We start from the raw sequence: 57671 nt of genomic DNA, 5'->3' as shown, positions 1-57671 counted from the left end.
GAGGTTCGCATCGACCGCGGCGGCGAAGACGGCCACGTGCGACCATGATTCGCCGACGCCGGCGGACCCATCTGTTTGCGTGCGCATACAGTTAGATTAGCAGGGCCGAACCGAGATCGGCCAGGTTGCGCGGAAATTCTTCGCACCACCTCGGCGATGAACCGGTCGCCCCCGACCCCCAGTGGTCGACCCCGGCTTCGTCAGGCGGCGCGTCGCAGGGACGCTCCCGACACCTTCTCCGTGACGTCGAAGCGCTCGCGGTAGCGGCCGGTGAGCAGGCACCATTGCGAGTACAGCGCGGTGCCGGCGTTGAAGATCAGGAGCGTGAGCGGATAGAGCAGCCACTGCAGCCACATCGTCACGCTCCGCGAGACCGGCACGTGCACCGGCCGCGGCGGCAGGAGGGCACGGAAGACGAGCACCGAGACGAGGAGCGCGACCATGCCGATCTGCTGGATGAGCCCCACGGTCATCGGCATCGCCTCGATGAACTCGCTCGCCTGACCGGTGTGCGAGGCGACGACGAACGGGATCCACCCGCCCACGGCGATGATGACGGAGATCGACGCGAGGCTGACGTGCCCTTCGAGGAGGGACAGGAAGCGCAGGAACCCGGGCCAGAACGGCGACTTCGCGTCACCGGCGAAGACCCGCACCCCGACATAGGGGACATCGCTGGCCCCGTACGACCAGCGGCTGAGCTGCTTGAACTGGGCGACCATCGTCTCCGTGAAGCTCCCGGCGAGCACAGCGTCCTGATAGATCGGCACGTGGATGGGCACGACCCGGTAGTCGCCGTCGAAGTGGAACCAGCTGCGCCAGTACTGGTGACCGTCCTCGACGATCGTCCGCCTCGACCAGAACCCCATGTCGATGAGCGCCGGCAGCGGCTGGGAATGCGACGCGAAGTTCCGCAGCGCGAAGTGCCGCACCGTGGTCGTGAGGTTCCAGAAGCAGTTGGCACTCGCCACGACCCGCGACGGTGCCGGAGCGTCCCAGATGTTCGTCATGTAGAGGCTGATCGGCTGGAACGACAGCCGCGCCCGGTCGGGCGCCGTCGCGTACTCATAGGCCACATAGTCGAAGTACGACTCGTGCGGGGTGTTGTCGCAGTCGAGGCTCGTGACGATGACCCGCTCCGGGTCGATCCCGCGCTCCCGCACCCAGCTCGCCAGCCTCCGCCCGGCGTGGGTGATGTTCGCCCCCTTCCCGGCGATCTCGCCGGGCACACCGGCCGGGTGCCGGACCGGGACGAAGGCGAAGAAGCCGTCGCCGTACTCGGCGGCGAGGCGACGCGCCGTCTCCGCCATCACCGGTCCGCCTCGCTCCTCGAACGCGAAGAAGACGACGATCTGCCGCGGCGAGGTCGAGGTGTGCAGCAGGGTGCGGATGGTTCCGGCGATGACGTCGAACGGCTCGTTGTAGGCGGCGACGACGACGGCGTGGAGCAGCTGGGAGGGACGCATCACCGCCTGCGAGTCCTCGCGCACCCGCGCGACGATCGCCGCATGGTCGGCGGCCCGGAAGCCGCACTGCGGATAAGGCAGGGCGGGGAGTCCGGCAATGGCTCGTTCGAGATCGACGAGGCGGGCGCTCCAATCAACTCGCGCGCTGCGCCGGTACCGGGTGAAGCCGCGGGCGACATCGACGGCTCCGCGCAGCGCCCGCACGAACGTCAGTCCGACGATCGTGAGGACGTAGACCGCGCCGAGCATCGGATCGATGAACGGCAGGATGAAGACGAGCGCGATCGCGGTATAGCTGATGACCGCCGGCAGTGCTTCGAAGACGCGGTAGACCGGGGTGCGCCGGCCCGTCGGCAGCTCGAGTCCCCGCGCCTCACGACGCGAAGTGCGCCGAGGCGGGACGACGTCGATGACGGGCAGGTGCGACCCCTGCGGTGCGGGAAGGCTCCGACGGAGGAACAGGTGCTCCGACCTCGGACGGCGGTCGAATCCGGATGACGGTTCGCGACTGGTTCTCACAGTGCCGATCCTGCGCAAGGCATCTGACCACGGGCTGATCCGCAGATGCCGGTCAGGTGAACAGTTGTCGTCGGCAAGCTGACTTGCAGACGACCGTCACACCCAGAGAACGTCCTCCTGGGCACGGATCCGCTCGGCGGCGATGAGGCTCGCGAGCACGAGGGCACCGGTGAGCGGATCGCCGTCGGGTTCGACGACGGCGATGTCGGGGTCGCTCCGCGTCGCCTCCGCACCGAACTCCTCAAGGAGGGATTCTCCTGCCCTCGTCAGGCCCCCGGTCAGGGCGATGCGGGAGGCACCCGAGGCCGCAGCGGCGGCGACGGCGCTGCGAGCGGCCTCCTGTCCCGCCTCGGCGAGGAGCGCCACGGCCACCGGGTCCTCGACACGGGCGAGCGCCGCGACGTCGACGGCGAACTCCGCGAGGAGGCCCGCCCGGTCGCTGCGGGTGTAGAACGTCGCCGGCCACGTGCTCGGATCCCCGAAGCGTCCGGTCGCCGCGGCGAGGAGTGCGGCCCCGCGCCGGTCGACCCGGTCGTGCGCGCGCAGGGCGGCTTCGAGGGCATGCCGACCGATCCACGCACCGCCCCCGCGGTCGCCGAAGAGGTGGCCCCAGCCGTCGACGCGCGACCACTGCGCACCGAGGATCCCGTCGTCGTCGGCCCCCGGGTGGGCGATCGCGATCGCCCCGGTGCCGAGCACGGCGATCGCCCCGCCGGCTCCGCCGAGCGCACCGAGGTGGGCGGTGACCGCGTCGATCGTCACCGCGGTCCGTGCGTCCGCCTCGGCGGCGATGACCTGCGCGAGCACGGCGGGATCGGCGGTCAGGGACGCGATCCCGGTGGCCCCGATCCCGATGCCGGTCACCCGGGAGAAGGGCTCCGGCCAGGCCTGCCGGGCCGCGGCGACGAGCCGCCGGATGACGACGGGAGCGCTGCTGCCTTCGGCCCCGATCTCGACGCGGGGGCCGGTGAGCGTGCCGAGGATGACCTGGTCGCCGAGGCGATCGACCGAAACCGCGGCGAGTGCGACACGGCTGCCGGTGCCGCCGACGTCGATGCCGAGGACGAGGTCACCGGCGGCAGAGCCGGGCATCATGCGCCGGCTCCGGGGCGGGGACTGTCATCCGCATCGTCGCCCGCGGCTCCCGTGTTCCCGGCGTTCGCCGCGTCGCCGGCACCGGTGGCTGCCGCGGCGGCGATCGCCGCTCTCACAGAGCCGTCGTGCCCGGCCAGCAGCTCGGCGGCAGCGGTGGGGGCCACCTCGGCGAAGGAGACGACGAGCGCCGTCTTGAGGTCACCGTCGCACCGCGCGAGGAGTTCACGGGCAGCTTTGTCGTCGAGGTCCGCGGCCTCCCGGAGGATGCGGACGGTGCGTTCGCGCAGCTTCGCGTTCGTCGCGACGACGGAGACCATGAGGTTCTGCCACGTCCGCCCGAGGGCGACCATGAGCGCGGTGGAGAACCCGTTGAGGGTGAGCTTCTGCGCGGTGCCGGCCTTGAGCCTGGTCGACCCGGTGACGACCTCGGGTCCGGTGTCGAGGACGATGTGGGCCGCGGCCGCCGCGGCGACGGGAGCCTGCGGGTTGTTCGAGATGAGCACGGTGTGGGCACCGGCCTCCCCGGCGGCTTCGAGCGCCCCGCGGACGTACGGGGTCGACCCGCTTGCGGCGATCCCGATCGCGACGTCCCGCTCCCCCAGCCCGGCACCGTCGCGACGTCCGTCGGCCAGCGAGTCCTCGGCGTTCTCGACGGCGTTGACGAGGGCCGGCTCCCCGCCGGCGATGTGTCCGACGACCCGGCCGGGCTCGAGGTTGAACGTCGGCATGAGCTCACTGGCGTCGAGGACCCCGAGGCGACCGGAGGTGCCGGCCCCGAAGTAGTGGACGGTGCCGCCCGCGCGCATCCGCTCCGCAGCGAGGTCGACGAGCGCGGCGAGGTCCGGCAGGGCCGCGGAGACCGCGTCGAGCACCGCCTGATCCTCGGTATTGAGCAGGGTGAGCACGCCGAGGCTGTCGAGATCGTCGAGGCCCGCGCTGCGCGGATTGCGCCGCTCGGTCGGCGAGAGCCTCGGCGGGTGCGCACCCGAGGGACGTGCGACGGGATTCGACTCCGGAGGCTGGGACTGCGCTTCGGTCATCGCAGGCTGCCCTCCGCCTCGGCGACGGCGGCCACGGGTGGGGCCGGGTGGCGCAGGGACAGCAGCCCGCCGACGGAGACCATGACAATGACGCCGAGGAGGGGATACCACTGCCACGCCACCCAGACCTCACCGGTGACGTACTTCTCCATGACGAAGAAGAACGCGTTGACGGCGATCGCGAGGACGAAGGCGATGTTCGCGTCGGCCGCGGTCGCACGCTTGTTGACCATGCCGAAGACGAAGGCGCCGAGCAGTCCGCCGTAGGTGATGCCGGCGATGCCGAGGGCGAGGATGACGATGTTGCCGGTGTCGGATTCGAAGACCGTGGCCGGGAGGATGAACGCCACACCCCACGCGATCGTCGCCCAGCGTCCGACCCTGAGTCCCTCGGCGTCGGTGAGCGGGGTCCTGCGGAAACGGGCGACGACATCGTTGACCGTCGATGAGGACAGGGCGGAGAGCGACGAGGACAGCGTCGACATCGCCGCGGCGAGGATGCCGGCGAGCAGCAGCCCGGAGATGCCGGGCGGCAGGCCCTCGATGATGAAGAGCGGGAAGATCTCATCGTCGCGGGTGAGCCCGAGATCGGCCGGCAGCGCCTGGTCGTAGTAGGCCCACAGGGCGAGGCCGACGGCGAGGAAGATCGCGAACTGGACGAAGACGACGATGCCCGACCAGATGAGCGCCTTCTGCGCATCGACCTTCGTCCGGCAGGCGAGCAGCCGCTGGACGATGATCTGATCGGCCCCGTGGGAGGCCATCGCGAAGACCGCGCCGCCGACGAACGAGGGGATGAAGGATCCCGCGGCATTGATCGGGTTGCCCTCGAAGACGAACATCTGCAGCTTCCCGGCGGCGGCCGCCTCGGCGAGCCATCCCCCGCCGACACCGGCGGTGATGACGATGATCGCGAGGATCCCGCCGAGGACGTAGAGGAACATCTGGGCGACGTCGACCCAGACGACGGCCTTGATGCCGCCGATGAACGTGTAGACGATCGTGACGAGGGAGAGGACGACGATGATGATGAAGTAGTTCGTGTGGATGCCGAGCCCGTCGAGGATGACCTTGAGCGGGATCGCGGCGGCGAGCACGCGGATGCCGTCGGCGAGCAGGCGGGTGAAGAGGAACGTGATGCCCGCGGTCGTCTGCGTCGACTGGCCGAACCGCTTGCCGAGGTACGCGTACGCCGTGATCATCTCCCCGTCGTAGTAGCGCGGCAGCATGAAGAACGCGACGAGGATGCGGCCGACGATGTAGCCGAGCGCCAGCTGGAGGTAGGAGATGTCGCCGAGGTAGCTCATCACGGGGATGCCGATGACGGTGAGCGCGCTCGTCTCGGTCGCGACGACCGACAGGCACACCGCCCACCAGGGCAGCTCCCGCCCGCCGAGGAAGTAGTCCTTGAGCCCGGTCTGTCGCCCGCTCAGCTTCAGGCCCAGCCACGCGGTGGCGACGAGGTAGACGACGATCACCAGGAGGTCGATGATCTGCATGGTCGTGACTCCTTCTCAGTGCGGCGGTCTCGGCGGCCGGCGTCCTTGCCGGTGAGCGCCGCGTCGGGGGTTGCGGTGGGGTGGTTGGCGGTCGGGGTGGTCAGGGTCGGAGCGGTTGGCGGGCGTTTCCGGGTCTGTCTCAGGTCCGGTCGTCGATGCGCATCCGACGAGGTCTTCGGTGCAGCGGTACGGGCAGCTCAAGCGGACGCCATCCGGGAGTGAGTCGGCCGGCGATGCTCGGTCGGCTCGCCCGGGTCAGGCTCGGTTCGGTGGCCGGCAGGCCGTGCCAGCTCAGCCAGCCGATGAGCGCCATGAGCAGTCCCTCCTTCGCGCCCTCGGGCAGGCCGAGCGCCGCATCGGTCGTCTCGAGCGCGACACCGGGGCCAAGCGCAGAGTCGAGCGCGGCCATGAGCGTCGGATTCCGGGTCCCACCCCCGGACGCGATGACCGCGGTGACCCCGTGACGGCCGGCCGCCTCGGCGATGGTGCGGGCGGTGAGCTCCGTGACCGTGGCAATGGCGTCGAATCCGCCGAGGTGGGGATGGGCTGTGAGATGTCGGTCGAGGTAGGCAGCGTGGAAGAGCTCCTTGCCCGTCGACTTCGGGGCGGGGCGCCGGTAGTAGGGGTCGTCGAGGAGGTCGGCGAGCAGGGCCTCATCGGCCCGACCGCTCGCGGCGAGGGCGCCGTCGACGTCGCAGGACTGCGCGCCGTCGGTGATGCGGCGGGCGAGGATGTCGATGAGCGCGTTCGCCGGGCCCGTGTCGAAGGCGAGCGGCGCGCGATCGGGGGCGATGACGGTGAGGTTCGCGATTCCACCGAGGTTGAGCAGCGCGCTCGGAGCTGCCACCGCGCCGAGGAGCATCGTGTCGAGGATCCCGACGAGCGGGGCGCCCTGCCCGCCGGCGGCGATGTCGGCGGAGCGGACATCGGAGAGCACGGGGACCCCGAGGCGCTCGGCGATCCAAGCGGGCTGGCCGAGCTGCAGGGTCGATGTGACCTCGCCGTCGGTGACGTCGTGGCGCACGGTCTGACCGTGGGAGACGACGAGGTCGGGGACGACGCTGGTTCTCGCGCAGACCTCGGCGAGCGCCTCGGCGGCCATCCTTCCGAGTCGACCGTCGACGTCGCTGACGAGGGCGAGCGGGATGTCGCCGGGCTCGAGGAGACGGAGGATGTCGGCGTGGAGGTCCGCATCGAAGGGAACCTCGACACCGGCGAGGAGACGCACCGACAGGTCGTCGGGAGCTGCTGGGTCATGGGCGAAGTCGGCGAGGACGAGGTCGAGTCCGTCGGCCGAGGTGCCCGTCATCAGGCCGGCGATGATCATGGTCGCGGCCCCTCGACGGCGCTGCCCTCCGGGCGGACGGGCACGGTGAGTTCGGTGCGGACCTTGTAGCGGTCGCCGCGGTAGACCGAGCGGACGAATTCGAAGGGCACATCGTCGGCGCTGCGCGAGGTGCGCTCGAAGAGCAGGGCCGGGGCCTGGATCGGGGCGCCGAGGTGCTCGGCTTCCTCCTCGTCGAGGAGCGTCGGTTCGATCGTCTGCACGCTGTGGGCGAGGTCGATGCCGAAGCGGGTGTGGAGGAGGTCGTAGAACGAGGCGTCGACGAGGTCGGCGGCGACGAGTCCGGGCACGCGCGCGGCGGGAATGTGGAGCTCCTCGAGGGCGATCGGCTCATCGTCGGCGAGTCGCAGGCGGAGGATCGTCAGCACCTCATCCCCTTCGCCGAGGTGGAGCTTGCGTCCGATGTGCGCCCCGGCCTCTCCGCGGTCGAAGGAGAGCACCCGGGAGCCGGGATGCAGTCCGCGGGCGAGCATGTCCTCGGTGAACGAACTCGCGGCCAGCGGCTGATCGAACTTCGGGCCGAGCGCGAAGACGCCGGCCCCATGCCGGCGGCGGACGACGCCCTTCGCGACGAGGTCGTCGAGGGCCCGGCGCAGCGTCATCCGGGAGATGCCGAGCTGCTGAGCGAGCTGACGCTCGGGCGGGAACTGCTCTCCGGCGGCCATGCCGTCGAGGCGATCGAGGAGCTGATCCCGAATCGAGTGGAATTTCGTCACTCCCCCATTGAGTCACAGGTCACACACGAAATCAAGACCACTGGTCTACTTTGGGGTGCGGCGGGGCGTGGACCCGGCGCGGCGCCGCCGACGCACTGCCGGCGAAAAGTACGAACGCTCGCGAAAAGTGCGACACGCAGACCGGATGACGGCGAAAAGTCATTCTGCACGGTGACTAGTCGTGGCCGAATCGACTTTCGGCGGGCAGTCCGGTGCGCGTCCGCCCCACGGCGGCCCCGCGGGGGCGCCTCACCTCGGCGCGACGACCCGACTCAGCCCGCTCGGCACCAGCGCACCGGCACCGAGGTGGTCGACGCGACGCGCCCCGCAGCTGGCACAGCGGAGGTAGACGATCAGCCCGGTCGAGATGCGGTGTCGCGACTCGGTCAGCCAGCCGTGCTCACAGCCGGCGCCGGAGGCCTGTCCCCCAGCGGCGGTGCTGTTGTCGCGAGTCACGCGCATCTCGCGTCCTGCTCTGGTGTCCATGCCGTCCACCCTGCTGTAATGGTCTTATGCAACTCAACCCTTACGGCGAGTACGCGGTGCTGCTCGCGGCGTCGCTCGCCAATGACTGGCCGAGTGATCGCGACGGGATCGAGGCCCGCACCCGGGAGTTCGGGATGACGATGGGCTTCGAACCGACGTCGACCGACCTCGACGACACGCGCACCGTCATCGATGAGTGGCTGGCGGTCGTCGACGCCGACGACCCTCAGGACCGGGCGGAGATCCTCAACGCGATCATGGCGAACGCCGCCGCCTACCCGCGCCTCGTCGACCACGACGATGAGGGCTGGCACCTCCACTACCGGGATTCGAACCAGTCGCTGGCCCATGTGCTGCGCGCCGTCATCTGCGTCGGTACGGCGCTGCACCTGACGACCCGCGGCATGCACCGCCTCGGTCGCTGCGCGGCCGGCCTGACACCTGGCGACCCGTGCGACAACGTCGTCGTCGACGTCACCCGCAACGGCCGCCAGCGCTACTGCTCGGTCCGCTGCGCCAACCGCGACGCCGTCCGCCGCCACCGCGCGAAGGGCGCACGGAATTCCGCCTGAGGGGTTCCCGTCCCGGCGATGTCTTTCTAGCATGGTGCCATGGCTGAATACAGAGGACAGGAACTGCAGGACAAGCTCGCCGAGGCGGGGCTGAGCGATTGGAAGGGCGGCTCGGACAGCATCACCGCGAAGTACCTCACCGGGGACTTCGCGACCGGACTCGACCTCGTCAACCGCCTCGGCGCCGCTGCTGAGGAGGCCAACCACCATCCCGACATCACTCTCACCTACCCCGTCGTCGAGGTGGTGCTCACCAGCCACGACACCGGCGCGGTGACGGAGCGGGATCTTCAGCTCGCCGCCACGTTCAGCGACATCGCCGCAGGTGCGGACATCTCCGCCGATCGCAATGGACAATCTTCGTGACCTAAGCTGAACGCGACCGCCTGTCACCAATTCCCGGGAGACGATCCGTGTACACCGCTGCCGATGACCGCTACGAGTCGATGACCTATCGCCGAGTCGGGAGCTCCGGACTCGTGCTGCCGGCCCTGTCGCTGGGGATGTGGCACAACTTCGGCGACGACGTCGCGTTCAACGAACAGCGCGCACTGGTCCGCCGCGCTTTCGACCTCGGCGTCACGCACTTCGACCTCGCGAACAACTACGGGCCGCCGTCCGGGTCGGCCGAGATCAACTTCGGTCGCCAGCTGCGTGAGGACCTCGGCCGCTACCGCGATGAGCTCATCATCTCGACGAAGGCCGGCTGGGTCATGCACCCCGGCCCCTACGGCGGCCCGGGCGGCAGCCGCAAGTACCTGCTCTCGAGCCTCGATGCGTCGCTGGGTCGCCTCGGCCTCGATTACGTCGACATCTTCTACTCGCACCGCCCCGATGCCACGACCCCGCTCGAGGAGACGATCGGCGCACTCGACACTGCGGTGCGCTCGGGTCGCGCCCTCTACGCGGGCATCTCCTCCTATTCGGCCGCCGACACGGCCCGAGCGGCGCAGATCGCCCGCGACCTCGGCACGCCGCTGCTCATCCATCAGCCCTCGTACTCGATGCTCAACCGCTGGATCGAGGACGACCACCTCCTCGACACCACCGCCGAGGAGGGCCTCGGCGTCATCGCCTTCTCCCCGCTCGCCCAGGGCCTGCTCACCGGCAAGTACCTCGACGGGGTGCCCGCGGATTCGCGCGCCGGGAAGGAGACCCCGTCGTTCAAGGACGGCTTCCTGTCCGCGGACAACCTCGACCGGATCCGCGGACTGGCCGACATCGCCGAGGCGCGCGGTCAGTCGCTCGCGCAGATGGCCCTGTCGTGGGCGCTGCGCGACCCCCGTGTCTCCTCCCTCGTCATCGGCGCCAGCCGCGTCGATCAGCTCGAGAACAACGTCGCCGCCCTGAGCGCCGCTCCCTTCACCGATGACGAGCTTGCCGCGATCGACTCCTTCGCCGTCGACTCGGGCGTCGACATCTGGGGCGATGCCCGCCGCAGCACACAGGACTGATGGGCCCGGGCCCGGCCCCCGCTCAAGGCCGACGGGTTCACTCTGCGGCCGCGTCGAGCAGCGCGTGCGTTCGTGCGGCCCATCGCGGTCGAAACGCGTAGACGCAGACGAGCCGGAGGAGGCTCGCGCGTTCGTAGAGTCGAAGTCGTGACCGGTCGCAGCCTCCCGCCGAGGCGACCCGGCCGATCGCACGGGTGACGGCCTCCGCTTCGGCGGGCGACCAGATTCCCTGAGCGCGCCGCCACGTCGCGTGGGCGGACAGGTTGCCGAGGTCGAGTTCGCGCTCACCGCGGCAGGCCGTGTCGACGTCGAGGAGTCCGGGACCGGCGGCCTCATCCCACATCAGCTGCTTGTCGTGGAGATCGCGGTGCACCGGGCCCCAGCGCAGTGGCGGAGCGGAGTCGCGCAGCTGCGTGGTCACCTCGTCGAGGAGCGCATCGAGGGGCGCGGCACGGTCGCCGAGCAGACCATCGGCCCGCTCCCGCCAGTCCTCGAGGACACCGGCTTCGTCTTCAGCGGTGTGGGTGGGCATCGAGTCCGGCAGCGCCTGTGCGTCCGCGCGGTCCCATGCGCCGAGGCAGTCCGTCCAGGCCCGCTCCCAGTGCGTGCCGAGTGCCCTCGGCTCGTGGAGTTCGACCCCGGGGACCCGAGCGAGAAGGACCGTCGCGTCATCGGCGTCGAGCACCCGGGGCAGGATGAATCCGGCGGCGAAGGCGAGCGCCCTGTCCTGCCCGGCGAGGATCGCCGCTGCCTTGCCACGGCGCACGCATTTCGCGAAGGTGCCGTCGGCGAGAGCGACGACGGCGCGTCGTCCCGGCCGGTGGGAGACGAGCCGGTTGCCGCGCGTGCCCGGACCGTCGAGGAGGCGCGCGAGGCCGGGGAGGTCCGGGTCGGCGCCGGCCGGCAGCAGTGTCGCGACCGCGGTGGTCTGTGTGGCCGTTCGGGGGTCGACAGGTGAGGGTTCGCGGGTGTCGCCGTGCGATGCCTCGCGGGTGTCGCCGTGCGGGGTATCCCGTGAGCCGGGATGCGGTGTGTCCCGCGGGGTCGGATCGAGGAAGCCTGCCCGGATGCCGTCGGCTGTCGTCGCCTCGACGGCGATGCGGCCCTTCTTCGCCGGCCACGCTCGGCGGATGTCGACATCGGTCCCGTCGATGCGGATGCGCGCGGGGATCGGTGAGGAGCTGGGCCGAGTGCCGCAGGCGGTGAGGTGGGGGCGATCGCGCAGGGCCTCCTCGGCAAGGTCGAGGTGCCGTTCGGTGCGCTCGCGCCAGTCGGGACGGCAGGTGCGCCAGGGCTCGATAGCCGTGAGGAGCAGCGCCCAGGCCGCCCACACGTCGAGACCGTCGATCCGCGGCGGACTCGCCGGCATGGGAGCTGCCACGCCCGAGGCCGCGGCCGCATCCGACGCGACGGCGCTGTATCCGTGGAGGAATCCGATCTCCAGCCCCGGTCCGGCGGTGTCACCGCGGAGGCGGCACGCCGCGATCCACCGGCCGAGATCCATGCCGACCGGGCCGACACCGGCTCGATCGAGGTCGATGATCCGGAAGTCCCCGCCGTCGATGAGGATCTGGTCGGGGCTGAGGTCACCGTGGATGTCGGAGAGTTCAGTCAGAGCCCGACTCGGGTCGGTCGAGCTCAGCTCTGCGGCGATGGTGCGGGCGAGTCGTCGCGCACGTGCGACCTCTGCGTCCGGGAGCAGCCGGCTCAGCGTGCGCACGGTGTCATCGAGCATCGCGCAGGCGTCGGCGACAGCGTGCCGGTCGTGAGAGTCAGCGACGCTGCGGCCGTGGAGGGCGGCGATGGTGCGGCCGACCGCCTCGGCGATCTGCGCATCCGGGTGTGTGGCGAGGTCACCGGTGCCCCACCACGGCGAGCGCACTGCCGTCGCATCCGCGCCGAGGCGGGTGACCGGCAGGGTGGGCAGCCCGTGCCGCTGCCAGTCCTCGGCGGCGGCGAGGAGACGGTCGTAGGGGTCCGTGCCGATCCGCACGAATTCGCCGGCGTGTGCGAGGAGGATGCGTCTGGCCGGGTTGTAGCCGACGACGGTGCACGCGTCGAGGTCGAGATCATCGCGCACCCGCGCAAGCGATGCCCCGAGCTTCGGATCCGCGAGCACTCCCCCGCTGACGAGGGTGAACTCGCGGGCCCCCGCGGGCCGGTCCCGACCCGACACGGTGTCGTGAGCTGCCGGCGCAGCATCGTCAACTGCCGACGCGGCAGGGTCCGTGACGACGGTGTGGACGTACAGGGACTGGCCGCGCCGCTCCGCTCGACGCCGCAGGTTCGCCAGTTTGTCGGCGTCGCTCATCACCGTCGTCCAGCCCCATCCGGCGAGACCGGGCACGCCGTCGCGCCGCCAGGCGACGATGGCGCTGCGACCGGGTTTGACGCGGAGGCGCACGGGCCGGGCGGCGAACCCGAGAAGTCGACTGAGCGCCGCCGCCTCACGCAGGTCGTCGAGGAAGGGGATCTCCATGCCGGAGGATGCACCGACGAACGCGGTTGCCCCGCCGGCAGGGACCGTCCGCGGCGCGGCACCAGCGGCCGCGCAGGCCGCGTCGACCGCGGTCATCGGCGGACCCCGGTTCCCACGACCGGACGGTGCTCGGGCGGTGCGGGGTGAGCGGGCGGCAGCGGCCCGGTCACGGTGCCCGACGCAACGGAGGCGTCCGCCTCGGCGCCCCATTCCGGTGTCGACTCCTCAGCCTGATCGCGCAGCCACGCAGCCACCCGCGTCGAAGGATCGGCGGCGAGCTCCGCCGGTGAGCCGTCCTCGACGATGCGACCGTCCTCGAGCCAGACCACCCGGTCGAGGCCGCGGACCATCGCCGCATCATGGGTGATGACGATGCCGGTGCGCCCCTCGGTGAGGTCCCACAGCGCCTCCGTCACCTGCGCCCGGGTCGCCGGGTCGAGCCCCGTGCTCGCCTCATCGAAGACGACGACCGGGGCAGACCGGACGAGAGCACGCGCGATCGCCAGGCGCTGCCGCTGCCCGCCGGAGAGCGTGTCCCCGCGGTTGCCGAGCACCGTGTCATAGCCCTCGGGCAGCTCCCGGATGAACTCATCGGCTCGGGCCGCACGGGCCGCGGCCTCCACCTCGGCGTCGGTGGCGTCGAGGCGACCGTAGCGGATGTTCTCCCGCACGCTCACCGCGAAGAGCACCGACTCCTGGAGGAGGACGGAGACGTTGCCGCGCAGGGACGCCCGCGTGACATTGCGCGTGTCGTAGCCGTCGAGGTAGATGTGCCCGGCGTCCGGCTGGCTGAGACGGAGCAGGTAGCTCGTCAGCGTCGACTTGCCCGCCCCCGAGGCGCCGAGGATGCCGATCTTCTCCCCTGCGGGGATGAGCAGGCTGAGGTCGTCGAAGAGGCGACGGCCGTGTCCGTCGCGGGAGGTCACGCCGTCGAAGACGACATCGCCGGCGACGGGTCCCATCGTCACCGCGTCGGGGCGGTCGTCGATCTCGATGGGTTCGTCGAGGAGGTCGGCGATGCGCTCCCCCGAGGCGGTGGCCCGGGCGATGCGGCCCGTGTACTTCGCCATGTCGCGCAGCGGCTTCATCGCGATCTTGAGGTAGAGGAGGAAGAGGACGAGATCGCCCGGGGTCATTGCTCCGCGCAGCACCTGGTAGCTGCCGAACGCGAGGACGAGGGCCTGCGAGACGCCGACGAGGACGTCCGTGGAGCGTTCGAGCCCCGCGGCCAGCCGGCGGGCGCGCACCCCGGCCTTGAGCGCGCGTTCGTTGCCGTTGGCGAATTCGGTGGCCACCGTCCCCTCGAGTCCGTAGGCCTGGACGACGCGGATCGCACCCAGCGCCTCGGCGGCGGATCCGACGAGGTGGCCCTCGCCTTTGCGCGTCGACCGGGAGGCGGTGGTGATCTTCGGGGTCGCGACCCGGGAGAGCAGACCGTAGACGACGGCGGTGGCAAGGACGATGGCCGAGAGCACCGGGTCGAGGACGACCATGACGACGAGGAGGACGGCGAGGGTGATGACATTGCCGACGAGCGGCAGTCCCGCGGTCACGGCGACCTCCTGGAGGCGGCCGATGTCGCCGACGAGGCGCTGTGAGGTGTCTCCGATCGACGCCTTCGAGTGGTACTTCAGCGACAGCGCCTGGACATGGTCGAAGACCCGGGAGCGCAGCTGTGTGGCGACCCGTGCCCCGACGAGGGCAAAGCAGATCGTCGATGCGTAGTTCGTCACCGCGCGGCCGGCGACGATGACGGCGAGACCGAGCGCCGCGGCCACAAGAGTCGTTGCCACCCCGGAGCCGACGCCGAGGCTCGGGGCGATGTCAGCGCCGAGGGCGGCGGTGACGGCGTCGACGGCGATCTTGATCGGCCACGGCTCGAGGATGCGGAAGACGACGTCGGCGAGCAGTGCGGCCAATCCGGCGAGGATGAGCCACTTGTGCCGGCCGAGGTGGGGGCGGATGATGCTCAGCGTCCGCTTGAGGGCGCTGGCGTTCGGCACGGTTCGCGGCGTCATGCGGTCTCCACGAGGACGGGGGCGAGGATGTCACGGCACCGGCTCTCCCAGGAATGGCGGGCGATCGCCTCGGCGCGGGCGGCCTGACCCATCCGCGTCCGCCGGGCGGGATCATTCAGGAGGGTCTGCAGCGCGGCGGTGAGCTCGGCGATGTCGTCGGGGGCGACGAGGATTCCGGCGTCCGTGCCGGCGAGCAGTTCGGGGATCGATCCGACCCTCGATGCGACGGTGGGCACCCCGGCGGCGAGGTACTCGTAGATCTTCAGCGGCGAGAAGTAGTTCGGGCCGGCCGGATACGGGGCAACGGCGATGTCGAAGCGCCGCAGCTGGGCGGGCACGTCGGCCGGGGCGAGCGCACCGTGGAAGGTGATGCGGGCTCCCAGGCGGAGGCGTTCGGCCTGGGCGGCGAGCGCCTCGGCCTCAGGTCCGTGCCCGACGATGTCGAGGTGGAACGGTCCGTCGAGGTCCGCGCACGCCGCGAGCAGTCGGTCGGTGCCGTGCCACGGTTTGAGGGTGCCGACGAAGCCGATGCGCACCGGCGCCGAACTTTTCGGGGCAGTGCCGTGGACGGCTGCGTCGGCGTCGTGGACGGCGGTGTCGGTGGACCCGGGCGCGATGCGGTCGGTGTTGACCCCGTTGGGGACGACGACCACCTCGGCGAGTCCGGGATAGTCGCGCCGCACCCAGCCGGCCACGGCGTCGCTCACGCACACGATCCGCGCGGCCTGTCCGAAGCTCGCGGCGGTCGAGCGCTGCGCATGCTCGGTGTGGACGAGTCCGCGGTGGGTGCGCTGCTCCTCGATGAGCGGCGCGTTGACCTCGAGGATGAGAGGAACGCCGAGGCGGTCGCTGATCGTGGCACCCGCGGTGGAGAAGAGCGAGTACCGCTCGTAGACGAGGTCGAAGCCCCCGCGGGTCGCGACGAGATCGGCGAGCAGGTCGGAGACCCGCAGCAGCGCGATCTCCCGGCAGCCCCGGTCGAGACCCGGGGGCAGGTCGAGGCGGACGACCTCGAGGTCGGCGAGGTCGCCGGGCATCGCGTCGTCGGTGCGGGTGCAGAACACCGTGACCTCGTGCCCGAGGCTGCGGAAGGCGCGGATGACCTCTTGGGCGTGGACGCTCGCGCCCTTCGTGCCGAAGATCCCGATGCCGGGGTCGAGGAGGATGTAGGCGATTCTCATGAGGCACGCTCCCAGGCATCGAGGGTGTCGCCGTCGGGGGCACCGCCGCTGCTGGCTGCCGACGCCGCGGCGACGGGCACCTCGGCCCTGCCGATGAGGGCGGCCAGCTCGGCGGCCTGGACACGGGAGTCGTGGAGGGCGCACACGCGCGCCCGCGCGGCGTCGGTGACGGAGGTCAGCGAGGCGGGGTCGCCGACGGCCCGCCGGACCACCTCGGCGACGGCGGCGGCGATCGCTGTCGGATCGGCCCCGTCGACGAGCCACCCGGTCTGTCCGTCGATGACGATCTCGGGCACCGCGGTGACCGTGCCGGCCACACACGGGATGCCGGCGGCCATGCCCTCGAGGAGGACGGTCGGCAGCCCGTCGACGTTGCCGTCGGAGCCGTCGACGAAGGGGGCGACGAGGACGTCGTGGGTGTCGAACATCTCCCGCACCTCCTGCTGGGTCAGGGCTCCGTGCAGGGTCACGACATCGTCGAGTCCGAGAGTGCGCACCTGAGCGGCGAGGTCGGCCTCGAGCGGGCCGGTGCCGACGAGGTCGAGCCGGACCGGCAGCCCCGTGTCGCGGAGGACGGCGAGCGCGGAGAGGAGATGGCCGAAGCCCTTCTTCTCGACGAGGCGGCCGACGGCGAGCAGCGCGGGGACTTCCGCCGGCTCCCGGTGCGGCCGGTACGGGAAGCGGTCGAGTTCGAGGCCGTTGCGCACGACGGTGATCCGCTCGGCGAGCTCGGGGCCGAGGGTCCGGGCGAGATAGTCCCGATTGAAGTCGCTGATCGCGATGACGTGGTCGGCGGCCGCGGTCTTGCGGGCGAGGTCGGAGACCTCGACGCTGTTGTGGAAGATGTCCTTCGCGTGCGTCGTGAACGAGTACGGGATGCCGCTGAGCTGGGAGGCGGCGCGGGCCACCGTCGTCGACACCGAGGCGAAGTGCGCGTGCAGGTGCGTGACCCCGTGCTCGCGGGCGAGCCGGGCGACAGTGAGCGCCTGACCCGCGTCGTCGTGGTCGAGGGCGAGGAGCTCGCCGAGGTGGTCGGCGGCAGCGGCGGCGATGTCGGGAACCGTCGTCGCCTCCTGCCAGACCTCCCAGAAGCCGCGTGCGCTCGAGGACCGTCCGACGTGGATGACGGGGGCCTTGACGCGGGCGAGCTCCGGATGGAAGCGCGCATCGGTGCAGGGACGCAGCGAGAAGATGACGATGTCCTCTCCGGCGGCCTCGCGGGCGAGGATCTCGGAGACGATGAACGTCTCGGAGAAGCGGGGGTACATCTTGAGGACGTAGCCCACGCGCCTGCGGGGGCTCGCCACGGACAGGGCGGTCTCAGACGGCACAGCGGACCTCCTCGGTCAGCCTCGGACGGGAGTGGGCGAGCGCGGAGACGGCGGGCACGTCGGCGGCGTCGATGAGTTCGGCGGCGAGGGCGGCCACGGTGCGCAGGCCGTCGCGGTCGATGTGGTCCCGGGACGACTGCGTCCCGGCGCGGCCGGCGAACCATGAGGTGAGGAACTCCGGCGTCGCCTCGCTCAGGCCGCAGGTGTCGAGGGCTCCGGCGGCGGCGAGCGCCGAGGCTCGCCGGGGCTGCTCCTCGCGGTGGCCGACCCGGGGGACGACGAGCGCGGGGGTGCGGGTGGCCATGACCTCCGAGAGCGTGTTGTAGCCGCCCATGCACACGAGTGCCGCGGCGCGGGCGATGAGCCCGGGCATGTCGGCGGTGTGCCGGAGGATCTGCGTGTCCGGGCGGGCGAGGTCGCGCAGTCGCTCGACCTCGGGCAGGTCCATCTGCGGACCGACGACGACGAGGTGGGTGTGCCCGGGCGGCGGGGTCGCGGCGATCGCGCGTTCGGCGAGCGCCGCCCCGTCGGAGCCTCCGCCGAGGCAGGTGAGGACGAAGGGCTCGTCAGCGGCGGGCAGTGCGGCGAGTGCCGCGGCCTCCTGCCGGGCGAGTGCGAGGTAGCCGGTGAGCGTCGCGATCTCGGCGAGTTCGGCGGGGACCTCCCCGGTGGCGCGGGGGTCGTAGACGGCCGCGTCGCCGTAGACCCAGACTTCGTCGAAGGCCGCGGCGACGCTGCCGGGGCCGCCGACTCGATCCCACTCGGCGGCGATGACGGAGGGGGTGTCGAGGACCTCGCGGAGGCCGAGCACGGTGCGGGTGCCGCGGGCGCGGACATGGTCGATCACCTCGGCGAGCTCCCCGTCGACGCCGAAGGGGTGCCGGTCGACGATGAAGAGGTCGGGCTGCTGCTGGTCGAGGACGGCGGTGATCGCCGCCGACCGCAGACTGCGCAGGCCGTCCATCGTCGCCGCGAGCGCCCGCGGCGCATAGCCGCCGGGGGCCGGCGTGACGCCGGGGAGGATGACCCAGTCCCAGCCGGTGGGCAGGTCGAAGCGGGCGGCCTCCGGACTGCCGGCGATGAGGAGTCCGCTGACGGGACGCCCGGTGCGCTCGGGCAGCTGTGCGGCGAGCGCGAAGGCGAGCGCGCGATTGCGGCGGAGGTGCCCGAGTCCCAGTGAGTCATGGGAGAAGAGCGCGATTCTCAGGTTGTCTGTCATGGTTCCCAGCTTCGTCGCCGAGATTAAGGCCGAGATGAGATGCAGATGAGAACCGTCTTAGGAACGTTCGCCGAGGTGGGAGGCCTGAAAAGGCCGAACGTTGAGGTCAGGTGCCTTGTTTCCGGCGTACGGCGTGGTGCCGCGGTGCCGATCAGTCGACGCGGTAGCCGAAACCTCGGACGGTGGTGACGAAGTCGGAGCCGAGCTTCTTGCGCAGGTAGCCGACGTAGACGTCGACGACGTTGGAGCCGGGGTCGAAGTCGAAACCCCACACATGGGAGAGGAGCTGTTCGCGGGAGAGGACGTTGCCGCGGTTCTTCAACAGGATCTCCGCGAGTGAGAGTTCGCGGGCGGAGAGGTCGACGACGCGCTCGCGCACCCAGACCTGCCGGCTGAGCAGGTCGATGCGCACGTCCCCGCGCACGAGCTCGGTCGTCGGCGCCTCCTGCACGGTCTCCTTGAGGCGCAGCCGGATCCGGGCGAGCAGCTCCCCGAAGCGGAAGGGTTTGATCATGTAGTCCACCGCCCCGGATTCGAGGGCGTAGATCGTGTCCTCGGCGTTGTCGCGGGCGGTGAGGACGAGGACGGGCAGCGTGGGGCGCTGGTCGCGCAGCTGCTCGAGGACGCTGAAGCCGTCGAGTCGGGGCAGGCCGATGTCGAGGACGAGGAGGTCGAAGTCCCCGGTGATCGCGAGGTCGCGTCCGGTGAGACCGTCGGCGGCGATCTCCGTGCTGAAGCCGGCGGCGCCGAGCCCCTTGGCGATGAAGGAGGAGATGCGCGCTTCGTCTTCGACGACGAGGATTCTCTTCACTGGCGTCCTTTCGGCAGGGTGAGACGGAATTGGGCTCCCACCTCGGTGGGGTCGAGGGTGACGGTCCCACCGTGGGCGCGGGCTATCGCCTCGACGATGGAGAGACCGAGCCCGAACCCGTCGCCGTCGGAGGTGCCGCGGTTGAAGCGGTCGAAGATCTCGTCGGCGATCTCGGCGGGCACGCCCTCACCGTCGTCGCGGACCCAGAGGTGGACGGCGGTGGCGTCCTCGGAGGCACCGAACGTGATCGTCTGGCCGGTCTCGGTGTGGTCGACGGCGTTCGCGGCGAGTTGGAGGAGCGCCTGGGTCAGGCGCTGGCGGTCGGCGGTGAGGACCGGGAGGTCGGTGATCTCGACCTGCCAGTTCCGGGGTCCGAGCCCGGTCGCCTTCGCGAGCACCCCGTGGAGGAGCGCGGAGACGTCGACGGATTCGGGGCGGACGAAGTCGGGACGGCGTGACCGGGCGAGGACGAGGAGCTCCTCGACGAGGCGCGTCATCCTGTCGGTCTCATCGAGCAGGAGCGCACGGGTCTCGTCGACATCGGCGACGTCCTCGGAGTTCATCGTCTCGAGGTGCCCGCTGAGGATCGTCAGCGGGGTGCGCAGTTCGTGGCCGACGTCGTCGAGGAAGCGGCGCTGGGTCTCGAAGGCGGATTCGAGCCGATCGAGCATCGCGTTGAAGGTGCGTCCGAGTTCGGCGATGTCGTCGCTGCCGCGCGTCTCGAGCCGGTTGCTCAGGTCGCCGCCGGAGATCGACTGTGCGGTCTGACGCAGCTGGGTCACCGGTGAGAGGAGGCGGCGGGCGAGCACGGAGGAGATCCCGGAGATGATGAGGGCGGCCAGCAGCGCGACGATGACGTAGATCTGCATGAACTGGATGAGGTCGGCGCGGCTGGCGGTGACGTTGTGGACGACGACGAAGGAGCCGTGTTCGCTCGTCGGCGGCGGCGTGGCACCTGCTGCGTCGTTCGCCGAGGCGACCGCTGAGACGGGGAGGACGTAGCCTTCGTAGTCATTGCCCTCGAGCTGCAGTTCGATCTCCCCACCGTCGGCCGCAACGCGTGCCACCGCGTCCTCGAGAGCCTGAGAGCCGCCGAGGAGGGTGTCCGGTTCGCCCTGGTAGAGGACGCGACCGTCGCTGAGGTAGGCGAAGAGCGATTCGTAGGAGTCCGGCTGGTTCTGGGCGAGGAACTGGCTGAGCATCTGGTCCACCGAGGTGAACGGCTGACCGGTCTCGGGGTCGACGCCGGTCTTCGCAAACGACCGCATCTCCGCGACTTCCTGATTCATCGACCCGGAGATCCGGTTCGAGACGTTGTTCGACTCGACGGAGTAGAGCACCACGCCGACGATCGTCAGGGCGAGGACGGAGAGGACGGAGACGGCGATCGTCAGTCGGTTCTCGACGGTGAGTCGGATGCGACGATCAGTCGTCGTCATCGTCACCGCCGTCATCGTCATCATCGTCGTCATCATCGTCGTCATCGTCGCCGGCGTCGTCATCGTCGTCGTCGCCGTCTGCGGGGACTTCGCGCGGCGGGTTGGGAGCGGGTTCGTACGAATGCTCGATCTGTCCGGAGCCGCTGCCGGTGCCGCTGCTGCCCGAACTGCCGCCCCCGCCGTCGGCGCCGCTGCGGTCGGCATTGTCGCCACCGGCTGCGGTGCTCCCACCGTTGTCGGCGCCTCCGCGGGATCCAGTGCCGTCATCGGCGGAGGTGTCCGGGTCGCCTTCGGCTGCTGCCGCACCACCGGGAGAAGCAGACTCCGCAGAGTTCGGCGAGACCTGGATCGGGGTGAGGTCGGGGGTCTCGGACTGGCCGGTGCTGCGCACGATGATGAACGCGAGACCGGCCAGGACGACGACGAGTCCGGTGACGACCGCGCTGAGCACACTCGATTGCTTCCCCACACCATCAACCCTGCCGAAGGCGCACGCGCTTTGTCGAGCGATCGGCAATGAGAGTCTTCTTAGTCAGCCCGAGTTCATCGTCTCAGGCGCGCAGGCCTTAGGCGCGCAGCTGACGGGCGTGCGATACTGAGAACGCCCCGAATCGAGCCTCACCGAGGAGTCCCCATCAGCGAAGAACGCCGTCCCGACGACGAACTCGCCCGACCGGATCCCGACCCCGCCGCAGGGTCCCAGGCAGCGGCGACTCCCGAATCCGAGACGCAGGAGTCGGAGGCACGGACTTCTGAGGCGCAGGCCCCGGACGCTGAGGACGCCCGCAAGGAGAACCCGTGGGCGGCGATCACACCGTGGCAGGGCAAGGCCAAGCCGCTCGACAAGATCCTCCTCTTCATCATCATCGGCGTGCCCGTCATCTACCTCGCTCTGCTGCCGCTGCGGCCGTGGATGCTCGTCAACGCACCCGTTCTCCAGGAGTTCATCAACGGCGCGAAGACTGCGATCGTCGCCGCCGGAGCCTATGCCGCCGTCGGGGAGATCCCGCTGTGGCTCGTCATCGTCGCCGGGTTCGTCGGGATGGTGAAGTTCAACTGGGCGTTCTGGCTCGCCGGTCGTCGGTGGGCCGACGGCGTGCTCCGTCTCTTCGCACAGAACGATCGCCAGCTGGCCCGCATCGAGCGCCTGCGCTCGATTCCCAGTTGGGCGCTCTTCCTCATGACGATGATCGCCCGCTGCCCCGGCGTGCCGGGCACCCTCGTCTACATCGTCGCCGGATGGACGAGGATGCGGCTGTCGCTGTTCCTCATCGCCGACTTCCTCGGGTGCCTGATCTTCACGCTCATCTGGACGATCCTCGGCTATCAGCTCGGCGAGGCGGCCGTCTCCGTGCTCTCCGTCATCGACAAGTACTCACTGTGGGTGACCTTGGCGCTCATCGCCGGCATCTTCGTCTTCGCCGTCATCAAGGAGAACCGCAAGGCGAAGTCGCAGGACTGAGCCGGCTCACGGCCCGAGGCTGAGGAACGTCTCCCGCATTCGCTGCGGGTCTGCGGTCGTGCCGCTGAACAGTGCGAAGGCGTCGACAGCCTGATTCACCGCCATGCCCGACCCGTCGAGAGTGCGGCAGCCGATCGCCCGGGCGTCCCTCAGGAGCTGAGTCTCCAACGGGAGGTAGACGACATCGGCGACCCACAGCTCCGGCCGCAGCAGTGCCGCGTCCACTGGACTGCCTGGGTGGGCTCGCATTCCCACCGGGGTGGCGTTGACCAGTCCGTCAGCGTCCGACAGAGCGGGCCCGATCTCACCGAGGGCGACGACCCGCACAGCGTCGCCGATGTCCGCGGCCAGAGCCCGCGCCCGCTCCTCGCTGACATCGGCGATGACGAGTTCGCCGACTCCCGCCGCTGCCAGCGCGAAGGCGACCGCCCTCCCGGCACCACCGGCCCCGATCTGCACGACGCACCTTCGGTCGGCTCCCGCCAGGCCCGCATCGAATCCGCGGGCGAAACCGGTCACATCGGTGTTGTGGCCGTGGGTGCGACGGTCGCGGTCGATGACGACGGTGTTGACCGACCCGATCCTCCGCGCCTCATCGGACACCTCATCGAGAAGACTGATCACCTCCTGTTTGAACGGGTGGGTGATGTTGAGCCCGTCGAATCCGAGGCGGATCGCCGCGGTGAGGAGATCCTCGAGAGACGCCGAGGCGACGGCGGGTTGGGCTGTGTCGATAGCACGGTAGATGGTCGGAATCCCCAGTCGAGCCCCTTCGAGTTCGTGCATGCGCGGTGTCCGCGACGCGGTGATGCCGTCGCCGATGAGGCCGAGCAGGAGGGAGCGGACTGGGGTTGCGGCAGGCAGGGACATGGTCACCTCGGGAGTCGGGCGGCGATGGCAGCCGCAGTGGTCGTGAGCTGTGGTGTGAACCCGACAAGGTCGTCGAGTGAGCGCCGAAAGACCGGGGCGGCCAACGCCAGTGCCGCGAGCAGCCGTCCGTCGAGATCGAGGACGGGGACGGCAACAGCGTTCATGCCGATGTCGTTCTCCTCCGATTGCCCGGCCCAACCGCGTGAGCGCACTTCGTCGAGCCGCTGGCGCAGTTCGCCGGGGTCGGTGATCGATCGCGAGGTCCGAGCACTGAGGTCGAGTCGCTCGAGGGACCCATCACGGTCGGAATCGTAGGCGAGCATGATCTGCCCCAGGGACGAGGTGTGCAGTGGCGAATGATCGCCGGGATCGGTCGTCGTGCGGAACTGGGGACCGTCGACGGTCACCACAGTCAGTGCCGCATCACCCCGTCGCACGGACAGAATGCTCGATTCGCCCGTCGAACCGGTGAGGTCGCGGAGAAGGTCCTTCGTGGCACCGTCGAGTCCACGACGGTGCGCGACCTTCTGACTGAGCCTGAAGACCTCCATACCGAGCGTGTAGAGCTTTGAGTGCGCATCGAACGACGCGTATCCGGATTCGACGAGGCCCCCGAGAAGTCGATAGGCGGTGCTGAACGGATAACCCGTGATCTCCGCGGCCCGCGCAGCACTGATCCCGTCGGAGTAATCGCCGAGTAGTTCGAGCATCTCGAACGTCTTCGTCACAGAGTTCGATCCTTTGGCCGGCATCGGCGTGCCCCTCCTCGTCTGCTGCGCTGACGACTGCGCCATTGACAGTCGGTGTCGCCTCGGTCACACTGTAATCCACAACGTAACAGCAACTGCCATATTGTGGCAATACAACAATGCGAGGAAGCATGGCACACGCGATCGACGAAGCTCGCCCGACAAAGACTCCATTGCGAGCGGCACTGTCCAGTTGGACTGGTTCAGCGCTCGAGTACTACGACTTCGCGGTCTACGGGACCGCGGCGGCCCTCGTCCTCAATGTCCTCTTCTTCCCCGAGTCGACCGAACCGGGAATCAGAATCCTCCTGGCCATGGCCACCGTCGGCGTCGCCTACGTCGTGCGCCCACTCGGCGCCCTCATCATGGGTCCGCTCGGCGACCGCTACGGACGCAAGTTCGTTCTCATGCTCACGCTGTTCATGATGGGAATCTCGACTTTCGTCGTCGGCTGTCTGCCGACCTATGACCAGGTCGGCATTCTCGCCCCCATCCTGCTCGTCCTCTGCCGCATCATTCAGGGACTGTCCGCGTCGGGCGAGCAGGCGAGCGCCATCTCCGTCTCCCTCGAACACGCGACAGAGGCCAAACGGTCGTGGACGACGGCATGGACACTGCATGGGACGCAGTTCGGCACTCTCCTCGCTACCGCGGTCTTCATTCCCTTCACCGCTCTCCTTCCCGACGACCAGCTCTTCAGCTGGGGATGGAGGGTGCCGTTCTGGTTGTCGGCTGTCGTCGTCCTCACTGCCTGGCTGATCCGCCGGGGCCTCGAGGAACCGCCTGCGTTCAAGGCGACACGGCCCAGCAGCCCTCCGCTGCGCGCGGTGTTCACGTGGCACAAAGCCGCAGTCCTGCGCGTCGCGGCGTGTGCGATGGTCAATACCGTGAATATGGTCTTCACTGTCTGGTCGCTGTCGTTCGCCACGTCGATCGTGGGACTTGAGCGCTCGACGATGCTCCTCGTGTCGGTGACGGCCAACGCGGTCGCGCTCCTGGCGATTCCCGTCGCGTCTGCCCTCGCCGATCGCGTCGGCCGCAAGCCTGTGTTCATCATCGGTGCGCTGTGCTCCGGGCTGATGATGTTCCCCTACCTCGGGGCCGTCTCAGCCGGCAACTGGACACTCATCTTCGTCACCGGCGCGCTCATGGCCGGAGGGTTCTACTCGATGGCCAACGGCATCTGGCCGTCGTTCTACGCGGAGATGTTCCCGACATCCGTCCGCGTCACCGGCCTCGCCCTCGGCACTCAGATCGGATTCGCTGTCTCGGGTGGCCTGGCACCGGCGCTGGCCTCGGCTGTCGCCGGCGCGTCGGGAGAGAACTGGGTGTCCGTCGCCGCAGTCACAGCCGGTGTGTGCCTTCTCGTCGCCCTGGTCGCGTTCACTGCCGGCGAGACCAAGAACCTCTCGCTGACCGACATCGATGAACTGCACGAAGCGCGGGCCGTGATCTCAGCAGAACCGCCGTTCCGGACGAAGGAGGAGAAGTGAGAACATCGATCGCCACCGTCTGTCTGTCCGGAACTCTCGAGGAGAAGCTCCGGGCTGCGAGTCGAGCAGGTTTCGACGGCGTGGAGATCTTCGAACAGGATCTCGTCGTCAGCCCCCTGTCACCGGAAGCGGTCCGGGAACTCGCCGGCGATCTCGGCATCTCCCTCGACCTCTACCAGCCCTTCCGAGACTTCGAAGGCGTCGACGAGGAGCAGTTCGCGGCCAATCTCGACCGGGCACACGCGAAGTTCACGCTCATGCGACGCTTGGGGATCGGCACCATGCTGCTGTGTTCGAACGTCGGCACAGCGACGATCTCAGACGACACCGTCGCAGCGGGGCATCTGCGCCGCCTCGGTGACCTCGCCGCGCAATTCGATATCGACGTCGCCTACGAAGCGCTTGCGTGGGGGCGATTCGTCTCCGAGTACGACCACGCCTGGCAGATCGTGGAGCGAACGGACCATCCCCACATCGGTACCTGCCTCGACAGCTTCCACATCCTCTCCCGTGGCACGGACCTCGATCTCATCTCGGAGATTCCCGGCGAGAAGATCTTCTTCCTGCAGCTTGCCGACGCCCCCGCACTCACCATGGACGTCCTCAGCTGGTCACGACATCACCGGGTGTTCCCCGGCGAAGGTGCCTGGAACCTCCCGGACTTCCTCGCTCGGGTGGTCGACAGCGGTTACCGCGGCCCGGTGTCGCTCGAGGTGTTCAATGATTCGTTCCGGCAATCCGATACCGACCGCACGGCCGTCGACGGTCTGCGCTCGCTGCGGTGGCTCGAAGCGACGACCGCGGACATCCGCGCCGCCACCTTCGCTCCAGCGCGTGGAGCCGAGACCGTCGAGGAGCAATACCGACCCAAGGATGCCGACTGCTCCCGGGACCGGAGACGGATCGAGCGGATTGACCTGCGCCAGCTGCCCGACGTCGCCGAGCCGCACGGAGTGGACTTCGCCGAGATCTCCACGACCGATCTCGGGGCGGTCGCCCGTCAGCTTCATCAGCTCGATTTCCGCTTCACCGGGTACCACCGAAGCAAACCGCACATCCAGCTGTGGCAGCGCGGGAGTGCGCGCATCATCGTCTCCGAGATCGACAGAAGCTCGACCGGTCAAGCGCCGACGTTCCTCCGCGGCATCGGCTTCTCCGTCAGTGATTCGGAAGCCGCCATGCACCGCGCCGCTCTCCTGCTCGCCGCCGAAGTGCCGAGGAAGCAGACGCACGATGACGCCGTCCTGCGCGGGGTTTACGCACCCGACGGGTCTGAGGTCTTCTTCCAGACCGACCGCGGACACACCCCTGGGTGGACTGCAGAGTTCGGCACCCTGCTCGACGACCGCCGATCCGCGATCGATCACATCAACCTCTCGCAGCCCGCACAGCACTTCGACGAGGCGGTCCTCTTCTATTCCTCACTCCTCGATCTCCGCGCCCAAACCGCTCAGGAGGTGCCGAGCCCCACCGGCCTGGTTCGCTCCCAGGTCATGTCGAGCGCTGACGGCTCAGTGCGCTTGCCGCTCAATGTGGCACCCCAGGCAACCACCGGATCGAAGCTCGGCGACCTCTCGCCGACCGTGACCGCCCAACACCCCGAACACATCGCGATCACCTGCGATGACATCTTCGATGCTGCCTCGACCGCGAGAGCACGCGGCCTGGACTTCCTCGTCATCCCTGACAACTACTATGACGACCTGGACGCACGCTTCGATCTGCCTGCGGACCTGCTCGCGCGTTTGCGCGACCATCACGTCCTCTACGATCGCGACGCACACGGCGAGTTTCTGCACTTCTACACGTCGACGACTGGCGCCGTGTTCTTCGAGATGGTGCAGCGAACAGGCGCGTACTCAGGGTTCGGTGCTCCGAATGCGCCTGTGCGCCTGGCGGCACAGCATCGTCTCAGTTCTCATTTCTGACCCTCACGCCTTCGCCTCGGCGAGCACCGCGTGCGGCTCGGTCACCGACACGATCCTCCGGTGCGCGACCTGCCAGATGAGCCGCCCGACCTCGCCGGTGCCGAGTCCGAGGTGCCCCGCCGCCTCGGCGATGAGCTCTCGCGCCACGTCGGGCTGCAGGGTCTCGCGGTTCGGAGATTCCGCGTCCACCGGGGAAGTGCCGCCATCGGGTGCCACAGAATCGCCGACGTCAGGAGGCACAGCGCCGCCACCGACACCGGAGGCCTCGAGATCGCCTACATCGGGCGCATCACCGTCAGCGACAACCTCGGTGAGGTGCCGGAGGACGGCGCGATCGGGTTGGAGATGATCGGACCCAGCCAGGGCGAGCAGGTGGAAGTACGTCACGGCCGAGCTCTGGCTCGGCAGGGTCCGCCACGCCCTGATGACGGCGTTGTCGGTCGGATCCGCGGCGACCGCGGAGAGCAGATCGGGGACCGTCTCGATGTCGAGGTCGGCCATGAGCCGGGTCGCCCGGTTGACGACCTCGGCCTTGAGCGGTGCCCCGGGGTGCGTATTCGCGGGTTTGAGATTGTGGGCAACGGTCTCCGCCCATGCGCGCGATCCGCCTGCGGCAGCGATCGAATAGCGCAGGGACTTCGCGCCGTCGACGCACCCGTGCCGGGCGACGTACCGGGCGATGATGTGCGCGACCGCCGTGGGATGGGACCCGGTCGCATAGATCGCGTCGATGAGACAGAGGGCGAGGCTGGCGGGATAGCCGATCGGCGGTCTCTCCCCCGGCACGGCATCGACCAGCCGTCGGCAGTGCTCGACCAGTCGGCGGACGCTGTCGGTCGTGATCTCCATTGGTCTGACCTTCCGTCAGGCACCGCGGGTGCGGTGCGTCGGTCCTGACCCCTGCGGTCAGGAAGGTGACGTCGACGGTAAGCGATGGCACTGACACGACATGATCCAGCATGATTCGAACGCCAGTGAGTGATGAATTCACTGGCGTATGATGCTTCTGCGCCTTCATGGCCTCGCGGACGGTCTCACCAGGGATGACAGTCGCCTTGGCAGTCGCCGCATCCGTCTGGCAGGGTTAGGGCATGAGCAGCGAAGAGATCATCATCGACGGCCCCCTCGCCCGCGCCGCGCGCATCCTCTGTCAGGTCTCGGCGACGGATGTGGCCGATCAGGCCGAGATCGAGAAGGCCGATCTCAAGGACTACGAGAAGTGCCGCGACGATCTCACCGCGGAACAGGAACGGCGACTCATCCTCGCCCTCGAGCACTACGGCGCGCGCTTCATCCCCGACGACAGCGACGGCGGCTACGGTGTGCGCCTGAAGTTCAACCGCCTCAAGGTCCGCGCCGTCGAGCGCTGGGAGAACGAAGGCGGAACCCCCGGCGCCGACGACGTCTGAGCCCGGAGACGAGCCCGGTCACCGCCGGCCCGACGGCAGACACAGACACAGACGGAGTGGGGCGCCCCTCGGAATCGAGGAGCGCCCCACTCTGCGCTGGTGACCTGGGCTGGTGACCTCAGTCAGCCGCGGCCGATGAACTCGAGGTTGTCGACGACGCGGTTGGAGAATCCCCACTCGTTGTCGTACCACGCGACGACCTTGACCTGGCGGCCGTTGTCGACGCGGGTGAGCTCGGCATCGAAGATCGACGACGCCGGCTGACCGACGATGTCGCTCGAGACGACGGGCTCGTCCTCGTAGTCGAGGATGCCGTTGAGCGGACCGTCGGCGGCGGCACGGTAGGCGGCGAGCACCTCGTCGCGCGTGACGTCCTTCGACACCGTCGCGTTGAGCTCGACGATCGAGCCGACGGGCACCGGCACGCGCATGGCGTCACCGCTGAGCTTCCCGTCGAGCTGCGGGAGGACGAGGCCGATCGCCTTCGCTGCGCCCGTCGAGGTCGGGATGATGTTCGCCGCAGCCGCCCGCGCCCGGCGCGGATCCTTGTGCGGGCCGTCCTGGAGCACCTGGTCACCGGTGTACGCGTGTACCGTCGTCATGAAGCCGTGCTCGATGCCGGCGAGGTCGTCGAGGACCTTCGCCAGCGGCGCCAGGGCGTTCGTCGTGCACGAGGCGTTCGAGATGATCGTGTGCTCGGGCGAGTAGGCCTCCGAGTTCACACCGTAGGCCAGGGTCACGTCGGCACCCTTCGACGGGGCGCTGACGAGGACCTTCTTCGCTCCGGCGTCGAGGTGCGCACGGGCCTTGTCCGCCTTCGTGAACCGACCGGTGGCTTCGAGGACGATGTCGATGTCGAGGTCGCCCCACGGCAGCTTGGTCGGGTCCTTCTCCGCGAAGACGCGGATCGAATGCCCGTTGACGACGATGCTGTCGCCGGAGACCTCGACGGTGCCGGGGAAGCGGCCAAGCGTGGTGTCGAACTTGAGCAGGCGGGCCAGCTCCTCGAGGTCACCGAGATCGTTGATCGCGACGACGTCGATCTCGCTGTTGCGCTCGCTGAGCGCGCGCAGCGTGGCGCGACCGATGCGACCGAATCCGTTGATGGCGATGCGAGTCAATGTCACTCCTTGGGAGGGTCTGATAACCGTTACACCACCATGATGGCGATTCCTCACGCGTCCCAACAGTGGCCAGAGCGACAGTCTACGAAAGGTTCTTGCCAGACTTATTGCCAGATACCGAAAGTATCCGGCCAGTGCGCGCGGCGCACCCAGGGCACCTCGTGCTTCACCCGGAGAACGTGTGCCGGTATTCGTTCGGGGAGATCGAGAGGATCCGCTGGAAGTGCATCCGGAGGTTGGCCCCGGTGCCCAGCCCCACCTGGTCGGCGATCTGCTCGATGCCGAGGTCGCTGTTCTCCAGCAGCTCACGGGCCAGGTCGACCCGCGCTCGGAGCACCCACTGCATCGGCGTGTACCCGGTGTCCTCGACGAATCGCCGGGAGAACGTGCGCACCGACACTCCGGCGTTCGCTGCGAGCTGGGCGAGCGTGAGCTCCTCTCCGATGTGCTGGAGCGCCCACTGCCGGGTGTCGGCGAAGACATCGCCGAGCGGTTCCGGAACGCTGCGCGGCACATACTGCGCCTGGCCGGCACTCCGGTACGCGGCCGCGACGAGCCGCCTGGCCACCTGGTTCGACAATCCGACTCCGTGATCACGTCGGATGAGGTGGAGGCACAGATCGATCGCCGAGGCGGCCCCCGCCGAGGTGAGCAGCTGCCCTTCGTCGATGAAGAGGACATTCTCGTCGACGTCGATCGTCGGGTACCGGCGGGCGAGCGCCTGGGCCGTCGACCAGTGCGTCGTCGCCCGCCGCCCGGAGAGCAGCCCGGTGCGAGCGAGGACGAAGGTGCCCGTCGACAGTGCGGCGATGCGGGCCCCGCGTTCGAACGCCGACAGGAGGGCACCGACGACGGCCGCGGGCGGTTCCCCGTCGACCACCGAGGCGGCGCCCGGGATGAGGATCGTGTCCGCCTCGGTGAGCGCGTCGAGCCCCCGATCGATCGCGTAGGCCAGACCATCGGCGCCGGTGACAGTGCCGTCGTCGACCCCGCACACGGTCACCGAGTACGGCCACTCCCCTGCCATGGTCGCCGCGTGACCGGTCGCCGTGGACGGAGTGTTCGACTCGGCACCGAAGACCTGCACGGGCACGCCGAGGTCCATCGCGGAGACCCCCTCGAGGGCGAGGATCGCGATCCGGTGGGGCGCGGCCGCACTGGGGCGGCGCTGAGGAGAAGAGAGGGCGTCGGCAGTCATCGTGTCCCCCAGTCTAGGCACGCGGGAGGCTTCGTATAGTCTCGCGCGGGAGCCGCCCGACTCCGCTCGGGATCCCTCCGGCCCCTGTCGGGTCGCGCCCGACTTCGCTCGGGTCCGGACGGCACTGCGCCGTGAGGGCTGTCAGTACGCGTAACCGCCGGGAATGATGCCCGGCACGGCGGCGACGCCGACGCCTCCGGCAGCGGCATTGCCGTTGCCGGCGAGCAGGCCCGCTGCCGTTCCCGCCGCGCCGTTGCCGGCAGGCGCACCCGAGGTCGCCGGGCCTGCCGGCCCGCCGGTTCCGGGCTTCGGAGTCCCCTCAGCAGTCCCAGGCGCAGCCGGGCGTGGGACCTCGGCGGCGTGGACCTCCGCGGCCGGTACCGCCGCACCACCCGGCACATCGGGATCGGCGCCCGGCACCGAGGTCGCCGGTGCGCCGGCGGGAGCACTGCCGGGAGCAGTCGGAGGCGTTGCGGGACCCGCCTCGGCGGCTGGTGCACCGACTGTGGCCCCACCGACCGCCGCACCGAACCCGTCGGTCAGCGGGCGGGTGTGGACGGGTTGGCCGGTCGCCGCGGTCGGCGTCGGCGGGACGACGTCGAGGGGCACCGCCTCGGTGATCGCCTCGAACATCGCCAAGGTTCCGTGCTGGGCGGCGAGGCTGACCGGTTCGGGGTCGTGGGCGAGCTTGACGCCCACGGTCTGCGTGGCCCGGTCGATGTAGAGCATCTGACCGTGGATGCCGATGCCGATGACGACGTCGCGGCTGGCCGAGGGAACCCAGAACTGGCTGCGATACATCCCGCCGGGGTAGGACTGGGCGGACGCGGAGTCCGCGAAGACCTGCGTCGAGTCAGGGCCGCCTGAGAAGATGTCGTCGATCCAGGCCTGCGAGACCACGCGCGTGCCGTCGACGGTGACCCCGCCGCGGGCGATCATCTCGCCGAAGCGTGCGAGGTCGCGCAGGGTCGTGCTGATCGCGCCGTCGGCGATCGACCCGCCCCAGCGGTCCTGGCAGACCTGGGCGGCGTGGGCCGCTCCGACGCGCGACCACACGAATTCGCTGGCCACGACGGCGAAGGGGCGGCCGACGACGTTCTCGCAGATCCAGGCGAGCACGTCGGTCTCACAGCTGCGGTAGACGAAGGACGAGCCGTGTTCGCGCTCCTTCGTCAGCCCGGTGAGGAAGGCCTTGATGCCGTTCGCCGAGGAGGGCGTCCGCGGCGCGAAATCGACGGCCTCGAACAGTGCGCGGATCTCCGAGCCCTTCGTCAGGTACTCCTCGGAGAACTTCACGCCCGAGCGCATGTCGAGGAGGTCGCGGACCGTGGCACSGGCGTAGCCGCTCTCGGACAGGGCGGGGATGTGGGTGGTGACGAGGTCGTCGACGCTGAGCAGGCCCGCGTCAGCGAGCGCGCCGACGACGATCGAGACGATCGACTTGGAGACGGAGAAGAGCATGTGGCGCCTTGCCGGCTTCATCGGCCACGCGTACTCCTCGGCGATGGCGACGCCGCCGCGGGTGACGAGCCAGGCGTCCGTGTACGTGCCCTCGAGGACGTCGCCGACGGTCGACCAGCCCTCATCGTCGGCTGCCGCCCACTTCTTCGCGTCGATGCTCAGCGACCGGAAGTCGTGCTCCTGGGTGACGTATTCGCGCACCGGCCCGATGCCGCGAGGGATCCCGGCGCTGGGAAAGATCTCCTCCATCCGGGTGAGCGCGAACGCGAAGTACTCCGGCCACTTCCAGGAGTCGAGGTCGATGCTCTCGAGGATCGCCTCGGAGGGATCGACGATCGCGTCCTCGCTCGCCGAGGTGAGCTCCCCGACGTGCGGCAGCGCCGGCCGATTCGGGCCCGCATCGTCATTGTCCGCGCCGGTGTCGTCCGGTGACTGGCCGCCTCCGGAGTCGGAATTGCCGGCGCCGGAGCCGCCGGTGCCAGAGCCGGAGCTGCTGTCCCCGTCGGCGCCGGAGCCGCCGCCCGATGATGCGGCACCGGTGCCGGTGGTACCACCGCCTGCATCACCGCCGCCGGGCGCCGCCGGACCCTCGCCGAGGCGGTCATCGCCTGTGCGCCGGGACTCTTGGGAATCGTTCGGGGAGTCGGTTCCGTCGGCGCTGTCGGCAGCGCTGTCCCTGTCCGTGTCGATCCCCTTGGTGTTGCCGGACAGAGCCCCGATGCGACGGGTTGCGGGATTATGAGTCAGGCTGTGGAGCACCTTCTTCATATCCGCCATCTCTGCCTCCGTCAGTCGTCTTGTGCACGGTTGAGCCTACCTGTCGCACATGGACGACAACAGTCTTTCCGGTGTCCAGGTGCGCTCATCCGCGCCCCGCCTCGGCGCCTGTACCCCTGTCACCAGGCGGGACTCAGTCTGTGGTTACTCTGCAGTTATTCAACTTACAACCATCGGCCATCCGGTGTTCAAGTCATGGTCGTTCAGGTCATGGTCGTCGGGGTCACGGTCGTCCAGGTCACGGCCGTCCAAGTCACGGTCGTTCAGGCCACGGTCGTTCAGGTCACGGTCGTCCGCATTCGCGTCCCGACCGGCATGGCCGACCACACCGGCGAGTCGAACCGCACCGGGAGCGCAGCCCGCGAGTCGGACCGCACCGGCAGCGCGGGCGCTGAGGCTCCGCACCGGGCGCACGCATCCGCTAGTCTCATGGGCAGAAGGAAGTCGACGATGACGTGAGGAGCTCACCGCACATGCCGCTCAGAGAACTCAGCGCCGACAGTTCAGCCGACACCCTCACCATCGCCTGGGAGCTGCCCGCGTCACCGGAGACGGTGTGGGCGCACCTGCAGAACATCGAGACGATGAGCGAATGGCTCGGCCGTCCCCTGACCTTCGACAGCCGCGTCGGCGGCGAGATCATCATCGACCACGACGACAGCTATCTCTGCCGCTCCGAGGTCCTCGCCGTCGACGGTCACAGCGCCGAGCTGACGTGGTCGTTTCCCGACGAGCCGACGAGCCGCGTCGCGGTCTCCGTGACGGCCGAACTGCCTCCGACCGACCGCGGCCGCGCTCCGCGGGATGCCGAGGCGAGCACCGCCGAGGTAGGCGCCGCCGAGGCAAACACTTCCGCCGCGGACGCGCCATCGGTGCTCGTGCTGCGCCATGCCGGACTCGGCGATCTCATCGACTCCTACCGCACCGGATGGATCGCCCATCTCTCCTTCTTCGAGGCGTCCCTGGCCGGCACTCCCCTGCCGTCGTCGCAGTTCTGGCCGCTGTGCGCGACCGTCGATCGCCTCCTCGAGCGCGGGGACGGCTGAGCGCCACCGGTTCGACCGCCTCGGCGGGATTCCTACCGGTCGACGACGGCCCACATCGTCGTCGACCGGTCACCGCTGACCAGGGCGAACCGTGAACCCGACGTCAAGGTCGCGAATTCGGGCGCCGGGTGCTCGGACATCGTCCTGCCCGTCGCGGCATCATAGAAGCTCGTCGTCTGCGCATCCGTGACGACGACGAGTCCGAGCTCGGGAAGCACGCCCTGACCGCCCCACGTGGGGCCGGAGTCGACAGTCTCCGCAGTCGCGGACACGGGGGCACGGGGCGCCGCGGCACCCGCTGTCCACGCCGTCTCTCCGGTCGCCGCGTCGAGGGCCAAGACGCTCGTGTCGAGTCCAGGCACGACGACGAGCGCCCGCTCACCGGCGTCGACGGGCACCGACTGCGGTGCGCCGGGCAGTCCGACGACGTCGAGCGCGGTCTCCGGCGCATCGGCGAACCACCCCTGCGGTCCGCCCTCCGAACCCTGGTACTTGATCGCCGAGGCGAAGAGCTCGGTCTCCACGCACGTCGGCTGGCCGGCGGCGGTGAACCGGAGATCGGCCGCGCAGACGGGATCGGTCGTGTCGGTCTTCGCCGCCGCCGCGGCGCCCTCGCCGACCTGGAGCACGGTGCCGTCGGTGGGTTCGAGCCCCTCGGACACCGTGAGATCAGCGGCGCGCGTGATCATCGAGCTGAAGGGATCGTCGGGGTCCTCGGCGCCGTAGACGTAGATGAGCGCCTCCGGGTCGGAGGTCGGGTAGACGTCGTAGGAGTCCGCGCCGGAGTCGTCGAACTTCCGCAATTGGTCGAGGGACACCGTGGCGTTGGCTCCGGTGCTCAGGTCGATCCGCGAGAGCACCGAGTCCTCCCCGTCGGCGCTGGCCGATGCCTGCCCGTCGGCGAACGAGAGGTACCCGACGGTGCGATCGGGTGAGATGTTGACCTCGATGCCTCCGAACATCCGGGCCTTGGGTCCCGTCGACAGCGCCGGCCACGCCTCCTTTCCCGTGGTCGGGTCGAGTGCGATGACCGCGACGCTGCCGTCCTCGCTCGTCGGTGTGCACCCGGGTTCGTCAGCGACGCCGAGGTAGGTGAGGAGCAGGAGGTCACCCTCGCCGAGGTGGGGGCTGACTCCCGTGGTCTGGGAGCCGAACGACTCGGGACGGTGGCAGGACCGGGCATCTCCGGGGATCGCATACGACCACTGCTCACTGCCGTCGGCCCATGCGTAGGCAGTCGTCGTCCCCGTGTAGTCGTGGACGATGACGGAGTCGCCGGCCGAGTACGCCTCGGCGCCCCCGCGTTCGTCGTCGATGACGGCGTCCATGCTCCACAGCTCGGTGCCCTGCGCATCGATGGCCCTCAGCTTCTGCGCGGTCCAGTCGGTGACGAGTGCCCGACCGACTCCATCGTCGACGACGAGCGCGGCCGGGTAGTCGAGCTCGATCGGCTCGGCGAGTTCAGGTGTGGTCGTCGGCGTCGGCGCGGGATCGGCACTCGGTCGGCCCGGGGTGCAGCCGGCGAGCAGCAGCGCCACGGCGACGAGGGCGAGGACGGGGCGGCGCGTCGGTGAGGTCATGGACAGATCATAGGTCACCTGTAGTCTCGCCATTCGTGTCACCCCTCGCCGCTACGATGGGCCCATGAGCACCGAGGCACCGACATCGCGCAGCGTGGGCATCCTCCTCTTCGACGGCTTCGAACTCCTCGACGTCTTCGGTCCCGTCGAACTGTTCAGCGTGCTGCCCGAGGACTACCGGATCACGTACATCGCCCCCGAGGTCGGGCCGGTCCGCAGCAGTCAGGGCGCCGAGGTGGTCGCCACTCAGTCGCTGTCCGCGGCGCCCTCACCCGACATCGTCCTCGTTCCAGGCGGGAACGGCACCCGGCGGCTCGTCACCGATCCCGAGTTCCTCGCCCGCCTGTCCAAGTGGGCTCGCGCCTCACCGCTGGTCACCTCGGTGTGCACCGGGTCCGCTGTGCTCGCCGCCGCCGGTCTCCTCGACGGGTATCGGGCGACGTCGAACAAGGTGGCCTTCGCGTGGGCGTCATCGCAGGGCGAGGACGTCACCTGGGTGCCGCACGCCCGCTGGGTCGAGGACCGTGACCGCTGGACGTCGTCGGGGGTGGCGGCGGGCATGGACATGACGGCTGCCCTCATCGCGCAGCTCTCCGGCGCCGAGGCGGCTGCCGAGGCCGCCCGGTACGTCGAGCTCGAGGTCCACTCCGACCCGGACTGGGATCCCTTCGCCGAGCACTACGGTCTTGGGCGGTAGGAGACACCGCCCGTCGAGGCGGCGCAGGGCGCTAGACGAGCCCTGAGTCCTCGGCGACGCGGATCGCCCGCGCCCGGGAGTCGACGCCGAGCTTGGCGAAGACGTTGACGAGGTGGCTCTTCACGGTCGCCTCGGTGACGAAGAGCTCCTGTGCGATCTGCGCGTTCGACGCCCCCGTCGCCAGAAGCTTGACGACTTCGAGTTCGCGCCGGGTCAGCTGGGGTCCCGGATTGCGCATCTGTGCGATCGCCTTCGCACTGATCTCCGGCGGCAGGTACGTCTGCCCCTGGGCCGCCTGCTCGATCGCGACGGTGATCTGCGCCGGTTCGATGTCCTTGAGGAGGTACCCGGCGGCACCGGCGCGCAGCGCGGCGACGATCTCCGCGTCATGGTCGAAGGTCGTGAGGATGAGCACGGCCGGCGGGTGCGGCAGGGCCCGCAGCTGCGTCGTCACGGCGATTCCGTCGACGCCGTCTCCCAACCGCAGATCGCAGACGACGACGTCCGGGGCGCTGCTCGCGGCGAGGGCGAGCGCCTCGGCGCCGTTCCCGGCCTCCCCGACGACCTCGATGTGCTCGGGGGCGTCGATGACCGCGCGCAGGCCGGCACGCACGACCGGATGGTCGTCGACGAGGATCACGCGGATCGTCATCGGCTCACCCCTCTCAGCGGCACGGTCGCCGAGATCGCGAACCCGGCACCGGGACTCGTCTCGATGACGAGGTCCCCACCGAGTTCGCGCATCCGCGCGGCGATGAAGTCGAGCCCGAACCCCGACTCCGAGCCTCGGGTGCGCGAATCACCGGCGTCGACCCCGACCCCGTTGTCGACGATGTCCATGCGGATCGTGCCCTCGGAGTCGATGAGGCTGACATTGACCCGCGACGCCTGCGCGTGCTGACGGACGTTGGCGAGAGCAGACTGGGCGGTGCGCAGCAGCGCCACCTCCACCTCGGCGGGCAGCGCGGTGATCGTCTCGTCGACTGCGAGCCCGGTCGTCATCGCGGTCTCCTCCTCGAGCCGGGTGAGCAGGCGGCGCAGCGCCGCCGGCAGGGCCCCGTCCTCGAGTTCGGCCGGAGTGAGCTCGGCGATGATCCGCCGGATGTCCCGCGATCCCTCCGCCGCAAGATCCTCGACCTGTCGCAGCACCTGCCGCGCGTGCGGATCGGTCGTCCGCTCCGCCTCGGCGTGGGCGATGAGCCGGATCGAGGAGATCTCCTGCGCCACGGTGTCATGGACGTCGCGCGAGATCCGGGTGCGCTCCCGCAGCTCACCGGCGTGACGCTGGGTGAGGGCGAGTTCGTCCTGGAGGTCGACGAGGCTGCGGTGGGCGGCCTCGAGTGAGCGGATGAGCTCCTCCCGGCGCCGTCCCTCCCGCAGCAGTTCGATGTACCCGCGGGACAAGCCGAGGGCGAACACCGCCCCGATGAGGGAGCCGATGACGCTCGCGGTGCCCACCGTACCGTGGTGGAGCAGGGGCGCGGCGATCGTCGCGAGGTAGGTCAGCGCGGTGAAGACCACGGCGAGGCGCAGTGAGAAGAGGTGCCCGGCGAGCAGCCAGAGGAGGAAGGCGACCCAGATGAACTCGGCGGAGACGATGAGCGCGACGAGCCAGATCGCGGCGAGGACGAGCAGCCACCACCGCGCGAGCACGACCGCCTCGCTGCGCGCCGCCCGCACCGCCCCGAGGACGTACCACGCGAGGAAGACGAGGCTGACGGCGATGACCGCGGCCACCGGAGCACCGACGACGGCCGCGCGGACGGCCGAGATCACAGTGAGGACGAGGGCGATCGCGTGCTGACCGATCTCCATCGTCCGCACGGTCCATCCGTGTGAGCTCACACCGCCCCCTTCCCTCTCCCCGTCAGGATAGCCGTCACCGGGCATCGACGACCTCGACCCGGGGCTCCTCGACCGCGACCGAACCCCCACGTGACCGCGCGGGGGCCGCGGACTCCGCGACCGCCTCGGCGCGGGCGATCTTGCGATTCGGCCACCAGATCCGGCTGCCGGCCAGCCCGAAGATCGCGGGCACGATGATCGTGCGCACAACCACGGTGTCGACGAGGACCCCGACGCCGACGATGAGCCCGAGCTGCCCGAGCACCATGAGCGGCAGCATGCCGAGAGCCGCGAACACCCCGGCCAGGACGATGCCCGCACTCGTGATGACCCCGCCGGTGTGGGCGACGGCGGCGATGATGCCCCGGCGCGCACCGTGGACCTCGGATTCCTTCTTCGCCCGGTGGGAGAGGAAGATCGAGTAGTCGATGCCGAGGGCGACGAGGAAGAGGAACGCGAGGATCGGCACCTGTGCGTCGATCGCCGCCTGCCCGAAGATCACCCGGCTCAGGGCCGCGCCGAGACCGATCGCCGCGGCAGTCGAAGCGATGTTGACGACGAGGAGGGTGAGGGCGACGAGCGGCGCCCGGAGCACCCCGAGGAGGATGACGACGCTGATGAGAAGGATGAGCGGGACGACCGTGCGGAAGTCCTGGGCGTTGCCGTCCCGGGCGTCGAGTTCCGTGGCGGCGGCACCGCCCACCTCGGCGTCGGCTCCGGCGATCGCGTGGACGTCGGCGCGGATCGTCTCGACGAGGTCGAGACCGGCGGGGCTGTCGGGGGCGTATTCGCCGGTGACCATGATCTTCGCCGTCGGCTCGCCGTCGATCGTCGTCTCCGCGACGGGCACGGCGCGCACGACTCCGTCGATCCCGCTGACGGAGTCGACGACGTCGGCGGCGCGGTCGGCGTCGGCGACGACCCAGATCGGCTGGGACTCCCCGGGCGGGAAGTGCTCCCCCAGCACCGAGAGGCCCTGTGCCGACTCCGACTGGACCCGGAACTTCTCCTCCTGGTCGAGACCCACCGTTGTGCCGAGCAGTCCGGTCGCCATGATCGCGAGCACGGCGATGCCGGCGCCGAGGTGGCGGCCGGGCCGGCGCACGACCCACGTGGCGATCCGACGCCAGAGCGACGGTCGCGCCGAGGCGGTCGTTCGGGCGGTGGCGGTCGCCTCGATGGGGGTGGAGGCGGCGGCCGCCTCGGTGGGGGTGGCACCGGTGGCGCTGCCGTCGACCGTGGGCACGAACGGCCAGAACACCCGTGTGCCGCAGATCGCGAGCACCGGGGGCAGGGCGATGAGCACGGCGGCTGCGGCGATGAGGAGACCGGCGGCTGCGGTGATGCCGAGCCCGCGGGTGCCGGGGATGACGGCGAAGACGAGGCTGAGCAGGGAGAGGACGACGGTGAGGTTCGAGGCGAGGATCGTGCCGACGGTGTGCCGCCAAGCCGCGGCGAGCGCGACCCGGTGGTCGGCGACGAGGGCGAGCTCCTCGCGGTACCGGGAGATGAGGAGGAGCGCGTAGTTGGCGCCGGCACCGAAGACGAGGACGCTGATGATGCCGGCATCGAACTGGAGGTCGAAGGCATCGCCGAGCGCCGCGGTCACCGTCGAGGCGAGCCCGTCGGCGGTGCCGATGACGACGAGCGGAAGCAGCCAGAGGATCGGTGAGCGGTAGGTGATGATGAGGAGGAGGGCGACGATGACGACCGTGACGATGAGCAGCGTGAAGTCGGCCCCGTTGAACGCCGAGGCGATGTCGGCCCCGATCGCCGGGCCGCCGGTGACGAGGAGGGAGACACCGGAGGCTTCGAGCTGCTGGGCCCCGGCGTCGCCGGCGATCGTCGCCCGCAGTGCGTCGACGGTGTCGGCGGTCTCCGAGTTCGTCAGGCCCACGGTGATGGGCACCATGAGCAGTGTCGCCTCCCCGTCGTCGCTCGTCACCGGACCGCTGACCTCGGCGTCCGGCTGACTGAGGCGACCGCCCAAGTCCGTCAGGTCCGACTCGTCGGCGGTGCTCAGGGCCTGCCCGTCGGTGCGGGAGGCGACGACCATGACGGTCTGCTCATCGGCGTCGGGGAACTTCGCGAGGGTGTCGGCGACCTGACTCGACTCCGAATCCGGTGGGGCCGACTCCATGGGGCGGTCCTCCCCGGACCCGGAGAGGAGTCCGAAGAGGAGGGTGACGAGGACGAGGACGGCGCCGAGGACGATCCACGCGCCGCGTTTCGACACGAGGGCGGTGCCGATGGCTGCAAGGGAATTCTTCATGCCTCCAGCACATCAATTTCCCTGGCCGGGCACATCGGAAGAGAGTTGAGACTTCGTCTGCAACTTTCGATGGGGAGAGGAGCGTGGGCCGGCGGTTCAGTCGAGGGTCGCGCCGGCGGCCTTCATCTCCGCGAGCGCGGCCGCACTCGACTCGGTGCCGACACCGGCGATGAGGTCATCGAGCACGCGGACGCGCAGTCCCGCGGCGAGTCCGTCGAGGACCGTGGCGCGCACGCAGTGATCGGTGGCGATGCCGACGACGTCGACCTCGGCGACATCGAGGCTGGTGAGAAGCTCGCCGAGGCTGTCCCCGGTCTCCGTCGTCCCCTCGAATGCGGAATAGGCGGGCACACCCTGGCCCTTGCGGACGGCGTGGGTGACCGCGCTCGTGTCGAGGAGAGGATCGAACTCGGCACCGGTGGTGCCGGCCACGCAGTGGACGGGCCAGGAGTCGACGAAATCGGGAGCAGCGGCGAAGTGGCCGCCGTTGTCGCCGTCGCCGTCATGCCAGTCCCGGGAGGCGACGATCGCGTCGTAGTCCCCGGCATGCGCGCCCAGGTAGTCGGAGATTCCGGACGCGACGGCGTCCCCGCCGGTCACCGCGAGCGCTCCGCCCTCGGTGAAGTCGTTCTGCACGTCGACGATGAGAAGTGCCTTCGCCATGCTTCGAGCATAGGCGCTCTGCGTGAGAATGCCAGGGGTCGGCTCGGATCGAGGTCTCTCGCGCGGTTCGACGGACTCGTGTCCGGGCCGGGCGCGGGCTGGAGTCTCAAGTGAGGCCCGCGGCGGCGAACGCACGGGCGTAGATGTCGCGGATGACCGCCTGCTTGCGGGCGTTGTAGTCCATCATCGTCTCCCCCGCTGCGTTCGCCTCGGCGGCGGCACCGCGCTTGGCCTCGGCATAGCGCTGCCGGTCGGCGGCATCGCGGGTGAGGTGATCCCGGAAGATCCGGTGCCGGGCGAACTCCGGGCAGTGCGGACCGAAGACATGGAGGTTCGAGTGCGGCAAACGCAGTGTGCCGTCGGCGTCCTCGTGGCGGAAGACTCGGTGCTCGTACCAGGCCGGCTCGCGGACGGTCAAGTCGTAGCCGACGGCGGCGAGCGCCGGGCGGTAGGCGTCCTCGTCGCTCGGGTCGGCGACGAGGACGTCGATGTCGATGACCGGCTTCGCCGCGAGCCCCGGCACCGAGGTCGACCCGACGTGCTGGAGCGCGAGCCCCGTGTCCCCCAGGGCGCCTCTGATCATCGCGGCCAGACGCGCGAAGTCATCAGCCCAGGCCTCGTCGTGGTCGACGATGGCGATGTCGGCCCGCCGGCCCGGCTTCATCCACAGCTGCGGGTCCTCGATGTCGTCGAAGGTGACGACCGCAGCGGGTGAGACGAAGGTCGGATCGGAGTCGGGGCGCTCCGCGGTCACTTCTGCTTCAGCGCCTCTTTGGCCTCACGGTAGCCGCGCTTCTCACCCTTGCGACCGGCCTTGTCGGCGGCCCTCTCGATCGCCTTGTGCGGGTCGTCGGCACCGACGATGAGCATGAGGCCGCCGAGGGCGGCGAGGTTCTTCGCGAACTGCATCTTCTGCGCGGTCGCCTGGGGTTCGTCCTCCTCCCAGAAAGCGTGCCCGGCGATCGTCGTCGGGATGAGGGAGCCGGCGAGGGCGAGCGCGGACAGGCGCGGTTTGATGCCGAGCAGCAGGGTCGTGCCGGCGGCGAGTTGGATGCCGCCGTTGATGCGCACGAGGAGTTCGTTGTCCTCAGGCAGGGCGGGAACGTACTCGCGGATCTTATCGAGCGTCGGTGCGGCCATCTCGACGCGGCCTCCCGGATTCGTCAGCGCGGAGTATCCGCCGATGATGAAGATCGGTGCGGTAGCCATGCGTCCCACGGTGCGCAGCAGCGATGATCCAAGTGCCATGGGCTTCTTCCTCTCGTCAGCGGTTTTCGGATTCCGAGCCTATAGGAACCCCGGCCCCCGCTCAACGCTTACCGCATCTGGGAGCCTCGAGGGTCGGCCGCCTCGGCGACCTGGGACTTCACGGGATCATTCCGGCGAGGCGGCTTGATGCCGGGGAACCGCGACTCACGGAACTGCCCGGTGGCAAGCAGGACGATGATGACGACGGCGATGAAAATCCACCCGGCGACCCCGAGGGTCGTGACGAGCGCCGGGTCGGGGGTCGGTGAGCTCGCGTCGATGACGAGACCCAGCAGCATTCCCGCCGAGGCGTTGAGGGCGGCGTGGGCGGTGACCGCGGGCCATACGGATCCTGTGCGCAGCCTCAGCCAACCGAGCAGGATGCCGACCATGACGCACCCGCCGACCATGAGTGCCAGGCCGAGGAGGTCGGGCCGGGCGAAGTTGTAGCCGAGCAGGATGAGCGGGGCGTGCCACAGCCCCCACACGACGCCGATGATGATCAGCGCCGGCCAGGTGCCGAGCGGGCGGAGGCTCGTGATGAGCCAGCCGCGCCAGCCCACCTCCTCTCCGAAGGCGAAGAGCACGTTCGCGCCGGTGTTGACGACGATGAGGAGGAGGTAGACGGCCACGGAGGCGACGATCGGCAGCGTGCTGATCCCCGGAATCGCCTGCTGCGCCAGCCGGTAGCCCGAGAGCCCGAGCAGGTCGATGTCCATCCAGCCGAATGCCGCGGCGACGAGGTAGCCGGCCATGACGATCGCGTAGATGCCGATCACGGCGAGACCGCTCATGCCGAGGACTCGACCGACCGGGTAGAGCGGCCAGAGACCGAGATAGCGCGGGATGCTCGCCAGGCGGCCGGCTCCGACCGCGGAGGTGTCGGGGTCCGTGGCTTCGGAATCCGTGCCGGCGGGCGCCGCGGGGTGAGAGCCGGTTGGTGCCTCGGGGCGGGCGCCGGTGGGTGCCTCGGGGTGGGGTTCAGTGTGGAGATTGGGTTCGGTCTTGGGGCGAACCCGGGTCTTGGGGTGACGCCTGCGCTGGACGATCAGTGCGGCGATGGTGGCGAGCAACGGCGTGAACATCATCGCCATCCCACACAGCTGCACAAGGACTGGATCGCTCAGCCCCTTGCCGGAGAGCCACAGCGGCAGGCAGGCCACCCAGGCCAGACTGCCCGCGACGAGGACGAAGACTCCGACGGCCGGCCACGGGACGCGTGCGGGCACGATGTCGAGCGGACGCCTCCGGTCGTCGAACCGGCGCTCAGCGTCGTGCGTGCGCCCGTTCTCGTCCGTGGGAGCGTCGTCGTCCGTGCGCCAGTTCTCGCCAGGCCTCGTGGCCGATGACTCGTGATGCTCGATCGCTCGACCCATGATCTCCTCCGCTCCGGTGCTCTCAGTGCCGGTTCTCACCGCTCCGGCGCTCCGGTGTTCTCCGTGCAGTGCCGGCCTTCCGTGCTCGTCCCTCCAATGTACGACCGCCCGGACGGCTGAGCCTCCCGCACGCGGATGATCTCTCCCTCCGTCCCGCGACCGACCCGGCTCCCCGTCCCGCGACCGACCCATCTTCCGGCCCAGCGACGACAGGTCTCCCCACCCCGTGGGCGACACCTCTCCCCACCCCGTGGGCGACACGTCAGCCCGACAGGCTCGGCTTCGTCCCTGGTCAGCTACGATGAGCTGGTTGAATCACCGTCGATTCGTGCAAAGGTGCACCCCATGTCCGATAATCCCCAGCAATCCGCCCAACCCGGCCCTGCCGACGGCCCCGGCACCCCCGCCTCGGCGAGCCCCGGCAACCACCTCTCCGATGGCGACCATCTCTCCGTCCTCGGCTACAGCGACTCCTTCGACCGATCGATGAGCCTGTGGGCGAACTTCGCCCTCGGATTCACGTACCTCTCCCCGCTCGTCGGCGTCTACTCGCTGCTCGCCGTCGCCCTGGCCGCCGGCGGTCCGCCCTCGATCTGGTGGATCGTCATCGTCGCCGCCGGTCAGCTCCTCGTCGCCCTCGTCTTCGGCGAGGTCGTCTCCCAGTTCCCCATCGCCGGCGGCATCTACCCGTGGACGCGCCGGCTCTGGGGCAAGCGGTACGCGTGGATGGCCGCGTGGGTCTACATCTGCGCGATGATCGTGACGATCACCTCGGTGGCGGAGTTCGGGGCGGGCTTCGTCGCGAGCCTCTTCGGCCTCGAACTCACCCGCAACGTCACCCTCATCCTCGCGCTCGTCCTCCTCGTGCTGGCGCTGGCGATCAACTTCAGCGGCACGAAATGGCTCGCCCGCATCGCCCGCATCGGCCTCTTCGCCGAACTCATCGGCGTCATCGGGCTCGGGCTCTTCCTCCTCATCTTCGAGCGCAAGCACCCGTTCTCCGTGTTCTTCGACGCGATGGGAGTCGCCGGTGACGGCAGCTACCTCGCGGCCTTCATGGGTGCGGCCGTCGCCGGCCTCTTCCTCTTCTACGGCTTCGAAGCGTGCGCCGACGTCGCCGAGGAGGTCTCGGACCCCGCCCGCCGCATCCCCAAGGCGATGATCATGACGATCATCGTCGGGGCGGTCTCCGCGCTCTTCTCCTTCGGCGGCTACGTCCTCGCCGCCCCGAACCTCGACGCGATCGTCGCCGGCGAGGTCGCCGACCCGATCCCCTCGATCCTCGAGGGCAGCCTCGGCCCGGTCGGCGCGAAGCTCTTCCTCCTCATCGCGATCCTCGCGTTCATCTCCTGCGTGCTCAGCCTCCAGGCCGCCGCCTCGCGCCTCATCTTCAGCTTCGCCCGCGACGGGATGATGCCCGGCCACCGGTGGCTCTCGAAGGTCACCGAGGGCACGAAGGTCCCCCGCAACGCCCTCATCGTCGCCTGCACGGCACCGGCGCTCATCTGCGTGCTCATCTGGTTCAACGACGGCATCCTCGTCGCCGTCACGTCGTTCGCGATCCTCGGCATCTACCTCGCGTTCCAGATGGTCGTCCTCGCCTCCCTGCGGCAGCGGGCCAAGGGGTGGAAGCCGGCCGGGCCGTGGTCGCTGGGGGCGTGGGGCGCCATCGTCAACGTGCTCGCACTCGCGTACGGCATCTTCGCGATGATCCTCCTCGCGATGCCCGGCGATACCGGCGCGTTCTTCTCCGACTACATCGTCCTCATCGGGCTCGTCGTCGTCCTCGCCGCCGGGTTCCTCTACCTGTTCATCGCGCGACCGGATCGGAAGTCCGACGCCCCGCAGGACGATGCCATCGCCGTCGCCGAGGCGATCCGATCCCACCAGCGCCGCTGACCCTGCCGCGCCTCACCGGCCGGACGGGCGTCGCGCGCTGACCCGGCCGCGCCGCACCGGCCGGAAGGGCACCGCGCGCTGCCTCGACGGCGAAAAGTGCAGGTGCGCGCGAAACGCACTCCCGCGTGCGAGAAGTCTGGCGGTGCGGCGGCACTGCGGGCCAAAAGTGGAATTGCCCGACAACTAGGCGTCGGCAAAACCACTTTTCGCCGACACGTAGGGTGTGCCGCCCCGAGCCTCACCGGCCGGAAGGGTGCCGCGCGCTGCCTCGGTGGCGAGAAGTGCGGGTGCGTGCGAAACGCACTTCCGCGGGCGAGAAGTCGAACGGGCGGCGACATTGCGGGTCAAAAGTGAAAATGCCCGACAACTAGGCGTCGGCAAAACCACTTTTCGCCGACACGAGGGGTGTGTCGCCCTAGCAACGTCGTGCGGAACGGCAGGCCGCGGGCAACGGAACGGCGGGCCGCGGGCAGCGGAACGGCGGGCCACCTCGGCGCTGGCACATAAAAATACATAGCTCTGCATAACAATTCGACATGGGTGGCGTCGGAGAGATACAGTGATGACCATGTCGAAAGTTCTCTCAACTCTGCCCGTCGGCGAATACGTCGGCATCGCCTTCTCCGGTGGCCTGGACACCTCGTGCGCGGTCGCCTGGATGCGCGACAAGGGCGCGATCCCGTGCACGTACACCGCCGACATCGGCCAGTACGACGAGCCCGACCTCGACGGCGTGACCGCGCGGGCGAAGGAGTACGGGGCGGAGATCGCGCGCTTCGTCGACGCCAAGCGCCTCCTCGTCGAAGAGGGCTTCGTCGCCCTACAGTGCGGTGCGTTCAACGTCCGCTCGGGCGGGAAGACCTACTTCAACACGACGCCGCTGGGCCGGGCCGTGACCGGCACGATGCTCGTGCGCGCCATGAAGGAGGACGGCGTCGACATCTGGGGCGACGGCTCGACCTACAAGGGCAACGACATCGAGCGGTTCTACCGCTACGGCCTCATGGCCAACCCGAAGCTGCGCATCTACAAGCCGTGGCTCGACTCGACGTTCGTCGAGGAGCTCGGCGGGCGGCAGGAGATGAGCGAATGGCTCGTCGCCCACGGCTACCCGTACCGCGACTCCGCGGAGAAGGCGTACTCGACGGACGCGAACATCTGGGGCGCGACGCATGAGGCGAAGAGCCTCGAGTTCCTCGACGCCGGACTCGACATCGTCGAACCGATCATGGGCGTCGCCGCCTGGCGCGACGACGTCGAGGTTGAGACCGAAGAGGTCTCGGTCCGCTTCGAAGCCGGGCGGCCCGTGGCGATCAACGGCGAGGTCTTCGACGACCCCGTTGCCCTCGTCTACAAGGCCAACGAGATCGGCGGCCGGCACGGCCTCGGCGTCTCCGACCAGATCGAGAACCGGATCATCGAGGCGAAGTCGCGCGGCATCTACGAAGCCCCGGGCATGGCGCTGCTCCACATCACGTACGAGCGCCTGCTCAACGCGATCCACAACGAGGACACGATCGCCCTCTACCACGAGGAGGGGCGCCGCCTCGGCCGCCGGATGTACGAAGGCCGCTGGCTCGACCCGCAGTCGCTCATGCTCCGCGAATCCATGCAGCGGTGGGTCGCCTCGGCGATCACGGGCGAGGTCACCCTGCGCCTGCGCCGCGGTGACGACTACACGATCGTCAATACCGAGGGCCCCAACCTGTCCTACCACCCGGAGAAACTGTCGATGGAGCGCGTCGGCGACGCCGCGTTCGGCCCTGAGGACCGGATCGGGCAGATGACGATGCGCAACCTCGACATCGCCGACTCCCGTGCCCGCCTCGAGCAGTACGCGGCGATGGGCATCGTCTCCGGCCCGACCTCGGAGCTCGTCGGCTCTCTCGAGGCCGGTGGCGCCGAGGAGATCGCGAGCTCCCCGGTCGACGTCGATGCCGCGACCGACCGTTCAGGCCTCTCCGCCGCGTTCGACACCGGCACGGACTGAGCCCGCCCCGGACCGAGCCCGGCACGGAGTGCGCCCGCCCCAGACTGAGGTCACCCCGAACTGAGGTCACCGGGCGAGAGCGCCCGCACCGACACACCGACGCCCCCGCGGGGGATCCGACTCGACATCACGACGAATCTCGAGCCGGATCCCCCTCGGGGGCGTCGTGTCAGGCAGCACGTCGGGTCACGCGGCGATCCGAGCGGTGCGGACCGCTGACTGCGACCCCACCCGATCATCGGGCGACCGACACCAGCCGACCACCGGGCAGCCGATCACCGGGCGACTGCGGTGCCTGGGGCGGCCCTACGCCATCATCGTCGTCGCGGCCTCGTCGATGAGGTCGGCGACGGCCTTCGGCTGCGAGGCCAAAGAGGCGTGGCTGGCGTCGAGCTCGATCGTCTTCTGCGGCTGCATCCGCTCGGCCATTCGGCGCTCGTTGTCCGGGGCGATCATCCGGTCCTGCGTCGAGACCTGGTACCACGTCGGCTTCGCCTTCCACGCCGGGGCCGTGATCATGTCCTCAAACGTCGATCCCAGCGGCGCCTTCTGCGTCACCGCCATGACGAGGGCCTGCTCGTCGCCGAGGTCCTGGCAGAAGCTCTCGTGGTACTTGTCCTGCGCGATCCAGAGGTAGCCGTCGGAGTCGGGGGCGATGCTCGCAGCACCCTCGGGCGGCATCTCCTGGGTGATCCCACCGGGGCTCTCCCCGGCATCGGGGGCGAATGCGGCGATGTAGACGAGGCCGAGGACGTTGGACTGGTCGCCCATCTCGGTGATGACGGCACCGCCGTAGGAGTGGCCGACGAGGATGACCGGGCCGTCGATCTGGGCGACCATCTTCCGCGTGCGCTCGGCATCATCGCCGAGCGAGGTGAGGGGGTTCTCGACCGCGTGGAGATCGGTGTAGCCCCGCTTGCTCAGCTCGACGATGACATCGGCCCAGTGGGCGGCACCTCCCCAGAATCCATGGACCAGGACGACAGCAGGCTTCTCTGACATGTGTACTCCTCGGTTCGTGAAAGACGCCTCTGACCAGCGTCTTCCCACCATTGATGGGACGTGCCGGGCCGACGGCCCATTGCGAGAATACAACGGGACTTGACGCTGTTACCGGGGAGTCTCCTGGGAACCCGGGACCCGATCGCGTCTCAATCGGCCGTCAATCAATTGTCTGGACAAATTGATCTCATGAAACTCTTTTGACCGGACAAATATCTCGCTAGGGTGGAGATGTCCACCTCGGTCTTCGAAGGAGAAGTCATGGTCAACCCACTCGGCGTCGCCGTCATCGGCGCAGGCATGGCTGGTCGCGCCCACGCCGCCGCCTGGCGCGCAGCCCCCAGCGAAACCACTCCCCCGGTCCGGCTCGTCTCCGTGTGCGACATGGTCCCGGAGGTCGCCGAGGCGGCCGCCGCCCACTTCGGCTACGAGCGCTATGACACCGACTGGCGCACCATCGTCGACGCCGATGACATCGACATCGTCAGCGTCGTCGTCGCGAACTCCCTCCACCGTGAGCTCGTCGAGGCTCTGCTCGCCGCCGGCAAGAACGTCCTGTGCGAGAAGCCGCTGACCGACACCATTCCCGACGCCGAGGCGATGGTCGCCGCCGCTGAGGCCGCACCGACGATCGCGCGCCTCGGCTTCACCTTCCGCCGCGCGCCCGGGATCGCCGCGATCGCCGACCTCGTCGCCGACGGCACCCTCGGCCCCGTCCACCACATCGACGCCCACTACTGGACCGACTACGCGTGCTCACCGCTGGCCCCGATGAGCTGGCGCTACACCGGCGACATGGGCACCGGGGCACTCGCCGACCTCGGCAGCCACCTCACCGACACCGTCGAATTCATCGCCGGCCCGATCCTCGCGGTCTCCGGCGGCCGGTTCCACACCGCGATCACCGAACGCCCGCTGCCGCTCGGTCACGTCATCGGCCATGACCACGTCGAGGTCAGCGATGAGTACGAGCCGGTGACGAACGACGACTACGCCGGATTCGGCGTCGAGTTCCCCACCGGGTCGGGCACGATCCAGGTCTCGCGCATCTCGGCCGGCCACCCGAACACGCTGGCCGTCGAGGTCTTCTGCGAGAACGGCTCGGCCCGCTTCGACATGCGCTCACCCGGCTCGATCGACCTCGGCACGACGAGCGGCGACCCGCTGCGCGACGGACTGACGACGGTCCAGCTCGGCCCGGCCCACCCCTACATCGCCGACGGCCTGCCGATGGCGGCGCCCGGCATCGGCATCGGCCAGAACGACGGCTTCGTCTTCCAGGCCCGCTCCTTCCTCCAGGAGGTCGGCGGACGACCCGCCGCCGACTCCCTCCCCCGCTGCGCGACCTTCGCCGAGGGCCTCCACGCCCTGGCCGTGCGCGACGCCGTCATCGCCTCCGCGGCACACGCGGGCGCCCGCGAGGAGGTGCCGACGTGAAGTTCGGCGTCTACACCGCGATCCTCCACGATCGTCCGCTGCCCGAGGCGCTCGCCGTCATCCGCGACCTCGGGCTCGACGCCGCGGAGATCAACGTCGGCGGCTTCCTCCCACCCGTCCACATGCCGACGATCGATGAGATACTGACCTCCGACACCGCCCGCGACGACTACCTCGGCATCTTCGCCGAGGCGGGAGTCGAGCTCGCGGGCCTCAACGCCAACGGCAATCCCCTCCACCCGGATCCCCACATCGGCCCGCCGACCCTTGCCGACATCGACCGCGCCATCCGCGTCGCGCACCGGCTCGGCCAGACCCGTGTCGTGACGATGTCCGGTCTTCCCGGTGCCGGCGCCGAGGCGGCCGTCCCCACCTGGATCGTCAATCCCTGGGAGTCCTCCCTCCTCGACATCCTCGACGACCAGTGGGCCCGCGCGGTCCCGGTGTGGCGCGACCTCGACCGCCTCGCCGCCGACCACGGGGTGAGGATCGCCATCGAGATGCACCCGCACAACCTCGTCTTCAATCCCGCGACCCTCGAACGCCTCATCGATGCTGCGGACGCGGAGAGCATCGGCGCGGAGATGGACCCCTCCCACCTCTTCTGGCAGGGCATCGATCCGCTCGCCGCGATCGACCACCTCGGCGACCGGGTCGTCCATGCCGCGGCCAAGGACGTACGGATCAATCCGGCCGCCGCGATCCACGGCGTCCTTGACGACCGCCACACCCGCTTCAGCGGCGACCGGATCACCCGGATCCGCGGGGATGCGACGATCAGCAGGTGGCCCGCGGAGTCCGCGTGGGACTTCGTCGCGCTCGGCCGCGGCCACGACCAGGCGTTCTGGGATCGGTTCGTCGCGGCCCTCCACGCCGTCGATCCGGACATGGCCGTGCACATCGAACACGAGGACGAGGACCTCGGCCGGATCGAAGGACTCGACACCGCCGCCGAGGTGCTGCTGACCGCCCGCGATCACGTGCAGTGAGTGCGCCGGAGGGTCAGGTGCGCCGAGGCGGTCGAGTGGGCGTCTGCGCCCGGTAAGCTCGGGGAGAGAGCAAGGAGAGAACATGGCGCGTGCACCCGAGATCGAACTCACCGAGGAGTTCTTCGGTCCTCTCGACCGTGCGAGCGGTGCGACGCCTCTCTACGTCCAGATCGCCCGTCGGCTCGAAGCCGCGATCGCCGCCGGCGATCTCGCCGCCGGCACGCGGCTGGAGAACGAGGTGTCGATGGCCAAGCGCCTCGGCTTGTCCCGGCCGACGATCCGCCAGGCGATCCAGGACCTCGTCGACAAGGGGATGCTCGTGCGCCGCCGCGGCGTCGGCACACAGGTCCTTCAGCGGCCTGTCGCCCGCGCCGTCGATCTCACGAGCCTCAACGAGGACCTCGAGAAGTCGGGCAACAAGCCGGCGACGACGGTGCTCTCCCACCAGGTCATGGCCGCCGACCGCGACACCGCCGACCACCTCGGCGTCGCCGAGGGAGCACCGACGCTGCATCTGCGCCGGCTGCGGCTCATCGGGGCGACTCCGCTCGCCCTCCTCCACAACATCCTGCCGGAGCCGTTCGCCGACATCACGGCGGGCGAACTCGTCACCACCGGGCTCTATGAGACGCTGCGGGCACGCGGGGTCGTCTTCTCCGTCGCCCACCAGCGCATCGGCGCGCGTGCCGCCGCCCCCGACGAAGCCGATCTCCTCGACACCCCCGCCGAGGCGCCGCTGCTGACGATGCAGCGGACCGCGCTCGACAACTCCGGGGCGATCATCGAATGGGGAGACCACTGCTACCGGCCCGACCTCTACTCGTTCGAGACGACGCTCGTCGCCCGGTGACCCGGCCTGCGCAGCTGTCGTCGGTGCGACTCCCCCGGCAACTGCACCGGAGCGCTGGCCCCGTCTCCGCCACGGCGATCTGCCCCGGCGCGATGTGCCACGCCGCCACCCTCGTCGTGGCCGACGGACGTCCATCCCCTGGTCAGCGTCGCCGAGGAGATCCGCGAGAGAAAAAGGGGTGACGCAGACCTCCAAGAGTGATATTGTCATGACAAATAGTTTGTCCTGACAAAGATTGAGCATCCGCTCGGACTGCGTCAGACCACGGACTCACGGCAACGCCGCCGCACGGAAGGAACGGAAAGTCCATGCCCCAGGCACCCTCCTCGGAGCCGCAGACCACCACCGGCTCAACCGCGCCCTTCGACCTTGTCAGCATGGGCCGGATCGGCGTCGACATCTACCCTCTCCAGGACGGTGTCGGCCTCGCCGAGGTCGCGACCTTCGGCAAATACCTCGGCGGTTCGGCCTCGAACGTCGCCGTCGCCGCGGCCCGGTACGGACTCGACTCGGCCGTCATCACCGCGACCGGCGACGACCCCTTCGGGCGCTACCTCAAGGCCGAGCTCGCCCGCCTCGGCGTCGACAAGCGCTTCGTCGGCACCGATGCCGAGCACAACACTCCGGTGACGTTCTGCGAGATCTTCCCGCCCGATGACTTCCCGCTCTACTTCTACCGCGATCCGATCGCCCCCGACCTCACGATCACCGAGGCCGACCTCGACCTCGCGGCGATCGCGCAGGCACGGATCTTCTGGGCCACCGTCACCGGGCTCAGCCGCGAACCGAGCCGGACGGCCCACCACGCCGCGTGGCAGGCGCGGAACCGGGCCGAGCACACGATCCTCGACCTCGACTACCGCCCGATGTTCTGGTCCGATCCGGCCACCGCCACCGCCGAGGTGGGCCGTGCCCTCGAGCACGTCACCGTGGCCGTGGGCAACCGCGAGGAGTGCGAGATCGCCGTTGGCGAGACCGATCCCGACCGCGCCGCCGACGCCCTGCTCGCACGCGGCATCGAACTCGCGATCGTCAAGCAGGGCCCCAAGGGGGTGCTCGCGAAGACCGCGACCGAGCGCGTCGAAGTCCCGCCCTACCCCGTCGACGTCGTCAACGGCCTCGGCGCCGGGGACGGATTCGGCGGTGCGCTGTGCTTCGGGCTGCTCGCCGGGTGGGAACTCGACTACCTCCTGCGCTTCGCCAACGTCGCCGGAGCCATCGTCGCGACCCGCCGCGAATGCTCGACCGCGATGCCCACGACCATCGAGGTCACCGAGGTCATCGGAACACCCCCGACCGCCTCGGCGAATGACACCACAACCCCCGTCGCCGCGACATCGAAGGACCGCTGATGCCGACCTCCACCCTCTCCCCCGCCGCGCTCGCCCGCCTCCGCGATGCCCGCTTCGACGATCCGGGCGCGATCTCCGCCGCTTGGTCGGCCCGGACGCGGCGTCCGATCGGCGGCAGCGACTCCCGCCTCTTCATCGTCGCCGCCGACCATCCCGCCCGCGGGGCGAACAAGGTCGGCGACGATCCGCTCGCTATGGCCGACCGCGCGGACCTCCTCGAGCGGCTCGCGACGGCACTGGCCCGCCCCGGCGTCGACGGCGTCCTCGCCACCCCCGACATCCTCGATGACCTCGCGTTCCTCGGCTGCCTCGAGAACCGGCTCGCCGTCGGGTCGATGAACCGCGGTGGGCTCGCCGGCTCCGGCTTCGAGATCGACGACCGCTTCACCGGCCACACCGCCGCCGGCATGGCCCGCGACGGCATCGATCTCGCGAAGACGCTGCTGCGCATCAGCCTCGGCGACCCGGCGACCGCCTCGGCGCTCGAGGCCAACGCCCGCGCCATCAACGCGTGCGCGGAGCACGACATCCCCGTGATGCTCGAGCCCTTCCTCAGCGAATGGGTCGACGGGAAGGTCCGCAACCTCCTCACCCCCGAAGCCGTCATCACCTCGATCGGCATCGCCCAGGGACTCGGCACCACCTCGGCGCACACCTGGCTGAAGATCCCCGTCGTCGACGACATGGAACGCGTCCTCGCCGCGACGACCCTGCCGACCCTCCTCCTCGGCGGCGAGCGCTCGACCGACCCGGAGGCGACGTTCCGCCGCTGGGAGGCAGCGCTCGCACTGCCCGGAGTGCGCGGCCTCGTCATCGGCCGCTCGATCGTCTACCCCGCCGACGGCGACGTCGCCGGGGCCGTCGACCGCGCCGCCGCACTCGTCCACGGATCCGAGAGGGCCACAGCATGACCAACGAATGGTTCCACCCCCGCGGAACACTCACCCGTGACGGCTTCGAATCCGTCGTCGACGCGACGCTCGAGGGCTGGGCGCACACGGGGCTGAAGATCGCCGACCTCGGCGGTCCCGTTCCCACGGAGAACGCCGACAGCGGGGAGACCGCTGGAAGCGACGGGCCCACTGCCGGCGGGGACCGCGCTGACAAGGTCGACTTGCCCGCCGAGGCGGTCGAACGCGTCATCGTTCCGCTGAGCGGGGAGGCGTTCACCGTCGACTACACGCTGACCGACGGCACGACCGGAGAGCAGACCCTGACCGGCCGGCCCTCGGTGTTCCAGGGTCCCGCCGACTGTCTCTATCTGCCCACGGGCACCTCGGCGAGCCTGCACGGGGTCGGTCGCCTCGCGGTCTGCGAGGCCCCGACGACGGAGACCCGCCCGGTCCAGTTCCTCTCCGCCGCCGAGGTCCCCGTCGAACTCCGCGGTGCGGGCCGCTCGAGCCGCCAGGTCCACAACTTCGCGACCCCCGCGGGGCTCGACTGCGTGAAGATCATCGCGTGCGAGGTCATCACGCCCGCGGAGAACTGGTCGTCCTTCCCGCCCCACAAGCACGACGAGGCGATCGCCGGGGAGGAGTCCCGCCTCGAGGAGATCTACTACTTCGAGACGGCCGTCTCCCGCGGTGTCGACGCGCCCGCAACCGCCGATCCGTTCGCCCTCTTCACGACGTATTCGTCACCGGCCGGGGAGATCGAGACCTCGGCGATCGTGCGCACCGGCGACGTCGCCCTCGTCCCTTTCGGCTATCACGGACCGCTCGCGGCCGCCCCCGGATACGACAACTACTACCTCAACGTCATGGCCGGCCCCGACCCCGAACGCGTGTGGCTCATCACCGACGATCCGGCGCACGGCTGGGTGCGGGAGCAGTGGGAGGGCCAGGAGTTCGACAACCGGCTGCCCTATGGGCGTGAGACTGCAGATGCGACGGAGGAGAACTGAGATGGCCACGACGATGACGGTCGCCCAAGCGCTGATGACCTTCCTCTCCCGCCAGTACACCGTCGACGGGGACATCCGGCAGCGGACGATCGCGGGCACCTTCGGGATCTTCGGCCACGGCAACGTCGCCGGCATCGGGCAGGCGCTGCGCCAGCTCGCCCACGACGAACCCGGGGCGATGCCCTACCACCAGGCCCGCAACGAACAGGCGATGGTCCACGAGTCCGTCGGCTTCGCGCGGATGAATCGGCGCCGGTCGACCTTCGCCTCGGCGGCCTCGGTCGGACCGGGGGCCGCGAACATGCTCACGGGTGCGGCCCTGGCGACCGCGAACCGGATGCCCGCACTCCTCCTGCCCTCCGACACGTTCGCCACGCGGGTGGCCGATCCCGTGCTCCAGCAGCTCGAACACCCCCACGACACATCACTGCAGGTCACCGACGCGTTCCGGCCGCTGTCGCGGTTCTTCGACCGGGTCGACCGGCCCGAGCAGCTCTTCTCGATCGCGCTGGCCGCGATGCGCGTGCTCACCGACCCGGCGGAGACCGGTGCGGTGACGATCGCCCTGCCCGAGGACGTCCAGGCCGAGACCCTCGAGGTCCCCGAGGAGTTCCTCGCCGAACGCGACTGGCATCTGCGCCGGCCGCTGCCGGAGTGGGGGCCGCTCACCCGCGCGGTCGCGGCGATCGAGGAGGCGAGGACCCCACTCATCATCGCCGGCGGCGGCGTCCTCTACTCCGGCGCCGAGGACGAGCTGCGCACCTTCGCCGAGGCAACGGGCATCCCCGTGGCCACGACGCAGGCCGGCGGTGGGGTGCTCGACTGGAACCATCCGCTCAATCTCGGCGGGATCGGGGCGACGGGATCGACGGCCGCTAATCGGATCGCCGCCGAGGCCGACGTCGTCATCGGCATCGGCACCCGCTACAGCGACTTCACGACGGCCAGCCGCACGGTGTTCGGCCACCCCGACGTCCGCTTCGTCAACCTCAACGTCGCCGGCTTCGACGCGTTCAAGCACGGCAGCCGCTTCCCCATCGTCGCCGATGCCAGGGAGGGCATCCGCGGTCTGCGCGAGCACCTCGGCGATCATCGGGTGAGCACGGAGCTGCGCCGTCGGATCGAGACCGAACGCGATGTGTGGACGGCGACGGTCGACGCCGCAGTGGCACCGACGCAGGCCGCACTGCCGGGCCAGGCGGAGATCATCGGCGCGGTGAATCGCGCCGCCGGCCCCCGCGACGTCGTCATCCAGGCCGCCGGCTCCCTGCCCGGTGACCTGCAGAAACTCTGGCGCACCCGCGATCCGCTCGGCTACCACGTCGAATACGCGTTCTCGTGTATGGGCTACGAGATCGCCGGCGGGCTCGGGGTGCGGCGCGCGATCGACGCCGCCGATGCGCTCATCGCCGCGACAGGCGACGACGACAGCGCGGTCCCACCCGACGGCAGCGTCGTCGAGGCCGCGGACCGCAACGCGATCGTCATGGTCGGCGACGGCTCCTACCTCATGCTCCACACCGAACTCGTCACCGCCGTCGCCGAGGGCCTCAAGCTCATCGTCGTCCTCGTCCAGAACCACGGCTACGCCTCGATCGGGCACCTCTCCGAGACCGTGGGCGCGCCCCGGTTCGGGACGTGGTACCGGAAGTACGACGCCGAGGCGACCGACTTCCGCACCGACGAGGTCCTCCCCGTCGATCTCGCCGCCAACGCCCGGTCCTACGGGATCGACGTCGTCGAGATCGCGCCGGGCCCGGACGCGAGCACCCGACTCGCCGAGGCGGTCGCCGCCGCCCGTGAGGCACCGACCTCGACGCTCATCCACATCGACTCCGACCCGCTCGTCTACGCCCCCGACGGTGAGGGCTGGTGGGACGTCCCCGTCGCCGAGACCTCGACGATGTCGGACACGCAGGCCGCACGCGAGGAGTACGAGATCGCCGTGAAGAAGCAGAGGCCGCTGCTGTGACCGCGACCACCGCTGCGGCAAACCCCGCTGCGACGATGAGCACGCCGACCACCGACCCGACCCGCACCCGAAGGACCACTGACATGACCACGACGACGCAGTCACCCGCCGATTCCTCGCCCCGCGCCCAGACCCTGCGCATCGGCACGGCCCCGGACTCGTGGGGCGTGTGGTTCCCCGACCATCCCGGCCAGGTGCCGTGGCAGCGCTTCCTCGACGAGGTCGCCGCGGCCGGCTACACGTGGATCGAGCTCGGACCCTACGGCTACCTCCCCACCGACCCCGGCCGACTGGGCGAGGAACTCGACTCCCGCGGACTCAAGCTCTCCGGCGGCACCGTCTTCACCGGCTTCCACAAGACCGACGACCAGTGGGGTCGCGCGTGGGCGCAGGTCGAGAAGATCGCGGC

The 57671-nt window shown here is 69.7% G+C and carries 51 protein-coding genes (2 of these 51 cut by a window edge); 20 read left to right on the top strand and 31 right to left on the bottom strand.

Annotated features, from left to right (window positions below):
* From FJ887_RS02175 to FJ887_RS02140, 8 genes are all read right to left on the bottom strand, one after another.
* On the bottom strand, positions 1-87 hold the 5' portion of the coding sequence (locus FJ887_RS02175; protein ID WP_137825795.1) for a MarR family winged helix-turn-helix transcriptional regulator. 378 nt of this gene lie to the left of the window's left edge; only the first 87 of its 465 coding nucleotides appear in the window; it begins with the start codon at positions 85-87; the stop codon falls past the left edge of the window.
* Positions 88-200: 113 nt separating this feature from the next.
* Positions 201-1985 (bottom strand): glycosyltransferase family 2 protein, encoded by a 1785-nt coding sequence (locus FJ887_RS02170; RefSeq protein ID WP_137825796.1) that lies wholly within the window; start codon positions 1983-1985, stop codon positions 201-203.
* A gap of 96 nt (positions 1986-2081) precedes the next feature.
* On the bottom strand, positions 2082-3080 hold the full coding sequence (locus FJ887_RS02165) for a BadF/BadG/BcrA/BcrD ATPase family protein (RefSeq protein ID WP_249356787.1): 999 nt from the start codon (positions 3078-3080) through the stop codon (positions 2082-2084).
* Entirely contained in the window at positions 3077-4120 is a 1044-nt protein-coding gene (gene murQ / locus FJ887_RS02160) for an N-acetylmuramic acid 6-phosphate etherase (protein WP_137825797.1), read from the bottom strand. The genes FJ887_RS02165 and murQ overlap by 4 nt, the downstream gene beginning before the upstream one ends.
* Complete coding sequence (locus tag FJ887_RS02155; RefSeq protein WP_137825798.1) at positions 4117-5619, bottom strand: sodium:solute symporter; 1503 nt, start codon at positions 5617-5619, stop codon at positions 4117-4119. Before FJ887_RS02155 ends, murQ begins: the two co-directional genes overlap by 4 nt.
* Positions 5620-5758: 139 nt before the next feature.
* Positions 5759-6946, bottom strand: coding sequence for an anhydro-N-acetylmuramic acid kinase (locus FJ887_RS02150; RefSeq protein ID WP_137825799.1), 1188 nt, complete (start codon positions 6944-6946; stop codon positions 5759-5761).
* A complete protein-coding gene (locus FJ887_RS02145) occupies positions 6943-7680 on the bottom strand; it encodes a GntR family transcriptional regulator (protein WP_137825800.1) in 738 nt (245 codons plus the stop codon). Before FJ887_RS02145 ends, FJ887_RS02150 begins: the two co-directional genes overlap by 4 nt.
* Positions 7681-7929: 249 nt before the next feature.
* A complete protein-coding gene (locus tag FJ887_RS02140; RefSeq protein WP_249356788.1) occupies positions 7930-8166 on the bottom strand; it encodes a hypothetical protein in 237 nt (78 codons plus the stop codon).
* Between the two features lie 26 nt (positions 8167-8192).
* On the opposite strand from FJ887_RS02140, the gene FJ887_RS02135 reads away from it, so the two are divergent.
* The 3 genes from FJ887_RS02135 to mgrA are packed head-to-tail and all read left to right on the top strand — an operon-like array spanning position 8193 to position 10192.
* On the top strand, positions 8193-8738 hold the full coding sequence (locus FJ887_RS02135) for a CGNR zinc finger domain-containing protein (protein WP_137825801.1): 546 nt from the start codon (positions 8193-8195) through the stop codon (positions 8736-8738).
* Positions 8739-8777: 39 nt separating this feature from the next.
* Positions 8778-9104 carry a 4a-hydroxytetrahydrobiopterin dehydratase gene (locus FJ887_RS02130; protein WP_137825802.1) on the top strand — a complete coding sequence of 109 codons (327 nt, stop codon included), beginning with the start codon at positions 8778-8780 and terminating at the stop codon, positions 9102-9104.
* A 47-nt stretch (positions 9105-9151) separates the two neighbouring features.
* The gene (mgrA, locus tag FJ887_RS02125) at positions 9152-10192 is read left to right on the top strand and encodes an L-glyceraldehyde 3-phosphate reductase (RefSeq protein WP_137825803.1); all 1041 of its coding nucleotides are present in this window, start codon (positions 9152-9154) and stop codon (positions 10190-10192) included.
* A 37-nt stretch (positions 10193-10229) separates the two neighbouring features.
* Here mgrA and FJ887_RS02120 read toward each other — a convergent pair whose 3' ends face one another.
* The 8 genes from FJ887_RS02120 to FJ887_RS02085 form a co-directional block, all read right to left on the bottom strand.
* The gene (locus tag FJ887_RS02120; RefSeq protein ID WP_140954829.1) at positions 10230-12767 is read right to left on the bottom strand and encodes an aminoglycoside phosphotransferase family protein; all 2538 of its coding nucleotides are present in this window, start codon (positions 12765-12767) and stop codon (positions 10230-10232) included.
* On the bottom strand, positions 12764-14689 hold the full coding sequence (locus FJ887_RS02115; RefSeq protein ID WP_137825805.1) for an ABC transporter ATP-binding protein: 1926 nt from the start codon (positions 14687-14689) through the stop codon (positions 12764-12766). Before FJ887_RS02115 ends, FJ887_RS02120 begins: the two co-directional genes overlap by 4 nt.
* On the bottom strand, positions 14686-15870 hold the full coding sequence (locus FJ887_RS02110) for a glycosyltransferase family 4 protein (RefSeq protein WP_137825806.1): 1185 nt from the start codon (positions 15868-15870) through the stop codon (positions 14686-14688). The genes FJ887_RS02115 and FJ887_RS02110 overlap by 4 nt, the downstream gene beginning before the upstream one ends.
* Positions 15867-17201, bottom strand: a complete 1335-nt coding sequence (locus FJ887_RS02105) for a glycosyltransferase (protein ID WP_249356789.1) — start codon at positions 17199-17201, stop codon at positions 15867-15869. The genes FJ887_RS02110 and FJ887_RS02105 overlap by 4 nt, the downstream gene beginning before the upstream one ends.
* On the bottom strand, positions 17191-18420 hold the full coding sequence (locus FJ887_RS02100) for a glycosyltransferase family protein (RefSeq protein WP_137825807.1): 1230 nt from the start codon (positions 18418-18420) through the stop codon (positions 17191-17193). Before FJ887_RS02100 ends, FJ887_RS02105 begins: the two co-directional genes overlap by 11 nt.
* A 151-nt stretch (positions 18421-18571) precedes the next feature.
* Positions 18572-19231: a response regulator transcription factor gene (locus FJ887_RS02095; RefSeq protein ID WP_137825808.1), complete on the bottom strand. Its 660-nt coding sequence runs from the start codon at positions 19229-19231 to the stop codon at positions 18572-18574.
* Positions 19228-20733 (bottom strand): sensor histidine kinase, encoded by a 1506-nt coding sequence (locus tag FJ887_RS02090; protein ID WP_249356790.1) that lies wholly within the window; start codon positions 20731-20733, stop codon positions 19228-19230. Before FJ887_RS02090 ends, FJ887_RS02095 begins: the two co-directional genes overlap by 4 nt.
* Positions 20657-21139, bottom strand: coding sequence for a hypothetical protein (locus tag FJ887_RS02085; protein WP_181365615.1), 483 nt, complete (start codon positions 21137-21139; stop codon positions 20657-20659). Before FJ887_RS02085 ends, FJ887_RS02090 begins: the two co-directional genes overlap by 77 nt.
* A 402-nt stretch (positions 21140-21541) precedes the next feature.
* On the opposite strand from FJ887_RS02085, the gene FJ887_RS02080 reads away from it, so the two are divergent.
* Positions 21542-22132 carry a DedA family protein gene (locus FJ887_RS02080; RefSeq protein ID WP_232623710.1) on the top strand — a complete coding sequence of 197 codons (591 nt, stop codon included), beginning with the start codon at positions 21542-21544 and terminating at the stop codon, positions 22130-22132.
* Between the two features lie 6 nt (positions 22133-22138).
* Here the strand turns inward: FJ887_RS02080 and FJ887_RS02075 are convergent, their stop codons facing one another.
* Together FJ887_RS02075 and FJ887_RS02070 are read right to left on the bottom strand one after the other, a co-directional pair.
* Positions 22139-23002, bottom strand: coding sequence for a shikimate dehydrogenase (locus FJ887_RS02075; protein WP_137825810.1), 864 nt, complete (start codon positions 23000-23002; stop codon positions 22139-22141).
* 2 nt (positions 23003-23004) lie between these two features.
* Positions 23005-23730, bottom strand: coding sequence for an IclR family transcriptional regulator (locus tag FJ887_RS02070; RefSeq protein ID WP_249356791.1), 726 nt, complete (start codon positions 23728-23730; stop codon positions 23005-23007).
* Positions 23731-23882: 152 nt separating this feature from the next.
* Between FJ887_RS02070 and FJ887_RS02065 the strand changes: the two genes are divergently transcribed.
* Positions 23883-25244: an MFS transporter gene (locus FJ887_RS02065; RefSeq protein WP_137825812.1), complete on the top strand. Its 1362-nt coding sequence runs from the start codon at positions 23883-23885 to the stop codon at positions 25242-25244.
* On the top strand, positions 25241-27172 hold the full coding sequence (locus FJ887_RS02060; RefSeq protein ID WP_137825813.1) for a bifunctional sugar phosphate isomerase/epimerase/4-hydroxyphenylpyruvate dioxygenase family protein: 1932 nt from the start codon (positions 25241-25243) through the stop codon (positions 27170-27172). Before FJ887_RS02065 ends, FJ887_RS02060 begins: the two co-directional genes overlap by 4 nt.
* Positions 27173-27175: 3 nt before the next feature.
* On the opposite strand, the gene FJ887_RS02055 is transcribed toward FJ887_RS02060, so the two are convergent.
* Entirely contained in the window at positions 27176-28021 is an 846-nt protein-coding gene (locus FJ887_RS02055; protein WP_140954830.1) for a DUF8548 family protein, read from the bottom strand.
* Between the two features lie 242 nt (positions 28022-28263).
* Between FJ887_RS02055 and FJ887_RS02050 the strand changes: the two genes are divergently transcribed.
* Positions 28264-28581, top strand: a complete 318-nt coding sequence (locus FJ887_RS02050; RefSeq protein ID WP_137825815.1) for an XRE family transcriptional regulator — start codon at positions 28264-28266, stop codon at positions 28579-28581.
* A 122-nt stretch (positions 28582-28703) separates the two neighbouring features.
* Here FJ887_RS02050 and gap read toward each other — a convergent pair whose 3' ends face one another.
* The 3 genes from gap to FJ887_RS02035 form a co-directional block, all read right to left on the bottom strand.
* Positions 28704-29702, bottom strand: coding sequence for a type I glyceraldehyde-3-phosphate dehydrogenase (gene gap, locus FJ887_RS02045; protein WP_137825816.1), 999 nt, complete (start codon positions 29700-29702; stop codon positions 28704-28706).
* A 169-nt stretch (positions 29703-29871) separates the two neighbouring features.
* On the bottom strand, positions 29872-30903 hold the full coding sequence (locus FJ887_RS02040) for a GlxA family transcriptional regulator (RefSeq protein ID WP_137825817.1): 1032 nt from the start codon (positions 30901-30903) through the stop codon (positions 29872-29874).
* A 141-nt stretch (positions 30904-31044) separates the two neighbouring features.
* A complete protein-coding gene (locus tag FJ887_RS02035) occupies positions 31045-33141 on the bottom strand; it encodes a serine hydrolase domain-containing protein (RefSeq protein WP_250786143.1) in 2097 nt (698 codons plus the stop codon).
* Positions 33142-33336: 195 nt separating this feature from the next.
* Between FJ887_RS02035 and FJ887_RS02030 the strand changes: the two genes are divergently transcribed.
* Complete coding sequence (locus tag FJ887_RS02030; RefSeq protein WP_137825819.1) at positions 33337-33600, top strand: hypothetical protein; 264 nt, start codon at positions 33337-33339, stop codon at positions 33598-33600.
* Between the two features lie 14 nt (positions 33601-33614).
* A complete protein-coding gene (locus FJ887_RS02025; RefSeq protein ID WP_140954832.1) occupies positions 33615-34187 on the top strand; it encodes an SRPBCC family protein in 573 nt (190 codons plus the stop codon).
* Positions 34188-34219: 32 nt separating this feature from the next.
* Here FJ887_RS02025 and FJ887_RS02020 read toward each other — a convergent pair whose 3' ends face one another.
* Positions 34220-35767, bottom strand: a complete 1548-nt coding sequence (locus FJ887_RS02020; RefSeq protein WP_137825821.1) for an outer membrane protein assembly factor BamB family protein — start codon at positions 35765-35767, stop codon at positions 34220-34222.
* Positions 35768-35831: 64 nt separating this feature from the next.
* Here FJ887_RS02020 and FJ887_RS02015 point away from each other — a divergent pair, with 64 nt between their 5' ends.
* Positions 35832-36464, top strand: coding sequence for a DJ-1/PfpI family protein (locus FJ887_RS02015; RefSeq protein WP_137825822.1), 633 nt, complete (start codon positions 35832-35834; stop codon positions 36462-36464).
* A 31-nt stretch (positions 36465-36495) separates the two neighbouring features.
* On the opposite strand, the gene FJ887_RS02010 is transcribed toward FJ887_RS02015, so the two are convergent.
* The 7 genes from FJ887_RS02010 to FJ887_RS01980 all read right to left on the bottom strand — a co-directional run bounded on the left by FJ887_RS02010 (position 36496) and on the right by FJ887_RS01980 (position 43868).
* A complete protein-coding gene (locus tag FJ887_RS02010; protein ID WP_137825823.1) occupies positions 36496-37116 on the bottom strand; it encodes a response regulator in 621 nt (206 codons plus the stop codon).
* Positions 37113-38309, bottom strand: a complete 1197-nt coding sequence (locus tag FJ887_RS02005) for a sensor histidine kinase (RefSeq protein ID WP_249356792.1) — start codon at positions 38307-38309, stop codon at positions 37113-37115. The genes FJ887_RS02010 and FJ887_RS02005 overlap by 4 nt, the downstream gene beginning before the upstream one ends.
* Before the next feature lie 34 nt (positions 38310-38343).
* Positions 38344-40581 carry an MMPL family transporter gene (locus FJ887_RS02000; protein ID WP_137825824.1) on the bottom strand — a complete coding sequence of 746 codons (2238 nt, stop codon included), beginning with the start codon at positions 40579-40581 and terminating at the stop codon, positions 38344-38346.
* Positions 40582-40677: 96 nt separating this feature from the next.
* The gene (locus FJ887_RS01995; RefSeq protein ID WP_137825825.1) at positions 40678-41244 is read right to left on the bottom strand and encodes an isochorismatase family protein; all 567 of its coding nucleotides are present in this window, start codon (positions 41242-41244) and stop codon (positions 40678-40680) included.
* A gap of 106 nt (positions 41245-41350) precedes the next feature.
* Positions 41351-41998: a GrpB family protein gene (locus FJ887_RS01990; RefSeq protein ID WP_249356793.1), complete on the bottom strand. Its 648-nt coding sequence runs from the start codon at positions 41996-41998 to the stop codon at positions 41351-41353.
* The gene (locus FJ887_RS01985; RefSeq protein WP_137825826.1) at positions 41995-42492 is read right to left on the bottom strand and encodes a DoxX family protein; all 498 of its coding nucleotides are present in this window, start codon (positions 42490-42492) and stop codon (positions 41995-41997) included. The genes FJ887_RS01990 and FJ887_RS01985 overlap by 4 nt, the downstream gene beginning before the upstream one ends.
* 68 nt (positions 42493-42560) lie before the next feature.
* Positions 42561-43868 (bottom strand): CPBP family intramembrane glutamic endopeptidase, encoded by a 1308-nt coding sequence (locus tag FJ887_RS01980; protein ID WP_249356794.1) that lies wholly within the window; start codon positions 43866-43868, stop codon positions 42561-42563.
* 345 nt (positions 43869-44213) lie between these two features.
* Here FJ887_RS01980 and FJ887_RS01975 point away from each other — a divergent pair, with 345 nt between their 5' ends.
* Together FJ887_RS01975 and argG are read left to right on the top strand one after the other, a co-directional pair.
* Positions 44214-45767, top strand: a complete 1554-nt coding sequence (locus FJ887_RS01975; protein ID WP_137825382.1) for an APC family permease — start codon at positions 44214-44216, stop codon at positions 45765-45767.
* 568 nt (positions 45768-46335) lie between these two features.
* A complete protein-coding gene (argG, locus tag FJ887_RS01970; protein WP_137825383.1) occupies positions 46336-47757 on the top strand; it encodes an argininosuccinate synthase in 1422 nt (473 codons plus the stop codon).
* 306 nt (positions 47758-48063) lie between these two features.
* On the opposite strand, the gene FJ887_RS01965 is transcribed toward argG, so the two are convergent.
* Positions 48064-48759, bottom strand: coding sequence for an alpha/beta hydrolase (locus FJ887_RS01965; protein ID WP_137825384.1), 696 nt, complete (start codon positions 48757-48759; stop codon positions 48064-48066).
* A 261-nt stretch (positions 48760-49020) separates the two neighbouring features.
* Here FJ887_RS01965 and FJ887_RS01960 point away from each other — a divergent pair, with 261 nt between their 5' ends.
* The 8 genes from FJ887_RS01960 to FJ887_RS01925 all read left to right on the top strand — a co-directional run.
* Positions 49021-50196, top strand: a complete 1176-nt coding sequence (locus FJ887_RS01960; RefSeq protein ID WP_137825385.1) for a Gfo/Idh/MocA family protein — start codon at positions 49021-49023, stop codon at positions 50194-50196.
* Entirely contained in the window at positions 50193-51185 is a 993-nt protein-coding gene (locus tag FJ887_RS01955; protein ID WP_137825386.1) for a sugar phosphate isomerase/epimerase family protein, read from the top strand. The genes FJ887_RS01960 and FJ887_RS01955 overlap by 4 nt, the downstream gene beginning before the upstream one ends.
* 82 nt (positions 51186-51267) lie before the next feature.
* Positions 51268-52035, top strand: coding sequence for a GntR family transcriptional regulator (locus FJ887_RS01950; protein ID WP_137825387.1), 768 nt, complete (start codon positions 51268-51270; stop codon positions 52033-52035).
* A 308-nt stretch (positions 52036-52343) separates the two neighbouring features.
* Positions 52344-53387, top strand: coding sequence for a 5-dehydro-2-deoxygluconokinase (iolC, locus tag FJ887_RS01945; protein ID WP_140954833.1), 1044 nt, complete (start codon positions 52344-52346; stop codon positions 53385-53387).
* Complete coding sequence (locus FJ887_RS01940) at positions 53387-54298, top strand: class I fructose-bisphosphate aldolase (RefSeq protein WP_137825389.1); 912 nt, start codon at positions 53387-53389, stop codon at positions 54296-54298. Before iolC ends, FJ887_RS01940 begins: the two co-directional genes overlap by 1 nt.
* The gene (gene iolB, locus FJ887_RS01935; RefSeq protein ID WP_137825390.1) at positions 54295-55290 is read left to right on the top strand and encodes a 5-deoxy-glucuronate isomerase; all 996 of its coding nucleotides are present in this window, start codon (positions 54295-54297) and stop codon (positions 55288-55290) included. The genes FJ887_RS01940 and iolB overlap by 4 nt, the downstream gene beginning before the upstream one ends.
* A gap of 1 nt (position 55291) precedes the next feature.
* Entirely contained in the window at positions 55292-57262 is a 1971-nt protein-coding gene (locus tag FJ887_RS01930; protein WP_171007029.1) for a 3D-(3,5/4)-trihydroxycyclohexane-1,2-dione acylhydrolase (decyclizing), read from the top strand.
* Between the two features lie 83 nt (positions 57263-57345).
* Positions 57346-57671: the 5' portion of a sugar phosphate isomerase/epimerase family protein gene (locus FJ887_RS01925; protein ID WP_137825391.1), read on the top strand. The gene runs 625 nt beyond the window's last position; 326 of the gene's 951 nt are visible here — the first part of the coding sequence; its start codon is at positions 57346-57348; its stop codon lies off the right edge, out of view.

The sequence above is a fragment of the Brevibacterium sp. XM4083 genome, from assembly GCF_006489205.2.
GTDB lineage: Bacteria > Actinomycetota > Actinomycetes > Actinomycetales > Brevibacteriaceae > Brevibacterium.
The sequence above is the reverse complement of the archived record's forward strand: the minus strand, read 5'-3'. Positions and strand labels throughout refer to the sequence as shown.

Bases quoted from the DNA above. Each gene is read 5' to 3' on its own strand.
- FJ887_RS02030 (WP_137825819.1), top strand. From the start codon at position 33,337: ATGGTCGTTCAGGTCATGGTCGTCGGGGTCACGGTCGTCCAGGTCACG.
- FJ887_RS02165 (WP_249356787.1), bottom strand. From the start codon at position 3,080: ATGATGCCCGGCTCTGCCGCCGGTGACCTCGTCCTCGGCATCGACGTC.
- FJ887_RS02090 (WP_249356790.1), bottom strand. From the start codon at position 20,733: ATGACGACGCCGGCGACGATGACGACGATGATGACGACGATGATGACG.
- FJ887_RS02050 (WP_137825815.1), top strand. From the start codon at position 28,264: ATGAGCAGCGAAGAGATCATCATCGACGGCCCCCTCGCCCGCGCCGCG.
- FJ887_RS02150 (WP_137825799.1), bottom strand. From the start codon at position 6,946: ATGATCATCGCCGGCCTGATGACGGGCACCTCGGCCGACGGACTCGAC.
- iolC (WP_140954833.1), top strand. From the start codon at position 52,344: ATGCCCCAGGCACCCTCCTCGGAGCCGCAGACCACCACCGGCTCAACC.
- FJ887_RS02020 (WP_137825821.1), bottom strand. From the start codon at position 35,767: ATGACCTCACCGACGCGCCGCCCCGTCCTCGCCCTCGTCGCCGTGGCG.
- FJ887_RS01950 (WP_137825387.1), top strand. From the start codon at position 51,268: ATGGCGCGTGCACCCGAGATCGAACTCACCGAGGAGTTCTTCGGTCCT.
- FJ887_RS02055 (WP_140954830.1), bottom strand. From the start codon at position 28,021: ATGGAGATCACGACCGACAGCGTCCGCCGACTGGTCGAGCACTGCCGA.
- FJ887_RS02000 (WP_137825824.1), bottom strand. From the start codon at position 40,581: ATGAAGAATTCCCTTGCAGCCATCGGCACCGCCCTCGTGTCGAAACGC.
- FJ887_RS02025 (WP_140954832.1), top strand. From the start codon at position 33,615: ATGCCGCTCAGAGAACTCAGCGCCGACAGTTCAGCCGACACCCTCACC.
- iolB (WP_137825390.1), top strand. From the start codon at position 54,295: ATGACCAACGAATGGTTCCACCCCCGCGGAACACTCACCCGTGACGGC.
- murQ (WP_137825797.1), bottom strand. From the start codon at position 4,120: ATGACCGAAGCGCAGTCCCAGCCTCCGGAGTCGAATCCCGTCGCACGT.
- FJ887_RS02120 (WP_140954829.1), bottom strand. From the start codon at position 12,767: ATGACCGCGGTCGACGCGGCCTGCGCGGCCGCTGGTGCCGCGCCGCGG.
- FJ887_RS02140 (WP_249356788.1), bottom strand. From the start codon at position 8,166: ATGGACACCAGAGCAGGACGCGAGATGCGCGTGACTCGCGACAACAGC.
- FJ887_RS02100 (WP_137825807.1), bottom strand. From the start codon at position 18,420: ATGACAGACAACCTGAGAATCGCGCTCTTCTCCCATGACTCACTGGGA.
- FJ887_RS01930 (WP_171007029.1), top strand. From the start codon at position 55,292: ATGGCCACGACGATGACGGTCGCCCAAGCGCTGATGACCTTCCTCTCC.
- FJ887_RS01965 (WP_137825384.1), bottom strand. From the start codon at position 48,759: ATGTCAGAGAAGCCTGCTGTCGTCCTGGTCCATGGATTCTGGGGAGGT.
- FJ887_RS01995 (WP_137825825.1), bottom strand. From the start codon at position 41,244: ATGGCGAAGGCACTTCTCATCGTCGACGTGCAGAACGACTTCACCGAG.
- FJ887_RS02040 (WP_137825817.1), bottom strand. From the start codon at position 30,903: ATGACTGCCGACGCCCTCTCTTCTCCTCAGCGCCGCCCCAGTGCGGCC.
- FJ887_RS01960 (WP_137825385.1), top strand. From the start codon at position 49,021: ATGGTCAACCCACTCGGCGTCGCCGTCATCGGCGCAGGCATGGCTGGT.
- FJ887_RS02135 (WP_137825801.1), top strand. From the start codon at position 8,193: ATGCAACTCAACCCTTACGGCGAGTACGCGGTGCTGCTCGCGGCGTCG.
- FJ887_RS02110 (WP_137825806.1), bottom strand. From the start codon at position 15,870: ATGAGAATCGCCTACATCCTCCTCGACCCCGGCATCGGGATCTTCGGC.
- FJ887_RS01980 (WP_249356794.1), bottom strand. From the start codon at position 43,868: ATGGGTCGAGCGATCGAGCATCACGAGTCATCGGCCACGAGGCCTGGC.
- FJ887_RS02065 (WP_137825812.1), top strand. From the start codon at position 23,883: ATGGCACACGCGATCGACGAAGCTCGCCCGACAAAGACTCCATTGCGA.
- argG (WP_137825383.1), top strand. From the start codon at position 46,336: ATGTCGAAAGTTCTCTCAACTCTGCCCGTCGGCGAATACGTCGGCATC.
- FJ887_RS01940 (WP_137825389.1), top strand. From the start codon at position 53,387: ATGCCGACCTCCACCCTCTCCCCCGCCGCGCTCGCCCGCCTCCGCGAT.
- FJ887_RS01985 (WP_137825826.1), bottom strand. From the start codon at position 42,492: ATGGCACTTGGATCATCGCTGCTGCGCACCGTGGGACGCATGGCTACC.
- FJ887_RS02075 (WP_137825810.1), bottom strand. From the start codon at position 23,002: ATGTCCCTGCCTGCCGCAACCCCAGTCCGCTCCCTCCTGCTCGGCCTC.
- FJ887_RS02130 (WP_137825802.1), top strand. From the start codon at position 8,778: ATGGCTGAATACAGAGGACAGGAACTGCAGGACAAGCTCGCCGAGGCG.
- FJ887_RS02155 (WP_137825798.1), bottom strand. From the start codon at position 5,619: ATGCAGATCATCGACCTCCTGGTGATCGTCGTCTACCTCGTCGCCACC.
- FJ887_RS02010 (WP_137825823.1), bottom strand. From the start codon at position 37,116: ATGACGATCCGCGTGATCCTCGTCGACGACCATCCGGTCGTGCGTGCC.
- FJ887_RS02015 (WP_137825822.1), top strand. From the start codon at position 35,832: ATGAGCACCGAGGCACCGACATCGCGCAGCGTGGGCATCCTCCTCTTC.
- FJ887_RS02115 (WP_137825805.1), bottom strand. From the start codon at position 14,689: ATGACGCCGCGAACCGTGCCGAACGCCAGCGCCCTCAAGCGGACGCTG.
- FJ887_RS01975 (WP_137825382.1), top strand. From the start codon at position 44,214: ATGTCCGATAATCCCCAGCAATCCGCCCAACCCGGCCCTGCCGACGGC.